General features: G+C 67.2%; 46 protein-coding genes. 25 read left to right on the forward strand and 21 right to left on the reverse strand.

Translation table 11 applies throughout. From position 1 onward, the window contains the following. A partial coding sequence (locus HUW53_RS19035) for a ComEC/Rec2 family competence protein (protein ID WP_237347340.1) occupies positions 1-1,585 on the forward strand: 1,585 nt, incomplete at its 5' end. Between the two features lie 67 nt (positions 1,586-1,652). On the opposite strand, the gene lexA is transcribed toward HUW53_RS19035, so the two are convergent. From lexA to HUW53_RS19055, 4 genes are all read right to left on the reverse strand, one after another. Continuing rightward, positions 1,653-2,366, reverse strand: a complete 714-nt coding sequence (lexA, locus tag HUW53_RS19040) for a transcriptional repressor LexA (protein ID WP_237347341.1) — start codon at positions 2,364-2,366, stop codon at positions 1,653-1,655. 169 nt (positions 2,367-2,535) lie between these two features. Then, positions 2,536-3,750: a molybdopterin molybdotransferase MoeA gene (locus HUW53_RS19045; RefSeq protein WP_237347342.1), complete on the reverse strand. Its 1,215-nt coding sequence runs from the start codon at positions 3,748-3,750 to the stop codon at positions 2,536-2,538. A 29-nt stretch (positions 3,751-3,779) separates the two neighbouring features. Further along, on the reverse strand, positions 3,780-4,259 hold the full coding sequence (gene moaC, locus HUW53_RS19050) for a cyclic pyranopterin monophosphate synthase MoaC (RefSeq protein ID WP_237347343.1): 480 nt from the start codon (positions 4,257-4,259) through the stop codon (positions 3,780-3,782). Positions 4,260-4,388: 129 nt separating this feature from the next. Next, entirely contained in the window at positions 4,389-5,249 is an 861-nt protein-coding gene (locus HUW53_RS19055; RefSeq protein ID WP_237347344.1) for a tRNA nucleotidyltransferase/poly(A) polymerase-related protein, read from the reverse strand. 360 nt (positions 5,250-5,609) lie between these two features. Between HUW53_RS19055 and HUW53_RS19060 the strand changes: the two genes are divergently transcribed. The 3 genes from HUW53_RS19060 (at position 5,610) to HUW53_RS19070 (ending at position 9,468) form a co-directional block, all read left to right on the forward strand. After that, on the forward strand, positions 5,610-6,770 hold the full coding sequence (locus HUW53_RS19060; protein ID WP_237347345.1) for a polysaccharide deacetylase family protein: 1,161 nt from the start codon (positions 5,610-5,612) through the stop codon (positions 6,768-6,770). A gap of 582 nt (positions 6,771-7,352) precedes the next feature. After that, complete coding sequence (locus HUW53_RS19065) at positions 7,353-8,084, forward strand: 16S rRNA (uracil(1498)-N(3))-methyltransferase (protein WP_237347346.1); 732 nt, start codon at positions 7,353-7,355, stop codon at positions 8,082-8,084. Between the two features lie 262 nt (positions 8,085-8,346). Continuing rightward, positions 8,347-9,468 (forward strand): carboxylate-amine ligase, encoded by a 1,122-nt coding sequence (locus HUW53_RS19070; protein ID WP_237347347.1) that lies wholly within the window; start codon positions 8,347-8,349, stop codon positions 9,466-9,468. 49 nt (positions 9,469-9,517) lie between these two features. Here HUW53_RS19070 and HUW53_RS19075 read toward each other — a convergent pair whose 3' ends face one another. Beyond that, positions 9,518-10,366, reverse strand: a complete 849-nt coding sequence (locus HUW53_RS19075; protein ID WP_237347348.1) for a fumarylacetoacetate hydrolase family protein — start codon at positions 10,364-10,366, stop codon at positions 9,518-9,520. 568 nt (positions 10,367-10,934) lie between these two features. Between HUW53_RS19075 and HUW53_RS19080 the strand changes: the two genes are divergently transcribed. The 4 genes from HUW53_RS19080 to HUW53_RS19095 all read left to right on the forward strand — a co-directional run bounded on the left by HUW53_RS19080 (position 10,935) and on the right by HUW53_RS19095 (position 15,222). Continuing rightward, complete coding sequence (locus tag HUW53_RS19080; RefSeq protein ID WP_237347349.1) at positions 10,935-11,747, forward strand: UDP-2,3-diacylglucosamine diphosphatase; 813 nt, start codon at positions 10,935-10,937, stop codon at positions 11,745-11,747. Beyond that, a complete protein-coding gene (locus tag HUW53_RS19085) occupies positions 11,747-12,814 on the forward strand; it encodes a glycosyltransferase family 4 protein (protein WP_272904321.1) in 1,068 nt (355 codons plus the stop codon). Before HUW53_RS19080 ends, HUW53_RS19085 begins: the two co-directional genes overlap by 1 nt. After that, on the forward strand, positions 12,811-13,794 hold the full coding sequence (locus tag HUW53_RS19090) for a threonine ammonia-lyase (protein WP_237347350.1): 984 nt from the start codon (positions 12,811-12,813) through the stop codon (positions 13,792-13,794). Before HUW53_RS19085 ends, HUW53_RS19090 begins: the two co-directional genes overlap by 4 nt. Before the next feature lie 222 nt (positions 13,795-14,016). Then, on the forward strand, positions 14,017-15,222 hold the full coding sequence (locus tag HUW53_RS19095; RefSeq protein WP_237347351.1) for an MFS transporter: 1,206 nt from the start codon (positions 14,017-14,019) through the stop codon (positions 15,220-15,222). Here the strand turns inward: HUW53_RS19095 and dgcA are convergent. Continuing rightward, positions 15,192-16,202 (reverse strand): N-acetyl-D-Glu racemase DgcA, encoded by a 1,011-nt coding sequence (dgcA, locus tag HUW53_RS19100; RefSeq protein ID WP_237347352.1) that lies wholly within the window; start codon positions 16,200-16,202, stop codon positions 15,192-15,194. The genes HUW53_RS19095 and dgcA overlap by 31 nt on opposite strands. Before the next feature lie 338 nt (positions 16,203-16,540). Between dgcA and HUW53_RS19105 the strand changes: the two genes are divergently transcribed. The 4 genes from HUW53_RS19105 to HUW53_RS19120 all read left to right on the forward strand — a co-directional run bounded on the left by HUW53_RS19105 (position 16,541) and on the right by HUW53_RS19120 (position 20,087). Then, positions 16,541-17,668: an ABC transporter permease gene (locus HUW53_RS19105; protein WP_237347353.1), complete on the forward strand. Its 1,128-nt coding sequence runs from the start codon at positions 16,541-16,543 to the stop codon at positions 17,666-17,668. Positions 17,669-17,675: 7 nt separating this feature from the next. Continuing rightward, a complete protein-coding gene (locus HUW53_RS19110; RefSeq protein ID WP_237347354.1) occupies positions 17,676-18,485 on the forward strand; it encodes an ABC transporter ATP-binding protein in 810 nt (269 codons plus the stop codon). A 37-nt stretch (positions 18,486-18,522) separates the two neighbouring features. Further along, positions 18,523-19,446, forward strand: a complete 924-nt coding sequence (locus tag HUW53_RS19115; RefSeq protein WP_237347355.1) for an MlaD family protein — start codon at positions 18,523-18,525, stop codon at positions 19,444-19,446. Positions 19,447-19,514: 68 nt separating this feature from the next. Continuing rightward, positions 19,515-20,087, forward strand: a complete 573-nt coding sequence (locus HUW53_RS19120; RefSeq protein WP_237347356.1) for an ABC-type transport auxiliary lipoprotein family protein — start codon at positions 19,515-19,517, stop codon at positions 20,085-20,087. A 362-nt stretch (positions 20,088-20,449) separates the two neighbouring features. Here the strand turns inward: HUW53_RS19120 and HUW53_RS19125 are convergent, their stop codons facing one another. Next, on the reverse strand, positions 20,450-21,223 hold the full coding sequence (locus HUW53_RS19125) for a hypothetical protein (RefSeq protein WP_237347357.1): 774 nt from the start codon (positions 21,221-21,223) through the stop codon (positions 20,450-20,452). Between the two features lie 140 nt (positions 21,224-21,363). Then, positions 21,364-26,835, reverse strand: coding sequence for an apolipoprotein A-IV repeat region-like domain-containing protein (locus HUW53_RS19130; RefSeq protein ID WP_237347358.1), 5,472 nt, complete (start codon positions 26,833-26,835; stop codon positions 21,364-21,366). Between the two features lie 299 nt (positions 26,836-27,134). On the opposite strand from HUW53_RS19130, the gene HUW53_RS19135 reads away from it, so the two are divergent. From HUW53_RS19135 to HUW53_RS19145, 3 genes are all read left to right on the forward strand, one after another. Continuing rightward, positions 27,135-27,455, forward strand: coding sequence for a 2Fe-2S iron-sulfur cluster-binding protein (locus HUW53_RS19135; protein ID WP_237347359.1), 321 nt, complete (start codon positions 27,135-27,137; stop codon positions 27,453-27,455). A 122-nt stretch (positions 27,456-27,577) separates the two neighbouring features. Continuing rightward, positions 27,578-28,423: a glutamate racemase gene (gene murI / locus HUW53_RS19140; protein WP_370877778.1), complete on the forward strand. Its 846-nt coding sequence runs from the start codon at positions 27,578-27,580 to the stop codon at positions 28,421-28,423. Between the two features lie 83 nt (positions 28,424-28,506). Then, the gene (locus tag HUW53_RS19145; RefSeq protein ID WP_237347361.1) at positions 28,507-29,745 is read left to right on the forward strand and encodes a lytic murein transglycosylase; all 1,239 of its coding nucleotides are present in this window, start codon (positions 28,507-28,509) and stop codon (positions 29,743-29,745) included. Between the two features lie 28 nt (positions 29,746-29,773). Here HUW53_RS19145 and HUW53_RS19150 read toward each other — a convergent pair whose 3' ends face one another. Beyond that, positions 29,774-30,487 (reverse strand): type 1 glutamine amidotransferase, encoded by a 714-nt coding sequence (locus HUW53_RS19150; RefSeq protein WP_237347362.1) that lies wholly within the window; start codon positions 30,485-30,487, stop codon positions 29,774-29,776. A 331-nt stretch (positions 30,488-30,818) separates the two neighbouring features. Here HUW53_RS19150 and rpsD point away from each other — a divergent pair, with 331 nt between their 5' ends. Next, the gene (gene rpsD / locus HUW53_RS19155; RefSeq protein WP_237347363.1) at positions 30,819-31,436 is read left to right on the forward strand and encodes a 30S ribosomal protein S4; all 618 of its coding nucleotides are present in this window, start codon (positions 30,819-30,821) and stop codon (positions 31,434-31,436) included. A gap of 108 nt (positions 31,437-31,544) precedes the next feature. Here rpsD and HUW53_RS19160 read toward each other — a convergent pair whose 3' ends face one another. Further along, on the reverse strand, positions 31,545-31,865 hold the full coding sequence (locus HUW53_RS19160) for a DUF1476 domain-containing protein (protein ID WP_237347364.1): 321 nt from the start codon (positions 31,863-31,865) through the stop codon (positions 31,545-31,547). A 434-nt stretch (positions 31,866-32,299) separates the two neighbouring features. Between HUW53_RS19160 and purC the strand changes: the two genes are divergently transcribed. From purC to HUW53_RS19185, 5 genes are all read left to right on the forward strand, one after another. After that, positions 32,300-33,094, forward strand: coding sequence for a phosphoribosylaminoimidazolesuccinocarboxamide synthase (gene purC, locus HUW53_RS19165; protein ID WP_237347365.1), 795 nt, complete (start codon positions 32,300-32,302; stop codon positions 33,092-33,094). A 162-nt stretch (positions 33,095-33,256) separates the two neighbouring features. Continuing rightward, a complete protein-coding gene (gene purS, locus HUW53_RS19170) occupies positions 33,257-33,496 on the forward strand; it encodes a phosphoribosylformylglycinamidine synthase subunit PurS (protein ID WP_237347366.1) in 240 nt (79 codons plus the stop codon). Between the two features lie 237 nt (positions 33,497-33,733). After that, entirely contained in the window at positions 33,734-34,432 is a 699-nt protein-coding gene (purQ, locus tag HUW53_RS19175; RefSeq protein WP_237347367.1) for a phosphoribosylformylglycinamidine synthase subunit PurQ, read from the forward strand. Positions 34,433-34,460: 28 nt separating this feature from the next. Further along, complete coding sequence (gene purL, locus HUW53_RS19180) at positions 34,461-36,671, forward strand: phosphoribosylformylglycinamidine synthase subunit PurL (RefSeq protein WP_237347368.1); 2,211 nt, start codon at positions 34,461-34,463, stop codon at positions 36,669-36,671. A gap of 28 nt (positions 36,672-36,699) precedes the next feature. Next, on the forward strand, positions 36,700-36,939 hold the full coding sequence (locus tag HUW53_RS19185; protein WP_237347369.1) for a BolA family protein: 240 nt from the start codon (positions 36,700-36,702) through the stop codon (positions 36,937-36,939). 303 nt (positions 36,940-37,242) lie between these two features. Here the strand turns inward: HUW53_RS19185 and HUW53_RS19190 are convergent, their stop codons facing one another. The 3 genes from HUW53_RS19190 to HUW53_RS22155 form a co-directional block, all read right to left on the reverse strand. After that, on the reverse strand, positions 37,243-38,283 hold the full coding sequence (locus tag HUW53_RS19190; RefSeq protein WP_237347370.1) for a hypothetical protein: 1,041 nt from the start codon (positions 38,281-38,283) through the stop codon (positions 37,243-37,245). A gap of 528 nt (positions 38,284-38,811) precedes the next feature. Continuing rightward, positions 38,812-40,137, reverse strand: a complete 1,326-nt coding sequence (locus tag HUW53_RS19195) for an HD-GYP domain-containing protein (RefSeq protein WP_237347371.1) — start codon at positions 40,135-40,137, stop codon at positions 38,812-38,814. Between the two features lie 82 nt (positions 40,138-40,219). Beyond that, the gene (locus HUW53_RS22155) at positions 40,220-40,483 is read right to left on the reverse strand and encodes an ATP-binding protein (protein WP_370877777.1); all 264 of its coding nucleotides are present in this window, start codon (positions 40,481-40,483) and stop codon (positions 40,220-40,222) included. 182 nt (positions 40,484-40,665) lie between these two features. Here HUW53_RS22155 and grxD point away from each other — a divergent pair, with 182 nt between their 5' ends. Beyond that, a complete protein-coding gene (gene grxD / locus HUW53_RS19205; protein ID WP_237347373.1) occupies positions 40,666-41,004 on the forward strand; it encodes a Grx4 family monothiol glutaredoxin in 339 nt (112 codons plus the stop codon). A gap of 6 nt (positions 41,005-41,010) precedes the next feature. Further along, positions 41,011-41,328, forward strand: coding sequence for a hypothetical protein (locus HUW53_RS19210; RefSeq protein ID WP_237347374.1), 318 nt, complete (start codon positions 41,011-41,013; stop codon positions 41,326-41,328). Between the two features lie 75 nt (positions 41,329-41,403). Here the strand turns inward: HUW53_RS19210 and purB are convergent, their stop codons facing one another. The 3 genes from purB to HUW53_RS19225 all read right to left on the reverse strand — a co-directional run bounded on the left by purB (position 41,404) and on the right by HUW53_RS19225 (position 44,491). Further along, positions 41,404-42,711, reverse strand: a complete 1,308-nt coding sequence (gene purB / locus HUW53_RS19215; RefSeq protein ID WP_237347375.1) for an adenylosuccinate lyase — start codon at positions 42,709-42,711, stop codon at positions 41,404-41,406. 94 nt (positions 42,712-42,805) lie between these two features. Continuing rightward, positions 42,806-44,098: a DNA polymerase IV gene (locus tag HUW53_RS19220; protein ID WP_237347376.1), complete on the reverse strand. Its 1,293-nt coding sequence runs from the start codon at positions 44,096-44,098 to the stop codon at positions 42,806-42,808. A gap of 66 nt (positions 44,099-44,164) precedes the next feature. Further along, positions 44,165-44,491 carry a DUF3572 domain-containing protein gene (locus HUW53_RS19225; RefSeq protein WP_237347377.1) on the reverse strand — a complete coding sequence of 109 codons (327 nt, stop codon included), beginning with the start codon at positions 44,489-44,491 and terminating at the stop codon, positions 44,165-44,167. An 88-nt stretch (positions 44,492-44,579) separates the two neighbouring features. Here HUW53_RS19225 and HUW53_RS19230 point away from each other — a divergent pair, with 88 nt between their 5' ends. Then, on the forward strand, positions 44,580-44,948 hold the full coding sequence (locus tag HUW53_RS19230; protein WP_237347378.1) for a response regulator: 369 nt from the start codon (positions 44,580-44,582) through the stop codon (positions 44,946-44,948). Positions 44,949-45,441: 493 nt separating this feature from the next. Here HUW53_RS19230 and rpmG read toward each other — a convergent pair whose 3' ends face one another. From rpmG to rnr, 5 genes are all read right to left on the reverse strand, one after another. Then, positions 45,442-45,609, reverse strand: a complete 168-nt coding sequence (gene rpmG / locus HUW53_RS19235; RefSeq protein WP_127089705.1) for a 50S ribosomal protein L33 — start codon at positions 45,607-45,609, stop codon at positions 45,442-45,444. Between the two features lie 132 nt (positions 45,610-45,741). Then, positions 45,742-46,899 (reverse strand): MFS transporter, encoded by a 1,158-nt coding sequence (locus HUW53_RS19240; RefSeq protein ID WP_237347379.1) that lies wholly within the window; start codon positions 46,897-46,899, stop codon positions 45,742-45,744. Between the two features lie 46 nt (positions 46,900-46,945). Then, positions 46,946-47,680, reverse strand: a complete 735-nt coding sequence (locus HUW53_RS19245) for an NUDIX hydrolase (protein ID WP_237347380.1) — start codon at positions 47,678-47,680, stop codon at positions 46,946-46,948. Beyond that, positions 47,677-48,186 (reverse strand): DUF983 domain-containing protein, encoded by a 510-nt coding sequence (locus HUW53_RS19250; protein WP_370877776.1) that lies wholly within the window; start codon positions 48,184-48,186, stop codon positions 47,677-47,679. Before HUW53_RS19250 ends, HUW53_RS19245 begins: the two co-directional genes overlap by 4 nt. A gap of 13 nt (positions 48,187-48,199) precedes the next feature. Then, complete coding sequence (gene rnr, locus HUW53_RS19255; RefSeq protein ID WP_370877790.1) at positions 48,200-50,485, reverse strand: ribonuclease R; 2,286 nt, start codon at positions 50,483-50,485, stop codon at positions 48,200-48,202. A gap of 467 nt (positions 50,486-50,952) precedes the next feature. On the opposite strand from rnr, the gene HUW53_RS22015 reads away from it, so the two are divergent. Continuing rightward, positions 50,953-52,479, forward strand: coding sequence for an EAL domain-containing protein (locus tag HUW53_RS22015; protein ID WP_237347381.1), 1,527 nt, complete (start codon positions 50,953-50,955; stop codon positions 52,477-52,479). Positions 52,480-52,708: the final 229 nt, after the last annotated feature.

The following is a 52,708-nucleotide window of genomic DNA, read 5'->3' on the forward strand; positions in this document are numbered from 1 at the left end:
CTTCGGCCTTGGCCGCCCGAAGCCCACGCCAGCGGCGGCCACCCCGCCACCGTCGGTAAGCGTTGCGCGCGCCGTGGACGAGATTCGGGCGGCGCTGGGCGCGCGCATCCGCGCCGTGCTGCGCGGGACGCCGGCGGAAATCGCGGTGGCGCTGGTGGCCGGCGACCGCTCTGCCATCCCGCCCCAGGTGGAAGAGAGCATGCGCGTGTCGGGCCTCACGCATATCCTCTCCATCTCCGGCCTGCATATGGCGCTGGTGGCGGGAACGCTGTTCGCCCTGGCCCGGGGCGCCCTGGCGCTGGTGCCGGCGCTCGCCCTGGGCTGGCCGATCAAGGCGGTCGCCGCCGTGCTGGCTCTCGCCGGCAGCGCCTTTTACCTCATGCTTTCCGGCAATGACGTGCCGGCGCAGCGCTCATTCGTGATGACGGCCCTGGTGCTTAGCGGTGTGCTGGTGGGGCGGCGGGCGTTGACGCTTCGGACCATCGCGGTCGCCGCCGTGGTGGTGCTGGCGTTCACGCCGGAAGCGGTTCTGGACCCCGGCCCGCAGATGTCGTTCGCCGCGACCCTGGCCCTGGTTGCCGCCTATGAGCGGCTGCAGCCGCTGCGCGCCCTGCCACGGCCCGATGGGCTTGCGGCGCGGATCGCCATGATGCCGGTGGCATTCGCGGCGGGCATCGTGGTCACCGCGCTGATCGCCGGGTTCGCCAGCGGCCCCTATGGGGCCTTCCACTTCCAGCGTTTCGCGCCATATGGCGTGCTCGCCAATCTCGCCGCCATGCCGGCGGTCTCGCTGCTGGTCATGCCGTTCGGCCTCATCGGCGTGCTGCTGATGCCGTTCGGCTGGGATTCCTTGGCCTGGCCGGTGATGGGCGCGGGCATCGACATCATGCTGGCGGTGTCCGACCATGTGGCGGCGCTGCCCGGTGCGAACGGCCGGATCGACACGGTGAACGCGACGGCCCTGTTCTGGTTCACCGTGGCGCTGCTCGCCCTGTGTCTGCTGCGGGGGCTGCCGAGCCTCATCGCCGCGCCGCCCTTGATCGCGGCCATCTTGCTCTGCGGCGCGCCGCCCCGTCCGGCGGTGCTGATCGCGCCCAATGCCATGACGGTCGCCGTCCGTGGCGCCGACGGGCGCCTGTCCGTCGTCGGAGGGCGGGCGCAGCGCGTGGTGGTGGAGCAATGGCTGACCCGCGAGGGAGACGTCCGCTCGGCACGGGCGCCGGAATTGGAGCGGGGCTTCACCTGCGACCCGCTCGGGTGCGTGGCGCCGTTGCCCGGCGGGGGCACGCTCGCCGTTTCGCGGCGCGCCGAGGGCCTCGCGGCGGATTGCCTCGATGCACGCATCGTTGTGACCTCGGACGCGCCACCGAAAGGTTGCCCCGCCCGCGTGGTGACCTCAACGGAACTGGAGCGCACCGGCACGCTGGCGTTCGTCCTGGACGAGGGCACTCTGCGCGAACAGCCGGCCCGCAATCCTGCTGTTCAGCGGCCTTGGATGCCGCGCCTGCCACCCCTGCCGCTGGAGGATGCCGACCGATCACCGGATCGCTCCGCCACGGAAAGCGACGATGCCGTTGCGGAGTGAAGCACCGCGCCGGCCTTACCCGCCTGCGGTGCCGGCCCTCGCCGCGCCGCTGGGGCCCGCCCCGCCGTCAATAGCGCCGCATGAGGCCGATCAGGCGGCCCTGGATGCGCACCCGGTCCGGACCGAAGATGCGGGTTTCGTAAGCCGGGTTGGCGGCCTCGAGGGCGATGGAGGCGCCCTTTCTGCGCAGGCGCTTCAAGGTGGCTTCCTCGTCGTCCACCAAGGCGACCACGATGTCGCCGGTTTCCGCGCTGTCGCATTTGCGGATGAGAACCGTGTCCCCGTCCAGAATGCCCGCCTCGATCATGCTGTCGCCGCGCACCTCAAGGGCGAAATGTTCCCCCTGCCCGAGCATTTCGGGCGGTATGTTCAAGGTGGCGCTGCGGGTCTGGATGGCGGAAATGGGCGTGCCGGCGGCGATCCGCCCCATGACCGGCACGGTCACGCTCTGGTTCAGGTCCGGTTCGTCCTCGCTCACGGGACGAACCCTGCCGAGGCTTCCCTCGATCACCGAGGGAGAAAAGCCGCGCGTGCCGCCGCGCGGGGTTGCGAGCCCCGGCGCCACGCTGTCCGGCAGCCGCACCACCTCCAGCGCCCGCGCCCGGTTTGGCAGGCGGCGGATGAAGCCGCGCTCCTCAAGGGCGGTGATGAGCCGGTGAATGCCGGATTTGGAGCGCAGGTCGAGCGCTTCCTTCATTTCGTCGAAGGAGGGGGGAACACCCGTCTCCTTCAACCGCTCATGGATGAAGCGAAGCAGATCGTATTGCTTGCGCGTCAGCATCTCACCCCCCGTTCCGGTGCTGCCGCCCCACCGCAAGCGGCGCCATTCCGCAGCCTTTGGCTGGGAAGGCGTGCTCGCGGAAGCGTCGCAAAAGTGCGAAACAAATCAAGAACAGTGTCTATCTGTTCCTTTTGTGTTCCGCAAGGGTGAAGATCGGGTAAACACCCCCTTAATCGTGGAAGGGGATGATCTCGCAGGGGTCTCCGGCTTCGCCCGCAGGCGCGAAGGGAGGCCGCACCAGCAGGCAATCGGCCGCCGAAAGCACGCTGAGCATGGCGCTGTCCTGGGAGGCCGCCGGGGTCACGCGAACCGAGCCGTCCGGATCGTGCTCCATGTGCGCGCGCATGAAGTCGCGCCGCTGGTCGTTGGCGGGCACGCCCACGGCGAGGCGAGCGGGCGCGGTGCGCACGATGGCCGCGGCGTCGCCCTGCATCGCGCGCACCAGCGGCTCCAGGAACAGCAGCGCGCAGACGTGGGACGACACCGGATTGCCGGGCAGCCCGAGGCAGCGCACGTCGCCGCGCGAGCCATACATCAAGGGCTTGCCGGGCCGCAGGGCGATCTTGTGTACATAAAGGTCGACCCCTTCCGCGCGCAGGGCGGGCGCCATCAGGTCGTGGTCGCCGACGGACGCCCCGCCGGAGGATACGACGAGATCGAAGCTGCCATCGAGCGCGCGGGCAACGGCGGCGCGGATCTCCGCGAGGTCGTCGCTGACCAGGCCGAGGTCGGTCACCTCGGCGCCGGCGCGGGTGGCGAGCGCGGCGAGGCCGAAGGCGTTGGAGACCACGATCTCGCCGGGTGCCCCGGTGCCGCGGCCGGGCAGCACCAGCTCGTCGCCGGTCTGGATGATGGCGATGCGCGGACGCCGCGCCACCGGCAGGCGGGCGTGGTCCATGGCGGCGGCGAGCATGATGTCGCGACTGGTGAGGCGCCGTCCGGCCTTGAGGCCGCTCGCGCCCTCCAGGAAATCGCAGCCGCGCTTGCGGACGTTCCGCAGCGCCGCCGTGGCGGCGGTCGTGGTGATGCGGTCGCCGTCGCGGGTGGTATTCTCTTGAATCACCACGGTGTCGGCGCCCTCCGGCACCACCGCCCCGGTGAAGATGCGCACCGCCGCGCCGGGGCCGACCCCGCCCTCGAACGGGCGGCCGGCGGCGGATTCGCCGATGACGAGCAGGGTTGCGGGCGTCTGCGCGATGTCGGATCCGCGCACCGCATAGCCGTCCATGGCCGACATGTCCGCCGGCGGTTGGGAACGACGGGCCTTGAGGTCCATAGCCAGCACGCGGCCGGCCGCCTGTTCCACCGGAACCTCTTCGATGCCGAGGGTCGTGACCGATTGGGTCACGCGGCTCAGCGCCTCCTCGACGCTCATCAGCGCCATGACCGTTTCCTTCCGTTTTTGCTGGCGGCTCAGTCCTGCGCCTGCCACAGGCCGCTGCGTCCGCCGGATTTCTCCAGCAGCCGCACGCCGTCGATGCGCATGGCGCGGTCCACCGCCTTGGCCATGTCATAGATGGTGAGACAGGCCACGGATACCGCCGTGAGCGCCTCCATCTCGACGCCGGTCTGTCCGGACGTCTTCACCCGCGCGCGTACCACAAGGCCGGGCAGCGCGGCGTCAGGCGTGATGTCCAGCTCGACCTTGGACAGCATGAGCGGGTGACAGAGCGGGATCAGCTCATGGGTGCGCTTGGCGGCCATGATGCCGGCGATGCGCGCGGCGCCCAGCACATCGCCCTTTTTGGCATTGCCGGACACGATCAAATCGAGCGTCTGCGCCGCCATGACCACGCGCCCTTCGGCGCGCGCCTCGCGGGCGGTGACCGCCTTTTCGGAGACGTCCACCATGCGCGCGGCGCCCTGGTCGTCGAGATGGGTCAGGCTCGCCATGGCGGGCGCGGGGCTCCGGAATCGCTGAAAGTCGGGGAAGGATGGCGTCAGCGGCGCCCCCTGTCCACCGCGCGGGCGTCGCACCGTCGGTGGGGGCATCCGCCTCCGTCCGTTGGCGCGGGGGCCGGCCTATGCCAGATCGTCCGACCACCGCTGGGAGCGGAAGGCCAGGGCGATGGCGGCGGCACGCGCGCTCATCAGCTCGTCGCCGGTGGCGGTGGCATCGACCGTGGCGCAGGCGGCAAGGGCCCGCTCCAGCAGCCGCGCCTTGGGGTAGACCGGCTCGGACCGCCCGCCATGGCCGAAATAGTCGCAGCGGGCGACGCTCATCAGCCGCGCGAAGCGACCGGGGTTGTCGAAGGCATCGAGGCGTAGCAGCATGGCCGCCACCGGCCCGGCCCGCACTTCCGACGTGCGGTGCACGCGCTCGCACTCGTACAGCGCGAGGCGCGCGAGGTCGCGACATCCCGCCGACACGCCGAACCGGTCGGAGATGGCCGCCACCCGCGGCGCGCCACGCTCCATGTGGCGATAATGGGCCGGCAGGTGTTCCTTTGGCGAATCCGACTTCCCCACATTCATGGTGAGGAGCGCATAGCGCACGTCGAGGGGGGCCGCGATGGATGCCGCCTCGTCCAGCGATCGCAGCAGCAGCTCGCCCAGGTCCACCTCGCCGGGGTCATCAGCGATCTGCGGCACGCCGAACAAGGCGTGGACCTCCGGCAGGATGATTTCGAGGACGCCGCACGCCCGTAGTGCGTGCAGCATGGTGGACGGCTTGCGCCCCATCAGCCCGCGTTCCAGCTCCAGCCAGACGTCGCGCGGCGGCAGCCGGTCCACCGCGCCGATCTCCATCTGCTCGAACATGGCGTCGAGGGTCTCTTCGTCCGCATCCGCGCCTTCGGACAGCAAAGCGGCGAAGCGCAGCAGGCCCAGACCGGGATGCATCTGCACAAGGTCGGTGGGGAAGGGGGGGCTATCGTGATCCATTGCTAAAGTGGACCACCAGGAAGGCCCATTCGGCAAGACAAGACTGCATCACGGCGGAATCACCAAGTCAGCACCGTCGGGTGGCCTCGGCGTCGGTATCAATATACGCCCGTTGCGGTTGTGCTGCATCACACCCATGCGCTTGGGGACCAAGTCCGCGCCTGCGCAGGGGGCGTAGGGACAGCCTGCAACGCCGCGCCGCGCCAGTTGCCGCGCGGTGTGATCGATCTGCATCGCCGCGCCGGAAGCTTCACGCCGCGTTACAGCAGTTCATAATTTGTCCATAGAAGCAGGATGAGAGTGCGCTATTGTCCAGTGCGATCAGCTTGGGAAGCCTGCATTGTGAGAGCATTCGTGGCCTTGTCTGCGTTTCTGGCATCTGGTGCGCTGGGCCTCGGCCTCGTGTTCAGCCAGATGGTAACGCCTGCTCCGGCGGGGGATGTCGGCACATCGCCGGCGTTGTCCGGCGCCGTCATGTCCAATGTCCCTCTCGCCCAGGCTCCGCTGAAGCTGACCCAGGCACAGGGCAGCGGCGTTTCCGCGAATGCCGCCACATCCAGCGATCCGGCGTCCCGGGCCGCGGCGGCGGTTGCCGCGCAGCCGGCCGGTGCTACGGGCATGGGGGCCGCGGCGGCGCCGGTGCCCGCCGCGCTCGCGCCGGCAACGGCTCCCACACCGACGACCGCGGGGATGCAGGCGCCCGCGGCCATGCCGGCCACCGGCCACCGTTTCCTTGCCTATACCTCCGCCAATGTGGACGGTCCCTACATCGCCATCACCTTCGATGACGGCCCTAATCCGGAGACCACGCCGAAGCTCTTGAAAATACTGGAAGCGCGGGGGATCAAGGCGACGTTCTTCGTGGTCGGCATGCGCGCGTCCGAAAATCCGGAGATGCTGCAGCGCATGGTCGCGGCGGGGCACGAGATCGGCAACCATTCCTGGAATCATCCGCAATTGCCGAAGGTGAGCCTCGCCGAGGTGGATCGCCAGCTAACGCAGACTTCAGCCGCCATCCACGCCGCGATCGGCAAGGATCCCATCTATCTGCGCCCGCCCTATGGGGCGATGACGCCGGCGCTGCGCAGGTACATCGAGGACAAATATGGGCTGACCATGGTCTATTGGTCGGCCGACTCCCTCGATTGGAAGAACCGCGATGCCCAGGCCATCTACGACAAGGTGATGGCGCAGACCCGACCGGGTGGTATCATCCTGATGCACGATATTCACGCCACCACGGTTGCCGCCGTGCCACGGGTGCTCGATGCGCTATTGGCCAAGGGCTACAAGTTCGTGACGGTGTCCGAACTCATTGCCATGAACAAGCCGGTGCCGCCGAAGACGGTGGCGGCGCTGGCGCCGGCGCCGGTCCGCAAGAAGCCGAAGCCGCAGGCGACCCCTGTCTCAGTGGCCCCTGTCTCAGTGGCGCCCGGCTCCGCCAAGCCGGCGAAGCCGGCAGGCGCGGCCGGAACGGTGACGCGCCCCGCTGCCGCCACGCCCGCGACCAGCCTGTTCTGACGCGTGGGCCGACCGTCCCGGCGCGAGAGCGGGGACGCACCATAGACCCATTCAGGGAATGGATTAGGCGGGCTTCCCGCCTACACCGGTGCGGACGCCTTGTCGGCGTGCACCGTGGACGCCGCGCCATGCGCGGTGTTCCGCGCTTGCGGACGCTTGTGCGCCCACGGTTGCCGGTCCGTTCAGTCTTTCGCCTGGATCGCGTCGGCCCACGTGGGCGCCGTTGCGGACCGTCGGCAAGTTCTTCCCCGCTCGTCCATCGGTTTTGGCGACGCATCCCCTGTTCGGGGGATGCCGCGGCATCCCAAATAGGGCATTGAGTGGCCTGCCGGTCAGGCGATGCAGGTGTTGGTGGGGGCTCCAACAGACTGCTGCGATGCACTGCGGGTTGTGCCCGATCGCGGAGGGCCCGCAGTGCATCGCCTTCTTCCTCTCCTCACCGCGCGCCGACCGGGTTGCAGGGGCCGGGCTGTTTTCAGCGCATCGCAAAGGCGTCTTCGAACCGCATGATCGCGGCGCGGGTGCTTGTCATCACTGCCGCCGCGTGCTGACCCTCGCGGGCGAGATCAAGGATGACAGCCGATGCCCGACCACGACTTCAATGCCCAGCGCCTGTGCGTCAACGACGACTTGTTTGAAGGGGCCGTTGTCGCCCTTGCCCCGGAGCAGGCCCATTATGTGGCGAACGTCATTCGCCTCGCTGTCGGCGCCGATCTGTTGCTGTTCAACGGGCGGGACGGGGAGTGGCGCGCGCGCCGGGTGGCGGCCGGGAAGCGCGATGTGAAACTGGAGGTGGGGGCGCAGATACGTGCCCAGCCCGCTCCGCTCGCGGTGGAATATGCCTTCGCGCCTCTCAAGCATGCGCGGCTCGACTACATGGTGCAGAAGGCGGTGGAGATGGGCGCCGGCATCCTGAGCCCGGTGGTGACCCGCTACACCCAGGTTTCCCGCATCAACCTGGAACGGATGACCGCGAACGCCGTTGAAGCCGCGGAGCAATGCGGAATCCTGACACTGCCGCGGATCAATGCGCCGCGTCCGCTTGCCGATTGGGTCGCGGACCTGCCGGCCGGGCGGGTGCTGGCCTTCTGCGACGAGGCCGCGGCGGCCAGTGATCCCATCACCGCCTTGCGGCAGGCCCCTGCCGGGCCGGTGAGTGTGCTGGTGGGTCCGGAGGGGGGATTTGCGCCGGAGGAGCGCACGATGCTGCTGCCACGGGCCGTGATCCTGTCCCTGGGACCTCGGATCCTGCGGGCCGATACCGCGGCTGTCGCAGCGCTCGCGCTGGTGGAAGCCGCGCGCGCCGCCATATAATTTCTATAATGTGAGGAATGAAAATATAATATGATTTAGCTGATATCTGATCTTTCAATCTTCTTGCGGTGCAAAATGACGCAATATCACCGTTTTGTCGAGACTATATATTGCATTGCACGCAGTTCTGACGGCTCTTTCCACGAAGACGGGGTGTTTTTACGCCCCATTTTCGACGGATTTTGCGCCAGTCTGTCGCCGCTGTTGGAGACGCTTCAGGCGTCTCGACCTATAGTTTCATAAGAACTTTTCGGAGGTGGCGATGTCGCAGCAGTACCGATTCGGTATCGAAGAGGAGTTCTTCGTCGTCGATGGGGCCACCAAGGCGGTGCAGCGGCGCATGCCATCGGGCTTCAGCGAGGCCTTGACGGCGGAACTCGGGGCTTCGGTCAGCGGTGAGCTGTTGCAAGCCCAGATTGAGATCGCGACCCAGCCGGCGACCACCGCGAACGGCGCGCGGGAGGAACTGCGGCAGCTTCGGCGCGCCGGCGGGGAGGTGGCGGCGCGGCACGGGCTTGCCTTCATCGCCGCCGGCACCCACCCGACGGCGACCTGGGATGGCGCCCGCGCCACCCGCACCCACCGCTACGACGGCCTCATGAATGACCTGAAGATGCTCGGCGAGCGCAACATGGTCTGCGGCCTCCATGTGCATGTGGAACTGCCCGATCCGGACGACAGGGTGGATGTGATGCGCCGGCTCGTGCCCTATGTGCCGCACTTCATCGCCCTGGCCACCTCTTCCCCCTTCTGGGGGTCCAAGCAGACTGGGCTCATGGGCTATCGCCTCGCGGCCTATGACGAGTTGCCCCGCACCGGGCTACCGGAAATGTTCGAGAACAACGCGGATTACGAGCGCTATGTGGATGCGTTGGTGTCGGCGCGGGCGATCTCGGATTCAAGCTACGTGTGGTGGGCCGTCCGCCCCTCGCGCAAGCTGCCGACGTTGGAATTACGGGCGCCCGACAGTTGCACCCGCATCGAGGACACGGTGGCCATCGCCGCCCTCTACCGGGCGCTGGTGCGGTTCCTGGTGCGCAATCCCCACCACAATCGGGATGTGGGGGCGGTCGATCGCGCCATCGCCGCGGAAAACAAGTGGCGGGCACAGCGCTATGGGGTTCACGGCTCGTTCGTGGACCTGGCGCAGCGCCGGGCGGTCTCGGTGCGCGATGCGGTGGACGGGCTCGTCAATCTGGTGGCGGAAGACGCCGAGGCCTTGGCGTGCCTCGACGCGCTCCTGCATGTGCGCACCATCGCCGAAGCCGGTACCAGCGCCGACGTGCAGCTCGCCGTCTATCAGGAAGCGCAGCACCGCACCGGCAACCGGTCCGAGGCCTTCACCGCGGTGAAGGCCTGGCTGGCCGAAGCGACGCTGCAATGATGCGCAGGCGGGCGAGGGCCGCGCACCGCGGTCGCGGTCTGCCTTTGGGTCAGGGCTGGAACGGCACCACCGTCTGGTGTTGCTCGCCGAGGCCGGCGACCGACAGGCGCACCGCGTCACCCGCCTTTAGAAAACGGGGCGGCTTGTAGCCGAGGCCGACGCCCGGTGGAGTGCCGGTAGTGACGATGTCGCCCGGGTCGAGCACCATGAACTGGCTGAGGTAGCTCAACAGGAACGGCACCCGGAAAATCATGGTGCGGGTGGAGCCGTTCTGCATCCGCTCGCCATTGACCTCCAGCCACATGGCGAGGTCTCCGGTGTCCCCCAACTCGTCGGGGGTGACCAGCCACGGGCCGACCGGCCCGAAGCTCTCGCAGCCCTTGCCCTTGGTCCACTGACCGGTGCGCTCCATCTGGAAATTGCGCTCGGACACGTCGTTGCACAGGCAATAGCCGGCGATATGGGCGAGGGCGTCCTTCTCGTCCACATACCGGGCGCGGGTGCCGATGACGAAGGCAAGCTCCACTTCCCAATCGAGCTTGGTGGAGCCCTTCGGGATGAGGATGTCGTCGTTCGGGCCGCTGATGCAGTTGGGCGCCTTGTTGAACACCACCGGCTCGGCGGGGATGGGGTTGCCGGTCTCGGCCGCGTGGTCGGCGAAATTCAGCCCGATGGCGATGAAATTACCCGGTTGCGGCACGCAGGGGCCGAGTCGCGCCCCCTCGGGTGCCAGCGGCAGGCTATCCGGATCGAGGGCGGCCAGCCGCGCCAGGACCGCCGGCGACAACGCCTCGCCGGTGAGGTCGGCGACATGGCCGGTGAGGTCGCGTACGCGACCGCCAGCGTCCACAAGGCCGGGCTTTTCTTCTCCCTTCGCGCCGAAACGAACCAGTTTCATGCCAGATGTTCCTTCCATGCGGGGCGCCAGCGGGGCGCGGGACCGTGCGGGCGGATGCACGCTGGCCTTAGACGCGGCCCGGGTCAATGCTGTGTGCGGTGCAAAATATGCCCTGTAAGGGCAAGGAGTTCCGGGACCGCGCACGAATCGCGTCTCGATCAAGGGCTGTATTTCCTGCGCCCCTGACGCGACATGATGGGCGGTGGGCGGGAGAAGTTTCGGCATCCGGCGGAAATCGAGACGAGGGCGGGCGCATAGGCCCTGCCTGCCCAGGTGCATTCGCCAGCACGTCTTACGATTGCCGGTGGCAGTATTCGCGGGAAGACTATTAGCCGTCTTCTCATTCTGAGCCATATACTGCTTACGCCTTAGGCGGGGCGGGCTTTCAGGCATTGGCACTTCCGTTTTTCGCGGGAGCGTCATAAAAGGGAAGCACGACTCCGGGTAACTGCAGCAAGCACCCGCTTGAGGCCCGCGCCGCGGGGACAGCGGGGCGTTCTCAAGTACCCCGGGACGGTGACTCTTGAGGGGTGGCCATGGTCGGGTTCCAAAGCGTGGAGGTCCTGGCGTGAGCGAGAGTCCGGATGCGCGACGTTATCGCGCCCTGTTTCTTTCTGACATTCACCTGGGCACCAAAGGCTGTCAGGCCGAATTGCTGCTCGACTTCATGAAGTATCATGATGCCGATGTGATCTATCTGGTCGGCGACATCGTCGACGGATGGCGGCTGCGCTCCTCCTGGTACTGGCCCCAGAGGCACAATGACGTGGTGCAGAAGCTGCTGCGCAAGGGGCGCAAGGGCACGCGCATCGTCTATCTGCCGGGCAATCATGACGAGTTCCTGCGCGATTATTATGGCAGCCACTTCGGCGGCATCGAGGTGATGGAGACCGCCATCCACGAGGCGGCGGACGGCAAGCGCTATCTGGTCATCCACGGCGACGTGTTCGACGTGGTGGTGCGCCACGCCAAATGGCTCGCCTTCATGGGCGATTGGGCCTATTCCGCGGCGCTGATGGCAAACACCTATGTGAACCGGGTGCGCCGCAAGATGGGTCTCACCTATTGGTCGCTCAGCCAGTGGGCGAAGCTGAAGGTGAAGAACGCCGTCAACTACATCGGTAAGTTCGAGGAAGCGGTGGCCGACGAGGCCAAGCGCAACTCGGTCGATGGCGTCATTTGCGGACATATCCACCATGCGGTTATTCACGATCAGTTCGGCGTGCGCTATGTGAATTGCGGCGACTGGGTGGAAAGCTGCACCGCCATCGCCGAGCACGACGACGGCCGCATGGAGATCATCTGCTGGACACGCAATCTGAAAGCGGCTCCGGACAGCGAGTCGGATTTGGTGGAAGGACAGGCCCAGGCGGCCGCCTGATGCGCGTCCTTGTCGCGACGGATGCATGGCATCCGCAGATCAATGGCGTGGTGCGCTCCCTGGAGTACACGGCGCGCGAGGCGGAGCACCTGGGGGCGGAACTGATGTTCCTGACCCCGCAGGAGTTCCGCACCGTCCCCATGCCCACCTACAACGAGATCCGCCTCGCGCTCGCCACGCCGCGCATGATCATGCGCCGGATCGAGGCGATGCAGCCGGATTTCGTGCACATCGCCACCGAGGGGCCTATCGGCATCCTGGTACGCCGGGCGTGCATCGCCTCCCGACGCACCTTCACCACCTCCTACCACACCAAGTTTCCGGAATACCTTTCCGCCCGCGCGCCGGTGCCGGAGCGCTGGACTTATGCCTGGCTGCGCTCGTTCCATAATGCGGCCGGTGGCGTCATGGTCTCCACCGGAACCCTGGAGCGGGATCTGGCGGCACGGGGCTTCAAACGGCTGATGCGCTGGTCGCGCGGGGTGGATGCGGACCTGTTCCGCCCGCGTCCGGAGGCGACGCTGAACATTCCGCGCCCGGCGTTCCTGTTCGTGGGCCGGGTGGCGGTGGAAAAGAATATCGAGGCGTTCCTGGGGCTCGATCTGCCGGGCTCCAAGGTGGTGGTGGGCGGCGGCCCGGCGCTGGAAAGCCTCAAGGCGCGCTATCCCGAGGTGCATTTCCTGGGGCCGAAGGAGGGGGAGGATCTGGCGCAGGTCTATGCGGCCTGTGATGTCTTCTGCTTCCCGAGCCGCACCGATACCTTCGGCATCGTGCTCCTGGAAGCCATGGCCAGCGGCCTGCCGGTGGCGGCCTATCCGGTCACCGGCCCCATGGATGTGCTGGAGGGGGCGACCGAACAGGTCGGCATTCTGGATGAAGACCTGCGCGCCGCCTGCCTGAAGGCGTTGGAGCTGTCGCCCGCCGCCGCACGGCGGTTCGGCGAGCGCTATACATGGCGGGAAAGCGCCCGCCAGTTCCTGGACAACGTCTTGATCGCCCACGACATCGGCCCGATCGCACGGCGCTATCGCCTTCGGCTGCGGCGTCGGGTAGCTTCGGGAGCATGACCGCCTCCATTGCCCTGCCCACCGCCGCCGATGTGGATGCCGCCGCCCAGCGCCTGAAGGGCGTTGCGGTGCGCACGCCGCTCGTGTTCTCGCCCGTCCTCAGCGATCGGGTGGGAACCCGCGTGTTCCTGAAGCCCGAGACGTTGCAACGCACCGGCTCCTTCAAATTTCGCGGCGCCTACAATCGCATCGTGCAGATTCCCGAGGGCGCGCGGCGCGCCGGCGTGGTGGCCTGTTCCTCGGGCAATCATGCCCAGGGCGTGGCCGCCGCCGCCCGGCTCCTGAACATGCCGGCGGTGATCGTGATGCCCCATGATGCGCCCGCCCTGAAGCGCGAGCGCACCCTTGCCCTTGGTGCCGAAGTGGTCGGCTATGATCGCGCCACCGAGGACCGCGACGCCATTGCCCGCGCCATCGCCACGGAGCGCGGCGCGGTGATGGTGCCGCCCTATGACGACAAGGACGTGATCGCCGGCCAGGGCACGGTCGGCCTCGAAATCATCGAGGATCTGGCAGTCCTGGGCCTTGCGCCGGACCTGGTGGCAGCCAACGCCTCCGGCGGCGGCCTGATCGCCGGCATTGCGCTGGCGGTGAAGGCGCGGGTGCCCGGCGCCCATGTGGTGGCGTGCGAGCCGGCGGGGTTCGAGGACCATGCCCGCTCGTTTCGCTCCGGCGTGCGCGAGCGCAATGCCGCGCCCACCGGTTCGTTCTGCGACGCACTGCTGGCGCCGACGCCGGGCGAGATCACCTTCGCCATTTCCCGTGATCTGGTGGGAGAGGCGGCATCCGCCACCGATGACGAGGTGGCGCGTGCGGTCGCCTATGCCTTTACCGAGCTGAAACTGGTGGTGGAGCCGGGCGGGGCGGTGGCCCTGGCGGCCTTGCTGGAAGGCCGGTTGCAGGCGGAGGGAACAGTGGTGATCGTGCTGTCCGGCGGCAATGTGGACGCGGAAACCTTCACCCGCTGCCTGAGGGGGTGAAGGCGCCTCGCCCGCTTAACCCGTGCGAACCTGGGGCCGGCTGCGAGCGGCGCGGTTCGCGCGGCGGTCGGCGGGTGCTACCCCTTCCGCGCCCTGCGCTCCTGGTGATTCCGCCCGGCGGCCGGCGTGGGGCAGAACGAGTCTTCTGATTTCATGTCCACGGGTTCTGCTTCCTCCGGTTCCTCATCCATCGGATCGCCATCACCGGGGGCCGAGCCCGGCATGAACCGTGCTCCGGAACCCGGCCCTGGCGCGCGCCGTCACCCGCGTGGCAACCTGAAGGTCGCCCTCGGGGCAGCGTTCGCCACCTTCTACCTGCCGCTGGGCATCCAGATGCCCTATCTGCCCTTGTGGTTGCAGAGCCGGGGGCTCGATCCGCAGGAAATTGGCATCGCCATCGCCGTGCCCCTGGTGACGCGGCTGTTCGCCACTCCGGTGCTGGGCTTCGTCTCGGACCATGTGGGGCGGCCGCGGGCGACGCTGACCGCGCTTGCCGCCATGACCGTGCTCACCATGGGCCTGCTCGCCCTCGCCCATGATCCCCTGGTTGTTTTCCTGGTGCTGGGGCTGATCGCGCTGAGCTGGCATCCGAGCTTCGCCCTGCTCGATTCTTATGCCGCGCGGCAGGCGCGGGCGGGGCGCGCGGACTATGGCCGCTCGCGGCAATGGGGGTCGGGCGCCTTCCTGGTGGCCAATGTGGCGGGGGGCCTCGTCATCACCGCCACCGGGGCGGGATCGGTGGTGTTGTGGATGGTGCTCGGCCAATTGTCCTATCTCGCCGTTTCGCTGACCTTGCCGGAGCTGGATGCGCCCCCGGCGCCGGCGCCCCACGAGCGGGAGCGCGGGCCGGTGCCCAGGGCACTGGTGCTCGGCGTGGTGGCGGTGGCCCTGGTGCAGGCGAGCCATGCCCTGCTCTATGCCTTCGCCTCGGTGCATTGGCGGGCGGAAGGCTGGTCGCTCACCACCATTGGCCTGCTGTGGGCCACGGGGGTCGCGGCGGAGATCGTGCTGTTCCGCTTCGGCACCCGGCTCATGGGCCGCATCGGCCCCTATCGGCTGATCGTCCTTGGGGGTGTCGCCGCTTTGGCGCGGTTCGGCGTCATGATGTTCGATCCGCCCCTGGCGCTGTTGTTTCCGCTGCAATTGCTCCATGGCTTCACCTTCGGCGCCACCTATCTCGGCATGGTGGAGATGGTGGCCCGCGGCGTCGCCGCCCATCGTTCCGGCGCCGGCCAGTCCCTGGCGGCTTGGACGGTGAACATCTTCATGTCGGCGGCAACGGTGGCCTCCGGCCCGCTCTGGGTCGCGGTCGGGGCGAAGGCGTTCGCGGTGTCGGCGGTGCTGGGTGTCCTCGGGGCGCTGGTCGCCCTGCTGGCGCGGCGGCGCGCGGGCGGAGATCAGCCCCAGAGGGCCGGCACCGGCGGATAGACCGTCGCGCCCTCATAGCGCAGGCCCGGCGTGCGGTCGCGGGCGAGCAGCAGGGGGCCGTCGAGGTCCACCACCTGCGCCCGCTGCGCCACCAGCAGCGCCGGCGCCATGGCAAGCGAGCTCGCCAGCATGCAGCCGACCATCAGCGAGAACCCCAGCCGCTCCGCCTCCGCCGCCAAAGCCAGCGCCTCGGTGAGGCCGCCGGCCTTGTCGAGCTTGATGTTGATGGCATCGTAGCGACCGCGCAGCGCGGCGAGGCCCGAACGGTCATGGACGCTTTCGTCGGCGCAGATCGGCACAAGGTGGGGCATGTGGGCGAGTGCGCCGTCGTCGGCGGCGGGCAGGGGCTGCTCCACCAGTTCCACGCCGGCGGCCGCGCACGCGGCGAGGAGGCCCGGCAGCTCGGCCGTGGTCCAACCCTCGTTGGCATCGACGATGAGCCGGGCGCCGGGCACAGCGGCGCGCACGGCGGCCAGCCGCTCGGGATCGCCGGGGGCGCCCAGCTTCAGCTTCAACAGCGGGCGGCCCGCGCCGGCGGCAGCGTGCGCCATCGCGGCGGGCGTGTCGAGGCTCAAGGTGAAGGCGGTTTCCAAAGGCTTCAGTGTGGTGATGCCGGCGCGGGTCGCGGCCGGAATCCGGCTCTGCTTCGCCTCCAGGTCCCAGAACGCGCAATCGAGGGCATTGCGCGCCGCCCCCGCCGGCAGACGCCGCTGAAGACCTACCCGGTCCAGGCCCGCCGCGATCTCCGGCGCCAAGGCGGCGATGGTGGCGGCCACCCCATCAACGGTTTCTCCATACCGCTGGTAGGGCACGCATTCCCCGCGACCCTGGTGCGCGCCGGCGTCCAGCCGCGCCACCACCACCACGGCCTCGGTCTTGGAGCCGCGCGCGATGGTGAAGGTGCCGTTGATGGGAAAGCGCTCGATACTCACGCTCAAGGCGGGTGCGGGTGCGGGTGCGGGGGCTGTGGTCGTGGTCAAGGTGTGCCTCAAATGCCGATGTCGCCGAAAAACCGCCCGGCAAAGAACCGTAGGGCGTCGGCAGCGCGGCCCAATATGATAAGGAAATCCGTCAGCGACGCGTGCCGTCTCGAATCGTAAGCCGATTCGACGGAACATGTGGCTGGGGCATGGCTCGGATGTCATTCATCCCGTCCAGCCCGTTGCGGATGGTCAGTTGCAGATGGTCGGGTATAAGCGCGGGTGACTGCGTCCACGGGGGTGATCGCATTCCGCCTGCCGCGCCGAAGCGGAAAGGCCGGGGCATGTCCGGCCAGGATCCGCCGGCCGACAGACAACCGGGTCCTGGAGAGGTCGCGTTGCCCCATACCTCACTGATTTCCGTGCATACTCAGGATGATCGCCTGACCGTCGCGGGACGGGGTGAGTGGACGTCCGAACATGCGGACGAGCTGGAGCATGCCGTGGGTGAGGCGGTGGCAGCATACCCTTCGCCCAAGGGGGTCGATTTCGACCTCGCCGGCGTGGAGCGCATGGACACCTTCGGGGCGCTGCTGTTCGAGCGCCTGCGCCGGGCCTGGGATGGGCAGGGCATCGCCACGGCGATCCAGGGCCTCTCGCCGCGCTACAAGATCCTGCTGGACGAAATGGCCCGCGCCGGTCGCGACCCGCGCCCGGCGGCCCGGCGGCAGGAGGCCATCGTGGAGCGGCTGGGCCACTCGGTGGTCGACACCGGCATCGATGCCCTGGCCTTGCTCAATTTCATCGGCGCCACCATCGCCGCCATGATGCGGGTGGTGATGAGGCCGCGCACCTTCCGCTTCACGGCGATGGTGAACCAGCTCGATCGGGTGGGCTTCCGCGCGGTGCCCATCATCATCCTCATCACGTTCCTGATCGGCTGCATCCTGGCGCAGCAGGGCATCTTCAATTTCCGCCGCTTCGGGGCGGAAATCTATGTGGTGGACATGGTGGGCGTGCTGGTGCTGCGCGAGCTCGGCGTGCTCATCGTCGCCATCATGATCGCCGGCCGCTCGGGCAGCGCCTATACGGCGGAACTGGGCTCCATGCGCATGCGCGAGGAGATGGACGCCCTGCGCGTGATGGGCTTCGATCCGATCGAGGTGCTGGTGGTGCCGCGCATCATGGCGCTGGTCATCGCCTTGCCGATGCTCACCTTCATCGGCTCCATGGCCGCCATCTTCGGGGCCGGGCTGGTATCGTGGGGGTATGGCGGCATCACGCCCGAAATCTTCATGCAGCGCCTCAAGAGCGCCATCGACCTCGACCAGTTCAACGTCGGCATGATCAAGGCCCCGTTCATGGCGGCGACCATCGGCATCGTGGCGTGCCTGGAGGGCATGCGGGTGGGCGGCAGCGCGGAATCCCTGGGTGCCCACACCACGGAATCGGTGGTGAAGGCGATCTTCCTGGTGATCGTCATGGACGGCGTGTTTGCCATGTTCTTCGCCGCGATCAACATGTGAGGCGGGGATGGACGCACGCACCTCACCCGCCGACGCTCCCGCCGCCAACGGCAAGGAAGCCATCATCAAGGTCCGCGACATCGTCGTGGGGTTTGGCGACCGCATCGTGCTGAACCACCTGGACCTCGACGTGTACCGGGGCGAGATCCTCGGCTTCGTGGGCACCTCCGGCGGCGGCAAGTCGGTGCTCACGCGCACGATCCTGGGTCTGGTGCCCAAGCGTTCCGGGCTGGTGGAGGTGTTCGGGGAAAATCTCGACGACCTCAACGAGACGCAGCGCTCGGCGGTGGAACGGCGCTGGGGCGTGCTGTTCCAACAGGGCGCGTTGTTCTCATCGCTGACGGTCAAGCAGAACATCCAGTTCCCGTTGCGGGAAAATCTCAAGCTTTCGCAAGGGCTGATGGACGACATCGCGTTCGCCAAGATCGAGATGGTGGGCCTGAAGCCGGACGTGGCGGAAAAGCTGCCCTCGGAATTGTCGGGCGGCATGATCAAGCGCGCGGCGCTTGCCCGCTCGCTGGCGCTCGACCCGGAAATCCTGTTTCTGGACGAGCCCACCTCGGGGCTCGACCCCATCGGCGCGGGTGAGTTCGACGAGCTCATCCGCACGTTGCAGCAGACTTTGGGGCTCACCGTTTTCATGGTAACTCACGACCTGGATAGTCTGCACACGGTCTGCGATCGCATCGCGGCCTTGGCAGAGGGGAAAGTGATCGCACAGGGCACCATCGAAACCATGATGCAGGCGACGCATCCGTGGCTGCGCGCCTATTTCCACGGCGCACGGGCACGGGCGGTGATGCAGGGGCGCGGCTGAAGGCGGCCGTCGCGGTCAGGGCAATCGAGAGCAAGGCATGGAAACACGGGCCAATTACACCATCATCGGAGCCTTCACGCTGGCCATCATCGTGGCCGCGTTCGGCTTCGTGTACTGGTTCGCCGGGCCGCAGGACTCCAGTGCCCGCAAGGCCTATGAGATCGTTTTCGACGGCTCGGTGGCCGGTCTGCGCCAGGGCAATTCGGTGCTGTTCAACGGCATTCCCGTGGGCCAGGTGCAGAGCCTCAACCTGGTGCCCAACCAGCCCGGGCAAGTGCTGGTGCGGGTGAGCATCGACAGGTCGGTGCCGGTTCTGTCGGATGCGCGCGCGGGCCTTGAATCCCAGGGCATCACCGGCATCGTCGCGGTGGGCATCCGCGGCGGCAAGCCGGACGCGCCGCCTTTGCCCATCGGGCCGGACGGCGTTCCGCGGATTCCCTCCGACGGCGGCACCGGCATGGCCGGTCTGCTGAGCGCGGCGCAAGGCGTGGCGCGGAAGATCGAGGTGGTGCTGCAGGCCATCAATCCCGAGGAGATCGCCGCCATCATCAAGAATGTGGAAGTGTTCTCGAAGGCGGTGGCGGACCGCTCCAATGACATCGGCACCCTTATCGAGCAATCCAAGAATCTGGTGACGCAGCTGAACGACGTCGCCGGCAAGGTGGATACGGTGGTGGACAATCTGAAGGCGGCGACCGAGGACAAGAACGGGCTTCTCGCCCAGGCGACCGATGCGGCGACCTCCGTGCGTCAGCTCGCGGACAATTTGGACCAGCGCACCGCGCTCCTCACCAACGAGATTGCCCGCTTCACCGGGCCGGGCCTGCGCCAGTATGAAGCCTTGGCGACGGACGGGCGGCGGACCCTGAGCGAGATCGACCGCGTCCTGCGCAGCATTGAGCGCAATCCGCAGCAATTCATTATGGGCGGCGGTCAATCCGTGCCGACCTACAGGCGATGAGCAGCAGCATGACCCACGCGCGCAGGAGCCGTTCCCCTGTCCTGAGCGGCCTCAAGGGCTGGGGTTGGATGGCCCGAGCCGGAGTGCTCTGCCTTCCCCTGGTGCTGGCGGCCTGCGGTTCGGCGCCCACGCCCACCTTCAATCTCTCCGCTCCGCAGGGCTTTACCGCCGGCGGGCGGGGCGACGGGCAACTCGTCGTGGCGCCGCCGTATGCCTTGGCTGCGTTGAACACCGACAAGATCTATGTCGAACCCGCGGCGGGACAGATCGCCTATCTCGGCGATGCCCAATGGGGCGACAGCCTGCCGTCGCTGCTTCAGGCGCGCATCATCCAGTCATTTGAAAACGGCAGCCGGCTGAAGCGGGTGGCCCGCCCCGGCGAGGGCATCATCGCCGATTACCAATTGGTTACGGACATCCGCATGTTCGGCCTGCGCATCACGCCCGAGGGGCCGGTGGCGGTGGTGGAGCTGTCGGCCAAGCTGATCGGCAACCAGAGCGGCCGCATTCTGGCGGCGCAGGTGTTCAAGGCACAGGTTCCGGCCACGGGAAGCTCCGGGCCGGAGGCGACCGCCGCGCTCGACACGGCGTCCGATCAGGTGCTGGTCGCCATGGTGCGCTGGGCCTCGGGCAAGTTCTGAACCCGCGCCGCCTGGAGTGGTTCCCGGCAAGCCCACCTCGGGCGGACGTCGAGCGCCTTGTGTGGCGTCCATCGGGGCAGGTTTAAGGGCTCTCCTGGTCCCGCGCGCTCCGCCGCCGATCGCTTCTTTTCATCGCCGAAATCCGCTCGGCCGGCCGCGCCAGGGCACGCGTTGACGCGTCGCGATAAATCCCTGTGCGTGAAGCGGTGCGTCACGACACGCATCGCGCGGTCGGGCCATGTCGTGGCCGGCGCGCGCGGCGGGGTGATGCTCTCTGGAACGAGAAAGACCCCCGCCGGTGCCATCACCGGCGGGGGTCTTTCTGGTGCCGGATATGACCGTGTGTCGGCGGGGGCGAGGCCTCAGATGCCGACCTTGTTCAATTCGCCATAGACTTCGTCCGCCCAGGTGCGCAGATCCATGAGGCCGGCATAAGCGGACCAGATCTCGATGCCGAACTTTTCGGCAAGATCGTTCTCGGTCGCGGAAAGGGCCTCTTCCACGGGCGTATAGGTCCGCTCCAGATGCGACCACAGTTCCGAGGTGCAACGTGGCAGATCGATCAGGTGGAGATTGCGGCCGGCGGCCGCCTTCTCGACACGGGCGAAGGCCTGGGGATCAAAGGTGCCGCCGACCGCATTGCGCACGACGATGATGTTCGCCACCGGCAGCGCACCGCCCACCACCACATCCTCCACCAAGGTCGCGACGTTCTCGATGGAGTGGGACTCGGGCTTGGTGATGACCAGGAGGTCGATGTCAGGCGAGTTACGCTGCTGCATGATGTGGGCGACGCGCCGGTGATGCGCCCATTGCACCAGTTGCGGCACCACATTCGCGCCGAGATCCAGCACCGCGCCGCCGGTGAGCAGCAGGCCGCCGAAACGATCCCAGTAGCGCAGCGGGGCGTTGGCGTCGTTCTCGGTCTTGGTGGAGGCAAGGGCGGAGCCGATGCCCAGTTCCAGAACCTTGGTGGGGAAGAACTTTCCAATCTTCGAATGGCCGGTGCCGTCGGTGAAGTCCGCGGCCACGAGCTTGTAGGCCAGCTCGCGCTTTTTCAGGGCGGAATACACCATCTGGGCAAGGGTGGTCTTGCCCTGGCCCCCGGCATACGCGGCGCAGATATAGGTCTTCATGGATGGAAGGCTCCCTGACTGGGCCATGCGACGCCCGCAGGCGTTAGGCTGCGGGCAGTTGAAGCGAAATTATATTACACGAATAAGTCCATACCGCCGGCGCGACACCACGTCGCCAGCGGTCGCGGCACGCGGCCGCCTCAATCGAGGCGGCCGGCGATGTGCGCGAGCATGGTGTAGACCTTGCCGGGGTCGGAAGAGAGATAGGTGCGGGTCAGCACGTTACCGTTCTCTCCGGCGCTCACCTGCTCCAGAAGGTCGTCGTATTCGGCAATGTAGTGGTCTACCTGGTCGTGGAAGGCCGGTTCGTCCTGGTACCGCCGACGCAGGGTCTCGAAGGCTTGCAGGCCCTGCAGGGTGTAGATGCGCCGGGTGAAGGCGGCATGCTGGCCGTTCAACTGGCGATCCCAGCAATCGGCGGCCACGGTCGCGTCCACCAGCCGGCCGATCTCGGCGGTGAGGGCCTCCACCGTCTCCGGCACCGGGCGGGCGGCGGCGCGGCGCGGCGGGACAAGGCTTTCCGGGCGGCGGCGCGGGGCAGGGCCGGTCTCCCGCGGGTGGAGATCGTCCGTGGCAAGGGCCAGCAGCTCGCTCAGAAGCTCCTCCCGGTCCGGGATCGCCGCGATCTGCGCGGGGGCCTCCGCAGTGCCCGTCGCGTCTACCGCCACCGTTGCGTCCTCGGCAACCGCCGGAGCGACCGCGGCGACGTCAGCCTCGACCGGCAGGTCCGGTGCCTGTTCGAGGGGGAGCGGCGCCGGGGTCTCAACGACCGGCTCGGATGGCTGGTGAGCCGATGCCTGCGGCACGAGGGCCGCCAGCTCGCGGGCCACCGAGTCGAGGGCCAGATCCTGCGCCGTGGCACGGGCGCCGGCCTCGACCACATCGAACGCCTGACCCTGGCGGGCGACGATCTCGTTCAGCTCCGCGAGCGCCTTGATCTGCTCGGCCACGGCGTGGCGCATGCTGGCGGCGGTCGCCTCGGTTTCCGCCGGCAGCTCCATGAGGCCCCGCTTCATTTCTGTGCGGGCCAGCTCGATCGCCTGCTGCACCTCTTCGGTGGTGCGCTTCAGCTCGTGCGCGGCCTCCGTGAACTGGCTTCCGGTGTCGCCGAACATGCGGCGCACGTCCTGGATGGCCGCCTCATACGTCTGCCGGAGCGCGGCCGCGACCCGCTCGCGCTCCTGCTCGGCGGCGGTGCGCAGATGTTCCACCTGGCTTTCGAGGGCCTGGGTGGAGCCCGAGGCGGCCTCGGCCACCACGCCGGCAATCTCGCGGGCGCGGCTCTGCGCGGCCTTGAAGCTGTCGTCGAGCATGGCGTGGAAGTGCTGCATGCGGCCGTCCATGTCGGCCACGCGGGCGGTCATGGCGCCGGCGAGTTCCGCCATGGCGGCGCGGCGGGCGTTGAGCGTAGCCTCGACCCGCTCCTGGGTGACGCCCAGGGCCTGGGACGCTTCGCCCAGGGAGCGGCTCTGCTGCTCCAGGCGCTCGGTGAGGGTGCTGATCTCCGACAACGTGCTGCCGGACACACTCTTGAGCGAGCTGATCTGAGCATCGAAGCGCGCGGCGGTGGCGTCGGCGGTCTCGCCGATGGCGCCGACGGTGGCGCTGAAGTCCTCGACCTGACGGGCAAAGGTGCCTGAAAAGTCGCCGAGGTTGCTCACGGCATTGGCCATGGCGCTCTGGAAGGTGGAATTGGCGTCGCCCAGGCGCTCGATGATGGCCTGCACATCGCCCTTGAGACCGGTGTTGGTGGCGGTGATCTCGGCGACGGCGCGCTGGCTGGTGCGCTCCAGGGCCACCAGGAAGGCCCCGTTCTTGTCGTCGATCAGGTGGGCGATCTCGTTGAGTCGGGTGCCCAGCGCGTCGGCCACCTTTTCCGCGTGTCCGGTCAGGGCCTGGCCCACATTGAGCGACAGGGCCGTGAGCGAGCGCTCGACCTCCGCCGCGTTGCTCTTGAGGGTGCCGGAGACGGCTTCCATGCGGCGTGCCAGACCGTCCGCGACCGCGCCGCCGCGCGCCTCCAGATCGGCCGCGACGCCGTCGAGGCGGCCGATGACCAGCTCCTCGATGTGGTGCACACGGCCATCCAGCAGGCTGGCGATGTCCTGGGCACGGGCGCCAAGGGCGCGCTGGACCACTTCCGCGCGGTCCATCAGCGTCTCGCCCAGCACCTTGTTGCGGCTGGCGAAGAAGCCGTCGAGGGTCTCCATCGACTTGTCCAGGGCGGACGTGGTGCTGGTGGCGCCCTCGACGAAGGTGCGCGCCAGATCCACGGTGCGGCTGGCGAGGGTCTCGGTGAGGCTCTGGGCGCGCTGGTCGAGGGTCTGCTCGATGCGGGCGATGCGCTGGTCCAGGGTCCCCGCCACATTGGAGGTGGTGGAGGCGAGGCGCTCGTCGAGATTGTCCACGGCGAGCCGCAGATTTTCGTTCACCTCGTTCACCCGATGATTGATCTGGTCGATCAGCTCGGGCGCCTGCACCTTCACCGTGTTGTCGAAGGCCTTGACCCCGTCGTTCACCGCGCGGGCGAAGGCGCTGCCGTCGTGGTGCAGCCGCTCGGCCAGCTCGGCACCCTGGACCGTGAAGGCCTCGTCGATCGCCCGGAGCTGGGTGCCAAGCATCTCCTTGATGGCGTCGCCCTTGCTGCCCATGGCATTGACCAGGGTGTCGGCGGTCTCGCGGAAGGCGTCGGTGACCTTGCTGCCGCGTGCGCCGATGGCCTTGGTGACTTGGTTGCTCACCACCGACAGGCGGTCGGTGATGTCGGAGCCGGCGGCGGCGAGGGAGGTCGCGATCTCGGCGCCCTTCTCGGTGAGGTTGGCGCCGGCCTGGGCCACCGAACGGTCGAGCGCGGCGGCAATGCGATCCCCGCTCTCGACGAGGCGCTGGGGCAAAGCGTCGCCGCTCACGGTGATGGCGTCGATGATGCGGGCGCTGGTGTCCTCGATGCGGTCGGCGATCTCGGCGCCACGGATGGCCACGGTCTCGCCGATGACCTCGCCGCTGCGCTCCAGCTGCAGCACCAGATCGGTGCCTCGGGTGTCGAAATCAGCGAGGGCGGCCTCGGTGGCGGCATGGAAGGCGTCGCTGGCGGCCATCACGCGATCGGCAACCTCGGCGCCGCGTGCGCCCAGGGTGTCGGCGATGGTTTCCCCGGCCTTTTCGATCTGGTCGGCGAGGGCGCTGCCGCGGCTGCCGAAATCGGCGACGCTGGCCTCGGCGGTCGCACGGAAGGCGTCGCTGGCGGCCATCACACGATCGGCCACCTCGGCGCCGCGTGCCGCCAGGGTGTCGGCGATGGTTTCTCCGGCCTTTTCGATCTGGCCGGCGAGGTCGCTGCCGCGGCTGCCGAAATCGGCGACGCTGGCCTGCGTGGCCGCGCGGAAGGCGTCGCTGGCGGCGCCGATGGTCTGGCCGACGGCGTCGGCGGTCTTGTCGAGCTGAAGCGCCAGCGCGCTGCCGTGATCGCCGAAATCGGCGACCGTGGCTTCGGTGGCGGCGCGCAGGGCGTCGCCAGCGGCACCGATGGTCTGGCTAACGGCATCGGCGGTCTTGTCGAGACGCAGCGCCAGCGCGCTGCCGTGATCGCCAAGGGTCGCGATCGCGGCTTCGGTGGCGGTGCGCAGGGTGTCGCTGGCGGCGCCGATGGTCTGGCTGACGGCGTCGGCGGTCTTGTCGAGACGCAGCGCCAGTTCACTGCCGTGATCGCCGAGGGTGGCAACGGCGGCTTCGGCGGTGGCGCGGAAGGCGTCGCTGGCGGCTTCGAGGCTGCCGCTCACGGTGGCGGCGCTCTTTTCGAGCTGGGCGGAGACGTCGCTGCCACGGGCGCCGAAGTCGGCCAACGCGGCGTCGGCGGTGGTGCGCAGGGTGGCGCCCGCCTCGCTGAGGATCTCGCCCACTGCGAGCCCGCTCTTTTCCAGCTGGGCGGCCAATTCCGTTCCGCGTGCGCCGAAATCGCCCATCGCGGCTTCGGTGGTGTTCCGGAAGGCTTCGCTGGCGGCTCCCACGGTCTGGCTGACGGCGCTCCCGCTCTTGTCGAGATGGGCGGCCAGCGCGCTGCCGTGATTGCCGAAGTCGGTCGCGGCGGCCTCGGCGGCGGTGCGGAAGGCGTCGCCGGCGGCGGTGATGCGCGCCGCCACTTCGGCGCCACGGGCGCCGATGGCTTCGCTGACCGCCTCGCCGCTCTTGTCGAGCTGAAGCACCAGGTCATTTCCACGGCTGCCGAAATCGGCGACGATGGATTCCGCGGCGGCGCGGATGGCGCCGCTGGCGGCGTCGATGCGGGCGGCGATCTCGGCGGTGAGGTTGCCGCCGTTCTCGGCCAGGGTGTCGCTGATGTTGGTCTTCAGCCGCTCGATATTGACGTTGACGTCGTCGCCCCAACGGTCGATCAGCACCGCCACTTCGGAGGTGGACGACAGGAGGTTGGTGGCCAGATCGTCGGTCCGCGACTTCAGGGTCTTCACCAGCACGTCGGCGGAGTTGGAGAGATCCTGGCGGATCTCGGTGCCGGTCACCTGCAGCCGGTCGATCAGCTCGGTGCCCTTGGCGGTGAGACCGTCGATCATGGAATCGCCGACCCGGGCGAGGGCGGAAGTGATGTGCTCGCCCTTTTCGCCGAGGATCTCGGTGACGCGCTCGCTGGCGGTCAGCATGCTCTCCTGGATGCGCGCGGAGGCGTCCCGCACCTCGTTGGAGAGCACGGTCTCGGCCCCGGCGATGCCTTCGCGCAGGCGCTCGGTCTCGAGCTGGATGTTCTGGCGCTCGGCCTGGAGGTCGTCGATCAGGGTGCGGATGCGGACCTCGTTGTCCCCATAGGCCCGCTCGAGCAGCGAGACTTCCGTGCGCACCATGGCTTCCAGCTCGCCGGCGCGGGTCACGGCGCGGTCGAGGCCGTCGCCCATGGCCGCCACCTCGCGGCGCACCGCCTGGCCCACATTCACCACCGTGTCGGTGGCGAGGGCCTCGGGCTCGGCGAGCCGCATGGCGACCTCGGTCATGGCGCGGGCGATGCCCTGAAGCTCCTGCGAGCGGCGGACCAGCGCCGCCAGGCCGAAAAAGGCGAGGGGCGGCACCAGGATGGACGCGAACACACCGAGCAGCGCCGGGGAATTCAGCAGGGACTGGAGCCCTTCCGAATTGGCCATCAGGCCCCGCTGATAGGTGTAGGCGAGGGCGATGCCCACCGCGATCCACACCAGGGCGGCCGCGGTCGCCCACCAATAGGGGGCGGTCGAGGCGGGACGGCGCAGGCGGCTGAGCATCAAGCCGATATTCTGGCGGTCGTCATTGGCGGCCCGCCGCTCGGGCGTCTCGCGGGGGCGGCGCGGTCCTTCGCGCCGGCTGTCCTCGGCCGCGGGCGTGGTGCGTGGGGCCCGGCGCCCGATGGGCTGCGCGGGCACCGGCCGTTCGTCCGCGGGCGCCGGCGCCTCGGTGCTCGCCTCCGGTTCGGTGGCTGGCGGCTCCGTGGCCACCTCGACCGGAGGGGCCTGCTCTTTCGCCTCCTTGGCGGCCTGGGCCTGCTGGGCATTGTCCAGCTCCAGCGTCAGCGCCTCCTGAATCGCCGAAAGAGCGACCTCGGTCGGATCCTGGACCTTCATCGGAGTCTTCATGTCGCCGTCGCCTTTGCCTTCAGGGCGGCCGGCTGGTGATGTCACCGGCTGTCCGCCACCGATCCCACATGCGCGGGGCCAGCCAAGGCCCCTTGGCCCCGTGCGGCCGCGGAATTGGTTTACTGTTCCTTATCCTATCCAGGGTGGCGAAGGCTTTGAACCGGGCGCGTCGCGAGAATGAAGATATCGTTAATACGCCCCTCGCTTCGTGCTGGCTTCGCCGGGATGTTGGGGCTATAGGGCGCCCAGGACCTTCCCTGGAAGGGCTTCAATCCATTCGGCGCGGTTACGGCAAATCCATGGTCGCACTCACTTTTATCGAATTCAACGGCACCTCTCACCAGGTCGACGCACCCGAAGGCTCGACCGCCATGGAGGCCGCCGTGCGCAATGGCGTGCCCGGCATCGTCGGGGAATGCGGGGGCGCCTGCGCCTGCGCCACCTGCCACGTCTATGTGGACGAGGCGTGGGTGGGGAAGGTGGGCGAGCCTTCCGAGATGGAGGAAGGGATGCTCGATTTTGCCAGCGAGGTGAGCCCCAGTTCGCGCCTGTCCTGCCAGATCCGGCTGACGGCGGAACTGGACGGCCTGGTGCTGCGCATGCCGGAGAGCCAGGGCTGAGCAGCGGGCCGCTGTCCGGCGGGCACTTATGTTTCCTTTACGGTGCGGGGCCACACTATCGCCCGTGCCGTTGGGGATAAGCTATGACGACCGTCACTGCTTCTGCCGAGAGACTTCAAGCCGTGTTGCCCGCATCCCACCCGGCGCCGACGATCCTCGTGTTCGATTCCGGCGCCGGCGGCCTCTCCGTGTTCCGCGAGGTGGCCCGCGTCCGTCCCGATGCGCGCTTCGTCTATGCCGCCGACGATGCCGGCTTTCCCTATGGCGACCTGAGCGACCAGGCGCTCGTTGCCCGCGTGAACGAGGTGGTCGGCCGCCTCATCGCCGCGGTGCGACCGGCGCTCGTGGTGATCGCCTGCAACACCGCCTCCACCGTGGTGCTGCCGAGCCTGCGCGCGCGCCATGCCCTGCCGTTCGTCGGCACGGTGCCGGCGGTGAAGCCGGCCTGCGCGGCGTCCCTCAGCGGCCGGGTCAGCATTCTGGCCACCCCCGGCACGGTGCGCCGGGACTACACCGCCGACCTCATCCGACAATTCTCCGCCCAGTGCGAGGTGACCCTTGTGCCGGCTCCCCGGCTCGCCGCCTTGGCCGAGGCGGCGCTCGCCGGCCGAAGCGTGGCCGATGACGCCATCCGGACCGAGATCGCCCCCTGCTTCGTCGCGGCGGGTGGTCGGCGGACCGATACGGTGGTCTTGGCGTGCACCCACTATCCGCTTCTGCGCGACCGCCTGGAGCGCCTTGCGCCGTGGCCGGTCTCCTGGGTGGACCCGGCGCCCGCCATCGCGCGGCGGGTGACGCAGCTTCTGGGGCCGGCGCCGGCGGACCTTGCGCCGGATGCTCCGGTGCGGCTGATATCCACCGCGCGGCCGCTCGACAGCGCACGCGTCGCGACAATCATCGGCCGAAAGGTGGCGCCACCGGAAATTCTGGGGTCGCCCGGTGTGCGGCCTTGGGCGGCCGCCAGCTAGATCATTGAGTTTTCGCATGTCTTCACGCGAACCGGTCGCCCCTTCGCTTGAAAATGCGCTCGGCAATTTAAGGAGAGGGTTCCATGGCCGTTCGGGTCGACCGCCGCGCCGTCTCGTTCGGCCTCCTGGGCACGGTGCTGCTCGCGGGCGCGCCCGCCTTTGCGCAGAAGGCGGCCAAGCCGTTTCCCGCCTGGGTGGAGCAATTCCGCGCCAGGGCGCGGGCGCGGGGCATCTCCGATGCCACTTACAATCGTGTGTTCCAGGGTCTGAAGCCGGACACCAGCGTCTATGCCCAGGACCGGGCGCAGCCTGAGTTCACCGAGCAGACGTGGCAGTATCTCAACCGCCGCGTCTCCGACTGGCGCATCGCCACCGGCAAGGAGCGGGCGCGCCAATATGCGGGGCTGTTCAGCCGGATCGAGCAGGCGTTCGGCGTCGATCGGCGGGTGATGCTCGGCTATTGGGGCATGGAAAGCGCCTTTGGCGACGTGCTCGACAATCCCAAGCACATGAAGCCGGTGTTCCCCTCCCTCGCCGCGCTCGCCTGGGGCGATCCGCGGCGGCGCAGTTACTGGGAGGCGGAATTGCTGAACGCGCTGGTCATCGTCGAGCGCGGCTGGGGTACCCCAGGGGAAATGACCGGCTCCTGGGCCGGCGCCATGGGGCACACCCAATGGATGCCCGAAGTCTGGCTCAACATGGGGGTGGATTTCGACGGCGATGGCCGCATCTCCCCCTATGGCAAGCCGGATGATGCGCTGGCCGGCACCGCCAATTACCTCGTCCGCCGCGGCAAGTACCGTCGCGGCGAGCCCTGGGGCGTGGAGGCGAAGCTGCCGCAGGGCTTCAACACGGCCTTCGCTGACAACAAGAGCAACCGGCCGCTGAGCCAATGGGGCGACCTCGGGGTGACGACGGTGGAGGGGGGCGCGCTCTCCGGGTATGACGAGCCGGCGCGCCTGTGGCTGCCGGGCGGAACCGGAGGGCCGGCGCTGCTGCTGTTCCATAATTTTTATGCGGTACGCTCCTACAATCCCTCCTCCAACTATGCCCTTGCCGTGGTGCACCTGGGCGACCGCATCATGGGGGAGGGGCCGTTCGTGACGCCGTGGCCCGGCGGCGAGCGGGCCTTGACCCTGGCCGAGGTGCAGGAGGTGCAGCAGCGCCTCACCGCCGCCGGCTTCGACACCGGCGGTACCGATGGACGCGTGGGCACCGACACCATGCGCGCGGTGCGGGCCTTCCAACAGAAGGCCGGCATCAGCCCCGACGATGGCTATGCCTCCATCACGGTGCTCCATGCGCTGCGGCAGGGGCGATAGCCAAGGACTGCCCCCCGGCGGGTGTCTCTCAGTTCGCGATCACCGACTTGAAGTTGGCATAGAGCTGCCTGGCGGCGGCCTGGAACACCGGCATCTTCTCGCGGGTCGCGGTTTCCAGCGCGGCCTGTCCGCCGGGGCCGGTGATGGCCTCCAGCGCGCAGCGATATTCGGTGATGGCGCCCCATTCGGGCACCGTCGCGTCGGTCAGTTCCACATGATACTGAATGCCGAAGGCGCGCCGGCCCACCTGGATGGACTGGATCGGACAGTGCGCGTTTTCCGCCAACACCGTGGCGCCGGGTGGCAGCTCCAGCACCGCGGCCCCGTGCCACTGCAAGGTGGGAAAGGTGGGCGCGAGCCCGGTGAAGAGGGGGGCGGCCCGGCCGGCGGGGGTGAGCGAAACCTCGGTGACGCCGACCTCGGGCTTGTCCATGAGGCCGACCTTGCCGCCCAGGGCGTCGGCAAGAAGCTGATGGCCGAGGCACACGCCGAGATAGGGCCGATCCTTCGCCGCCCATGCGCGGATGGCGGCCTTTTCCGCCACCAGCCAGGGATGCTCCTGCTCCTGCCACACGTCCATCGGGCCGCCGAACACCATGAGGGCGTCGTAATCGTCGAGGGGCGGGATCGGCTCGCCTTCGTCCAACTCCACCGGGTGCCATTGGGTGCCGTCCGCCCGCATGAGGTCGCGGAAGCTGCCGGGGTGCTCGGCGGCGACATGCTGGAACACGAGGATCTTCATGGGGGGTGGCTCCGATGAGGGGACCGGGGCAAGCTAAAAGGTGACGGCCGGTCCGCAAGGCCAAATGAAGGGCAAGGCGCCCCCCGCGCTGATCGCGAAGGCGGCAAACATTGACTTTCAGGCCGGGAGCCCTTAAGAGGCGGACACCTTCGGGCCGGGTTCGGCCCGTTCGGCGTTTCACGCACCCGTGGCGTTTTGCGGCAGCGCGTCGCAAGGGCCTGTCGGCGGAAGCCGTGCAACCCGTGGACTTTCCGGTTCGCGGGTCGGCAGCTTCCGCAGAGGAGGGGCGCGATCCCTCTTTAACACTAGAACATTCAAGGATCCGCGTTACATGACCAAGCGCATTGCGGCCAAGCACAAGATCGACCGCCGTCTGGGCGAGAACATCTGGGGCCGCTCCAAGAGCCCGGTGAACCGTCGCGAATATGGTCCCGGCCAGCACGGCCAGCGCCGCAAGGGCAAGCTGTCCGACTTCGGCGTGCAGCTGCGCGCCAAGCAGAAGCTGAAGGGCTATTATGGCTCCATCGGCGAGAAGCAGTTCCACAAGACCTATGTGGAAGCCGGCCGCCTGAAGGGCGACACCGGGGCGAACCTGATCGGCCTCCTGGAGCGCCGCCTGGACGCCGTGGTGTATCGCGCCAAGTTCGTGCCCACCATCTTCGCCGCCCGCCAGTTCGTGTCCCACGGTCACATCAAGGTGAACGGCCAGCGGGTGAACGTCCCCTCCTACCTCGTGAAGGTCGGTGACGTGGTGGAAGTGAAGGAAGCCTCCCGTCAGCTCGCTCTCGTGATCGAGGCCCAGCAGCTCGGCGAGCGCGACGTGCCCGATTACCTCGAGGCTGACGCCGGCAAGCTCGCGGTGCGATTCGCCCGCATCCCGGAGCTGAACGAGGTGCCCTATCCGGTGCAGATGGAACCGAACCTGGTGGTCGAGTTCTACTCGCGCTGATCGCTTCGGCGAGGGCAAAGAAAAAGGCCGCCTTGGGCGGCCTTTTTTATGGGTTTGCACCGGCCGGTGGCCCGAGCGTCACCGCTCCCGCCCGCCGGACGACGGGAATCAGCCCGCCTTCATCTCGGTAGCGGCGGCGGCCAGGAATTCGTCCATGTTGCGGCGAATCTGGTGATCGGACACGACGACACCCTTGGCGTCGAAATCCGTGCGCAGTTTGCGGAAGACATCCTCATCGCCCGCCTCTTCAAGGTCGGCGACCACAACTTCCTTGGCGTAAGCCTCCGCTGCCTCACCGGAGAGGCCGAGCTTTTCCGCGGCCCACAGGCCGAGCTTCTTGTTGCGTCGGGCGAGTGCCTTGAAGCGGGTCTCCTCGTCGAGCGCGAAGCGCTTTTCAAACCCTTCTTCGCGCTTGTCGAACGTGGTCATCTTAGCCCTCTTCGTGACGATTTCGTAACCGGCAGTAGACCGGGGATCGGTTAGCACGGTGCGCGGAAGTCTCGTCCCGCCCGCGCGCGTGCCCTGAATATAGGTCGCTTCTGCTCAGATCAACGGCGGTGAGGCGCTGCCCCATGTCGCGGCCGGGTTGCGGGCGGGTCGCGGCGGGCGGCTGGTTGGCCCTATCGTAACCGAATGTGGAATCAGGAAGAAGCCCTCATGCGCGAACGCTGCGCCGCCGCGCGCCGCGCCGGGCACCCTGGTACCGTTTTCCGTCAAAAGCCTATGACGTTTGCATCATTGACGCAGTTGCGTTGTATCCGGGCTCGGGATCGGCTAGTGTCCGAGCGGGTTAGACGTGGACTGCCTGACAGCCACCCGAACCCGGCCGAGGAACGTCACCAGAACGGAGCCTTGGCACACCCATGGATTTCCTCAATCGACGGTATATACCCATGTCGCGCCGCCGCCGCATTTACGAAGGCAAGGCGAAGGTCCTCTATGAAGGTCCGGAGCCCGGCACTCTCATCCAGCACTTCAAGGATGACGCGACCGCCTTCAACGCTAAAAAGCACGATGTCATCGATGGCAAGGGCGTGCTCAACAACCGGATCTCGGAGTATATCTTCTCCCGGTTGAACGATATCGGCGTGCCGACTCACTTCATCCGCCGCCTGAACATGCGCGAGCAGCTGATCCGCGAGGTGGAGATCATCCCGCTGGAGATCGTGGTGCGCAATGTGGCGGCCGGGTCTCTGTCGACGCGACTCGGAATCGAGGAGGGCACTCCGCTGCCGCGCTCGATCATCGAGTTCTATTACAAGAACGACGCGCTCAACGACCCGCTGGTGTCGGAAGAGCACATCACGGCGTTCGGCTGGGCCGCGACCCAGGAAATCGATGACATCATCGCGCTTGCGATCCGCGTCAACGACTTCCTGACCGGCCTGTTCCTCGGCGTCGGCATCCGTCTTGTGGATTTCAAGATGGAATGTGGCCGCCTGTGGGAAAACGACATGATGCGGATCGTGGTGGCGGACGAGATCAGCCCCGATTCGTGCCGGCTGTGGGACATCAAGTCCAACGACAAGCTGGACAAGGACCGTTTCCGTCGCGACATGGGTGGGCTGGTGGAGGCCTACACCGAAGTGGCGCGCCGGCTCGGCATCCTCATGGAAAACGACAACACCCAGGGCAAGGGCCCGGTGTTGGTCAAGTGAGGCTCGACGGGGCATTGAGCCCGGTCGGCAAATAATGCTAGGCGGGGGCCACGAGGCCCCCGTTTGCGTTCAGCCGGGTCCCGGCCGCGGCGGGTGACGCCGGGTGGGTGCGGCGCGGGCAGGAACGATGCGCCTGGCGCGCGAAACGAGAGAAAAGGTGTCATGAAGGCACGCGTGATCGTCACATTGAAGTCGGCGGTGCTGGACCCGCAAGGCAAGGCCATCGAGGGCGCTCTGCGTTCGCTCGGCGTCAACGGCGTGCAGAGCGTGCGTCAAGGCAAGGTCTTCGACGTGGAACTCGCGGGCAACGATCGCGATGTCGCCGAGGTGGCCCTGAAGGAAGCGTGCGACAAGCTGCTCGCCAATACGGTGATCGAGACCTATCGGATCGAGTTCGCCTGAGGGTGTGGTAAGCTGAAAGCCGATGCCGCCGAGGGGACACCACCGAGGGGACGCCATGGTCGAGATCGCGAGCACGCTGATCCACGGGGTGCCGTCCTGCGGAGCGGGTCCGGCCCACCGTGTGGTCAGGAGCTTCCGGAGCCTCGGGATGTCCCGCGCGAACGCATCGCCAGCCGGTCCGACCTTGTGGCGCGCCGCGCCCTTGCAGAAGTCTTGTCCGACGCCCATTGAGAGATCATGAAACCTGCCGTCATCCTCTTTCCCGGCTCCAATCGCGAGCGGGATGCCGCGCGTGCCCTGAGGCTCGTCGCCGGCGCCAAGCCGAATATCGTCTGGCACGCGGAGCATGAGCTGCCGGCGGGCACCGATCTCGTGGTGCTGCCGGGCGGCTTCTCCTATGGCGACTATCTGCGCTGCGGCGCCATCGCCGCCCGCGCCAACATCATGGACGCGGTGCGCGCGCACGCCGCCAAGGGCGGGCTGGTGCTGGGCATCTGCAACGGCTTCCAGATCCTGTGCGAGGCTGGCCTTCTGCCCGGCGTGCTGGTGCGCAACGCGCGCCTGCGCTTCGTCTGCCGCGAGGTGGTGCTGCGCGTGGAACGGGCCGATACCGCCTTCACCAAGGCCTACCGCAAGGCGGACCTGATCCGCATCCCCGTCGCCCATGGCGAGGGCAACTACACGGCGGACGAGGCCACCATCACCGAGCTGGAGAAGGAAGGCCGCGTGGCGTTCCGCTATGCGCGGCCCGATGGCCAGATCGACGAGACCGATGGGCCGAACGGCTCCATCAACGGCATTGCCGGCATCTATTCCGAGAAGTTCAACGTGCTCGGCATGATGCCGCATCCGGAAAACTACATCGAGCCGGAGATCGGCCCGACCGACGGGCGCGGCTTGTTCGAGAGCCTCGCCGGCGCCCTGAAAGCGGCGTGACGCCCGCCCCAATTCGGATCGACTCGCTGTGACCCTTCCCAACACGCCCCGCATCACCCCGGAACTGGTGGCCGAACACGGCCTGAAGCCGGAGGAATACGCGCATTTCGTGAAGCTCATCGGCCGCGAGCCGACCCTTACGGAGCTTGGCATCGTTTCCGCCATGTGGAACGAACACTGCTCCTACAAGTCCTCCAAGGTTTGGCTGCGCACGCTGCCCACCAAGGGGCCGCGGGTGATCCAGGGTCCCGGCGAGAATGCCGGCGTGGTGGACATCGGCGGCGGGCAGGCCGTGGTGTTCAAGATGGAGAGCCACAACCACCCCTCGTTCATCGAGCCCTATCAGGGTGCTGGAACGGGCGTGGGCGGCATCCTGCGCGATGTGTTCACCATGGGCGCGCGGCCGATCGCGGCGCTCAACCTGCTGCGCTTCGGCGATTGCCACAATGCCAAGACGCGCCGCCTTTTGGCCGGCGTGGTGGCGGGTATCGGCGGCTACGGCAATTCCTTCGGCGTGCCCACGGTGGGCGGCTCGGTGGGCTTCCACAAGCGCTACAATGGCAACATCCTCGTCAATGCGATGGCGGTCGGCCTCGCCAAGACCGACGAGATCTTTTACGCGGCGGCGGCGGGCGTGGGCCGGGCGATCGTCTATCTCGGTTCCAAGACCGGCCGCGACGGCATCCATGGCGCCACCATGGCCTCGGCAGAATTCGGCGCCGACGCGGAAGAGAAGCGCCCGACCGTGCAGGTGGGCGACCCCTTCGCCGAGAAGCTGCTGCTGGAAGCGTGCCTGGAGATCATGCAGGCGGGCTGCGTGGTGGCGATCCAGGACATGGGCGCCGCCGGCCTCACCAGTTCCGCGGTCGAAATGGGCGCCAAGGGCGACCTGGGCGTGGAGCTGAACCTCGACGCGGTGCCCTGCCGCGAAGAGGGCATGAGCGCCTATGAGATGATGCTGTCGGAGAGCCAGGAGCGCATGCTCATGGTGATCGCCGACGGCAAGGAAGCCGAGGCCGAGGCCATCTTCACGAAGTGGGGCCTCGACTTCGCCGTGGTGGGCCGCACCACCGAAGCCCTGCGTTTCGTGGTGAAGCACAAGGGCGTGGTGGAAGCCGACCTGCCGATCAAGGAACTGGGCGACGAGGCGCCGGAATATCACCGGCCCTATGAGGAGCCGGCGGACCGGCCCGTCATCCCCCCGAGCGACGTGCGCACCTCCCTTTCGGTGGCGGATGCGCTGGAGCGGCTCATCGCCTCCCCCGACCTGTGCTCGAAGCGCTGGGTGTGGGAGCAGTATGACCACCTCATCCTCGGCAATACGGTGCAGAAGCCGGGCGGCGACGCGGCCGTGGTGCGGGTGGATGATGGCCCCAAGGCCCTGGCCTTCACCACCGACGTCACGCCGCGCTATTGCGAGGCCGGTCCGTTCGAGGGCGGCAAGCAGGCGGTGGCCGAGGCTTGGCGCAACCTCACCGCCGTGGGTGCGACCCCGATCGCGGTGACCGACAACCTGAATTTCGGCAATCCCGAGAAGCCGGAGATCATGGGCCAGTTCGTGGCCTGCGTGAAAGGCATCGGGGCGGCGTGCGAGGCGCTCGACTTCCCGATCGTGTCGGGCAACGTGAGCCTTTACAACGAGACCAATGGTCAGGCGATCCTGCCGACGCCTTCGATCGGCGGTGTCGGCCTGATCGATGATCTCGCGCACACCATGACGCTGGACTTCAAGGCCTCCGGTGAATTGGTGCTGCTGATCGGCAAGAGCATCGGCTGGCTCGGCGCCTCCGCCTTCCTCGCCACCGTGTGCGAGCGGGAGGAGGGGGCTCCGCCCCCGGTGGACCTGGTGGCCGAGAAGCGCAACGGCGATTTCGTGCGCGCCCTCATCCGCGACGGCATCGCGACGGCGGTGCATGACGTGTCCGACGGCGGGCTCTTGGTGGCCCTGGCCGAAATGGCCATGGCGGGCCATCTGGGTGCCATCCTGGAAGCCCCGCCCGAGGGCATGGACGCCTATGCGTGGTGGTTCGGCGAGGATCAGGCGCGTTATGTGGTGACGGCTCCGAGCAGCCACGGGGTGGAACTGATCCGCCATGCGCAGGCAGCCGGCGTGCCGGTGCAGAAGCTCGGCAAGACCGGCGGCGACCGCTTGATCCTGCCGGGCGACCGTTCGATCATCGTTGAATCGCTCAGGGATCGCCATGAAACATGGCTGCCCATCTATATGGGCGCATCCTGAAGCGTTTTCTCCGGAGGATCCACACGCCATGCCGATGCAGGCCCGTGACATCGAAACGCTGATCAAGTCCGCCCTCCCCGACGCCTTGGTGACGATCGAGGACCTCGCTGGGGACGGGGACCACTACGCGGCGCGCATTGTGTCGGAGGCATTCCGCGGCAAGAGCCGGGTCCAGCAGCATCAGATGGTCTATGCCGCGCTCAAGGGCACCATGGGCGGCGAGCTGCACGCCCTGGCGCTCCACACCGCGGCGCCGGACAAGGCCTGAGATCGCGCACCCGAAACCTTGAATCACCAAGCCCGGGCAGGTTATAATTAAAATCAACATTTGTTGGCCGTGGAGATTTAAACCTACCCGGCAACTACTTTCAGCATGAATCGCTCGTCGTGGCGATTTAAGACCATACAGGCCGCCCCATGAGGGCGGCCTGTGCTATTTGGGCTCACGTTTCCGGAGCGGAGCGGCGACCGTGCACCCCACGACCTTACGAGTTCGAATCTCACTCTTTCCGCCATCTCCGACCGACTGCGAGCGCTGCCGCTGTGTAAATTTCTGGTCGCATCGGAGGCCTTACCCAGCTCGAAACCAGATCGCGGAGAAGAGGAGCGGGAAGCTGTCCATTAGCCAGTCGCTCCAATTATCAGGTTCTGGATTAATTCGCCGGGTAGCCGGCTCCGCGTCCGCTGCATGGTTGAGGACGCGGAGAGCCATGTCGGACGCTCTTTCCATGAACTCGTCATCCACATACTCACCTGTGTCCCACCAACGCCAGCCGCCTGCGTGCGCGGCGAACTCGTTCCGAAGGAAGTACACATGTTCTGCTAGCTGTGCGTCATTTTGGCGCAGGCCCAGCGTCGCGATCAGATCGGAGCGGCTACGCCGTGGATCGCCGACTACGCTGCTCCACCCAATCGTCTGCAATGATTGCAACACGCAGTCAAAGGCGACCAGGGCTTCGAGTTCGAAGCCGGAGGACAAGAGCGACTGGCCGCGAAGGAAATGGAACACGGCCTGATGAACCGCCGGATCGAATGTATTTCGGCGTGTCCAGCGAGATCGGCTCCGAGGTGCCGGTTCAACTCGTCCCCATCGGTTAACACTGTCTTCAACTGCGGTCGAAAGCGCATTCTTTGGCAAGACCGGAGGAGTGACTGCCCCGTTGCGTCGACTATGCGCTTCCGAACCGAATGGGTGAAGAACTGCGCGGTCTCTCTCCCAGGCGATCATCAACACCTTAGCTACATGCGAACGATGGATGTACTGACGCGCGTAATGCCCCAACCACGAGAGCATGTCGTAGACGTATTCATCGCGGAAGGCCGTACGCCAGCCGAAACCCCACCCCGGAACGACTGTGCTCACCGCCAGCCCCTTCTGGCAGGGGGCTACGCGCCAACCTTGGCCTGAAGCGTGGAAGTGGGGGGCCAAGTGATCGCCGAGCAGGATCGTCATGCATTCCGACCAAGAGTCGCGATTGGCTATCTCATCAACGAAGCGGTCCACGCCCGACGCGAGTTTGCCGCGCATTTCGGGTGGTTGGCTGTTCTCGTCGAACCACTTGAGGATTAGTGATTTTGCGCGAGCCTTCTGATTTGGCGAACGGAAATTCATGGAGACCTTTGACTTGAGCGCTTTTTAACGGCGCCCTGGAATTTGGGGCCTGAGTCACTACAAAATCCCAGATCATAGGGCTATGGCGTAAACGTAGTGATCATCGCTATCGGTCGCGTCCCGCCATTCCAGTCCCAAACTCGGTACGTCAAGCGCCGCCGATTTCCCTCTTGAAACGGCACAGCCAACGTTCGAAGCAGATCTGCCTTGGATTCGATGATGCCGGCTTCATCCGTTCTGACGTCGATTCGCTGAGCCAAGGCACGTCGGTGGTCACGTCGATACCTACGCGTTCCATTCTCAAGCGCTTGCGGGCACCCATGAATGACGCAAACCCGCCCAAGGGAATCTCGTGGGTGCTCCAAAAATAAAAAATGTGCCAAAGTAGTGCTAGTGCGCCATGTGCTAAATCTGAAATGGCATGGTATTTTGGCCTTTGTTTATCTGGCGGAATTCACGCTTCAAGCGTTCCGCCTTTACGCGATCGGCTCTAAAACGCCGATCATGCTGGTTGCAAAGGGCGGAGCGTTATTTGGTCGAATGCCGGCTCTTCACCGCGCCCGGCGTCGAGGACGTGAAATAGCGCCCAACCAGATGACGCAGTTCGGTCTCCACCCCCTGATCCCCCAAGGCGGTCAGATGGGCGTGCAGGTCTGGGGCGATCGCGGCGAAGCAGGCCAAGACGCGCGGGTCGAAATGCGTGCCCGATCCGGCGTGCAGGATGTCCATCGCGGCGGCGAAGGGCATCGGTTCCTTGTAAGGGCGGCGCGACGTCAAGGCGTCGAATACATCGGCGATGGCGAAGACACGGGCGGTGATGGGAATGGCGTCGCCCGCCAGGCCGACCGGATAGCCTGACCCGTCAAACTTCTCATGATGGCCACCCACCACGTCGGCGGCGTCCTCCAACCAGATCGAGGAACGCAAGATGTCCAGCCCATGGACGACGTGGGTCTTCATCACGGCGAATTCCTCGGCGTCCAGCTTCCCGGGCTTCAACAGAATGCTGTCGGAGATGGCGATCTTGCCGACATCGTGCAGGAAGGCGCCTTTCACCAGCTGCCGGATGGTGGCGGCGTCCAGCCCCATCGCCTCGGCCAGATGGATTGCCAGGATCGTCACGCGGTAATTGTGGGCGTGGGTGTCGCTGTCGCGCTTGGCGATGGCGCTGCCCAACACCGTCAGAATGTCGATGTTGGCGTTTAGTAATTGGCGCGACAAGTCCATGACGCCTCGGTTGAAGGCGACGAAGATCGGTAGCAACACCAACGCCGTCCCCAGAACCGACAGGGACGACACGGCGACGACCGTCACGGTGTCCTTGACGATTTCACCGGATCGCTCGGGCGACAGTTGGAAGACACTCTCGAAATAGCCGAGAAGCTGACCGTTCTGATCGAACAGGGGCTCCATCGTTTGGATGAATATAAGTCCATCAAATGTAAAGCGTTCGTAATGTAAAACTCCGGTCAAGGGGAACTGATGCCGGCTGTTTTTCAGACGCATCTCCGCCCATTCGGCGCCAGGAACCACATATTCTGCCATTTTTATTTGATTTTTGTCGTAAAGTTCCGCGACGATAAACAGCCCATCCGCCTCGACTCGTCCAGCGGCGCTTCGGCGGCTCATGAAGCGATTCAGCAGGTCGCTCGCCCGCGTATTGTCGGCCCCGGTGGACAGCGCGCCACGCGCGTCGGTTAGGAAGGCGGCGGATTCGCGCTTGGCCAGGTCCGACACCCGACCATCGGCGATCTCCATCTCCACGAGAAAGGCGACGATTCCCACGGCCACGGCCAAGGACAGCGCGGCGAGCGCGACGCGCAGCAGAATTGAGCGGTAGGTGGGCAACCTCATCGGACAAGCTCTTCGATGGCAGGTTTTGGGTCGGCGAGATTCTGGACGAAGGATAAGCGAAACAGGCCCCCCACCGGGACGATCATCTACGGTGACGGTCGCGCGGTGAATGGCGGCGGTTTCCGCCACGATGGCCAACCCCGGCCCCGCCCCGCCGATTGGCCCCTCGGCTGAACGGATCGAACACATGGGGACGCAAGGACAGCGGGACGCCGCGGCCATGATCGGCCACCTCCAACGCGGCGGGCAAGGCGTGAATCGTCACATCGACGATTTCACCCGGCGGGCTGCGACTCAAAGCGTTGTCGATCAAATTGCGCAGGGCGTCTGCCTGTCGTCGGAACATTTTGGCGCAACTCGCAGCGTAAATTAGCGGAGTGTCGGCCTTGTCTTGGGCCTGACCCGGGCATTTTCATATGGCGGGCCGGGAAAGCTGAGCCGAACGCGGATCTTGCACTTTGTCCAGGGAGGGTCGATCTTTAGGGCAGTGGGTCGGACGTTTCGGCCCGGCAGCTTGGATTCGATCTCATGGGCATTCGCGAAGACATCGATGGCATCGTCAAGTCGGCTGACGTGGTCCTCTTCATGAAGGGCAACCCGCAGTTCCCGCAGTGCGGCTTCTCGGGTCAGGTGGTGCAGATTCTCGACCATGTGGGCGTGCCGTTCAAAGGCGTGAACGTGCTCGAGAACGACGCCGTCCGCCAGGGCATCAAGGAATACGCCAACTGGCCGACCATTCCCCAGCTCTACATCAAGGGCGAGTTCATCGGCGGCTGTGACATCGTGCGCGAGATGTTCCAGTCCGGCGAACTCATCCCCCTGCTGGAGGAAAAGGGCATCGCCATCCGCGACAAGGCCATTGGCTGATCGCGCGTGACGGAGAACACCGTTTCGGCGCCGACTCAGCCGGCCTCGTGGGCATTGAAGGCGGCCGTCATCCTCGGGCTCATCGCCGATGCGGGGCTCGTGGTGCTGTTGCTTGTCGTGTCTGGCTTCGTGTTCAACGGGCCTGCGGGTGCCGATGGCGCGGGCGCGGCAATCGCCGGCTGGGGCATGACGCTCGCGGTCTGCATTCTGTCGCCGCTGCTGGCTTGGCCCATGTGGCGGCGCGGCCGGAGGGATCTGGCGCTGGCGATGATCTGGCTGCCGGTGCTGGCCCTGCTTATCGGCATCCTGATCGGCTCGCTCTGACGAGGCACAGGCGACCGCAAGAAAAAGGCCCGCTCATTGGCGGGCCTTTTTCGTTTCCGCGTGTCCCGGGTGGGATCAGGCGTGGCCGAACACCCGCTTGAAGATGGTGTCCACATTCTTCAAGTGATAGCCGAGATCAAACTTCTCGTTGATTTCGTCTTCCGAGAGGTACTTGCGCACGTCCGGATCTTCGAGGAGGAAGGTGCGGAAGTCGCCTTCGCCACGCCAGACCTTCATGGCATTGCGCTGCACGAGGCGGTAGCTGTCCTCGCGGCTGGCGCCCTTCTGGGTCAGCGCCAGAAGAACGCGCTGGGAGTGGATGAGCCCGCCCAGCTTGTCCATGTTCTTCTGCATGTTGTCGGTGTGGACCACGAGCTTGTCCATCACGCCGGTGAGGCGGGAGAGGGCGAAGTCGAGGGTCACGGTGGCGTCGGGCCCGATCATGCGCTCCACCGAGGAGTGGGAGATGTCGCGCTCGTGCCAGAGGGCGACATTCTCCAGGGCCGGGGTCACATAGGCGCGCACCATCCGGGCAAGGCCCGTGAGGTTTTCGGTGAGCACCGGGTTGCGCTTGTGGGGCATGGCCGAGGAGCCCTTCTGCGCCGCGGAGAAATATTCCTCCGCTTCCAGCACCTCGGTGCGTTGGAGATGGCGCACCTCGGTGGCAAGGCGCTCCACGGAGGAGGCGACCACGCCCAGCGTGGCAAAGAACATGGCGTGGCGATCACGCGGAATCACCTGGGTGGAAACCGGCTCCACGGTCAACCCGAGCTTGGCCGCAACGTGCTCCTCCACCCGCGGGTCGATGTGGGCGAAGGTGCCGACCGCGCCTGAGATGGCGCAGGTGGAAATCTCGGCGCGGGCGGCGACGAGACGGGCGCGGGCGCGCTGGAACTCGGCGGAGGCGATGGCGAGCTTGACGCCGAAGGTGGTGGGTTCTGCGTGGATGCCGTGGGAGCGGCCCACCGTCGGGGTGAGCTTGAACTCGAACGCGCGGCGCTCCAGTACCTTCAAGAGCGCATCCACGTCGGCGATGAGCAGATCGGCGGCGCGGGTGAGCTGCACCGAAAGGCAGGTGTCCAGCACGTCGGACGAGGTCATGCCCTGGTGCACGAAGCGCGCCTCGGGGCCGATGAACTCGCCAAGATGGGTCAGGAAGGCGATGACGTCGTGCTTCACCTCCCGCTCGATTTCGTCGATGCGGTCGATGTTGAACTCGGCCTTGCCGCCCAGGTCCCAGATCTTGGCGGCGGCCTCCTTGGGCACGATGCCGAGCTCGGCGAGAGCGTCGGCGGCATGGGCCTCGATCTCGAACCAGATGCGGAAGCGGGCCTCGGGCGACCAGATATCGGCCATCTGCGGGCGGCTATAACGGGGGATCATCGCAGCACTCGTGAAATCTCAAGCAAGGGCTGGCTCTAGCAGATCGCGGCCGGAAAGAGTAGCGCCCGTGACGGATGGAGTATCGGCGCCCGCCTCAACGGCCCTTGCGGCGCTGGTGGATATCGGAATTGAGCATCAGCCCGCGGGAGACCGCGCCGCGGCCGAACTTGGCGGCGAGCGCGTCCATGGCGGTTTCCGCCGCCTTCAGGCGTTCGGTGGTGGGGTCCACGAGGTCGGCCGGATCGGCGGCGCTGCCGGGCTCCAGCTCCGACACGCCGACGCCGATGAGGCGGAAGGCGGTGCCGTCGGTTTCCTTCAGGAGCAGCTCGTGGGCGCTGGCATAGATGCGGCCGGTGAGACGGGTCGCGCTCTCCAGGGTGCGGGAGCGGGTGCGCAGGCGGAAGTCGGCGGTCTTCAGCTTGAGGGTCACGGTGCGGCCGGAGAGGTCGGCGCGCTTCAGGCGGGCGCTGACCTCCTCCGCGAGGCCGTAGAGCGTCTGCTCCAGCGGACGCAGGGCGCCGATATCGGTGTCGAAGGTGGTCTCGGCGGAAACGCTCTTGGCCTCCCTGTGGGGCTCTACCGGGCGGTTGTCGATGCCATGGGCGATGCGCGCGAGGCGCAGGCCCTCGGCGCCATAGCGGCGGGCGAGGTCTCCGGCGTCCGCCCGCTGGAGGTCGGCGATGGTGTGGAAGCCGTCGCGGGCGAGTCGCGCCCCGAACGCCGCGCCCACGCCCCAGATGAACGTGACCGGCCGTGGCGCCAGGAAGCCGGGGGCCTCGGTCGCGCCCAGCACCGAGAAGCCGCGCGGCTTGTCGAGGTCGGAGGCGGTCTTGGCCAGGAACTTGTTGGGCGCAAGGCCCACGGAAACGGTGATTCCCACCTGCCGTTCCACCTCCAGCGCGAAGCGGGCCAGGGTCCGCGCCGGGCTGAGGCCATGCAGGGCCTGGGTGCCGGAAAGGTCGAGAAAGGCCTCGTCGATGGACAGCGGCTCCACCAGCGGGGTGAGGGCCTGCATCATCGCGCGCACCGCGTGCCCGGCGATGCGATATTTGTCCATGTTGGGCGGCAGCACCACGGCTTGCGGGCATAGGGCCTTCGCCTTGAACATGGGCATGGCCGAGCGCACCCCGGCGATGCGGGCGATGTAGCAAGCGGTGGAAACCACCCCGCGCTTGCCGCCGCCGATGATGAGCGGGACGTCGGCGAGCGCCGGATTGTCCCGCTTTTCCACCGCCGCGAAGAAGGCGTCGCAATCCACATGGGCGACGGCGAGGGTGTCGATCTCCCGATGGCGCACCAGGCGCGGGCTGCCGCAGGCCACGCAACGCACGCCCGCGCCGGCATCGGCGAGGCAGTCGCGGCAGAAGCCTGGGAGCAGCGTGGGCATGCCCGGATACTGCCGCGCGCCGCGATCACGCGCAATCGGCGCCCTGTGGACCCCCACATGTACGCCTTAATTGGGGCGCCGCACGGTGGCCTCGGGGTCGTCGGGCGGCGAGAGAATGGCATAGGCGCTCACCACGTGCCGGGGGTCGAGCTGTTGCGCCGCCGCGAAGGCGATCAGCAACGGCTCGTCCGACATGATGTAGGCGAGCACGCCGGCGCCGAAGTCGGCCTTGCCGGCGGCCTCGCGCAAGGTGGCGGGGGAAAGGCCGGTCTCGGCCAGGAATCGCACCAGGCGCTCGCCATCGGCCGCGAGGAACGAGAGGGCGGCGACGGCGACTTCCTGCGCCGCGGCGCGCTGGGCTTGAAGGCCCTTGGGTCTGTCTTGAATTGGCATTTGCGCTTCCGCAACGAATGGGCTCTAGCTGTTCCCCATTCCAGCACGTTCGCGGCGGGCTGCGAAGCGTGAAGCGGGGATGGGGTCCATGTCGAAGACCGTCATGATCGTGGAAGACAATGAGCTCAACATGAAGCTCTTCCACGACCTGTTGGAGGCACATGGCTACCGAACGGTAGAAACCCGTACCGGGGTGGAGGCGGTGGATCTTGCCCGCGCCCACCGGCCGGACCTCATCATCATGGATATCCAGCTGCCGGAGATTTCGGGCCTGGACGTGACCCGCAAGCTGAAGGCCGACCCGGAGCTGCGCACGATTCCCGTGGTCGCGGTCACCGCCTTCGCCATGAAGGGCGACGAGGAGCGAATCCGCGCGGGCGGCTGTGAAGCTTATCTGTCCAAGCCTATTTCGGTGGCCAAATTTCTCGAGACCGTGCGTCAGTTCACGGGAGGTTGAGACGGCCCCCGCGCGGGTCAACCGATTCGGGTGCTTTTCCTTTTTCCAGTCTTGCGTTAGAATTTTTGACGTTTAAGAGTGTGAAGCTACCACTTGAAGCGGTGAAAGTGGCAAAGCTGAACCGGGCTGATGACCGGCAGTAGTCCGACGCTGCGTATGCGGCCGACGTCGTCGAAGTTTGGAACAACCCTGCGGAGTGCTCAGGTCCGCCGCATCTCCTGGGTCCGTGGGGTTTGGCCGGTGGGTGAACGCTGACGGGAGGCCTCCCCGCGCGTTCCCCACGGGCCACCTCTCCCCCCTACACCGCATTCGTGTCTTCCGCGCCGCTCCCTCCGTCGCAGGGTTCTCCCCCCATCGATCGGTGCGTCGATCCTCAATTCGGGCGGTGGGACGGGCGAGCGCCGGTGCGTTGGGCGATCCAAAAGAAAAGGGCGCCCGCAGGGCGCCCTTTTCTTTTGGAAGCGTCAGGCGAGGGCGGGGCCCTCGCCGCGCGTCACTTGATCTTGGTCTCGCGGAACTCGACGTGCTTGCGCACCACGGGATCGTACTTCTTCAGCACGATCTTGTCGGTCTTGGTGCGGGAGTTCTTCTTGGTGACGTAGAACGAGCCCGTGTCCGCGCTGGACAGGAGCTTGATCTTGATGGTTGCAGCCTTGGCCATATCTTGATCCCTGGGTGCCGCTGGTGGCGCGCAATTCCGGCGCGCAAGCCGAATGCCGGCGAAAAGAAACACGCACGCGCTGCCGGACCGGCGGCTCGTATGCGCCGAAATGCCCTTAACAGCCCTTCATTGTCAAGGCCCGCGCGCTTTCAGGGCTTCGCTGCCGAACACCAGCCGCACCGCCACGAGCACGGCATAGCCCCCGAGCATGCCGGCGATGACATAAGCGAAGCCATAGGGGTTGTAGAGGTCCATGCCTTTGCCGGCCAGCGGCGGGCCGGCGATGAGCCCGATGGAATAGAACATCACGAAGGCGGCATTGGCGGAGGCGAGATTCGCCCCGTGGAAGCGCGCCCCGAGATGGGAGAGGCCCACCGTGTAGAGGGAGCCCGTCACCCCGGTGGCGAGGAACACTGCGGCGAGGAAGGGGAGGCTGTCGACCTGAAGCTGGGGCAGAATCGCGGCGCCGATGGTGCCGACCGCGGCGCAGGCCAACAGCAGCACCCGCCGGTCGATGCGATCGGAGACCAGCCCAAGCGGAATCTGGAACGCCACATTGCCCAGCACGGCCACCGTCAGCAGCAAGGTGGCATCGCTTGCCCCCAGCCCGAGTCGCATGCCGTAGAGCGGCAGGAAGCTCATGACCGAGGTCTCCATGGCGCCGAACACCAGCGCCGCCATGAGGGCTGTGGGCGACCTGAGCAGGAACGACAGGACGCCGTGATGCTCGCCGTCATGGATGGTCGGGGTCATGCCACGCGCCATCAGGATGGGGAGCGCGCCGAGGCACAGCACCGCCGCACCCGCCAGATAGGGGGGCCATCCCGAGGTTCCGGTGGCGCTCAGGATCACCGGCCCCAGCGCCGCGCCCACGGAAAGGGCGGTGGCGTAGATGCCCATCACGAGGCCACGTCGATGGTGCGGCGCCACCGCGTTGATCCAGAACTCGCTCACCGCGAACAGCACGCACAGGGCGGCGCCGAGGGCGAATCGCAGCGGAAACCAGAGCAGAAAGGAGGAGGTCGCCTTGAAGGCCAGAAGGCTGGCCGCGCAGAGCAGGATGGCGAGGACGAGCAGGGCCCGCACGCCCAGCCGACGCACCAGCAGCGGCACGAAGGGGGCCACGGCGACGGTGGCGATGCCCGCCACCGCCGTGTTGACCCCGATCAAGGCGCCGGAGACGCCCCGCGATTCCAGCTCGAGCGCCAGCAGCGGGATGGAGAGGCTGATGCCTACCCCCACCACGGCGATGGCGGAGATGGCAGCGGTAATCGAGGCCGCCCAGCTCATTTGAGCGGGCGGCGGGCTTGGGGCGTGCATGCGGAAAAGCGTCCGGTCAGTCGAGAAGCGTGCGCACGAACTGGCCGTGTCGCATGGCGTAGGAGGGAACGGGAAGCCTGGGGTGGAAGCCGGCCTCGATCCGTTGGGCCAGTTCATCCAGCACCACGCGGGTGACGGTGGGCAGCTCCTGGGCCTTCGTCTCGTCGAAGGTGAGCCACTTCAGGTCGACCAGCTCGGAATTCTCGCCAACCTTGCCGGGCTCCTCGTCGCACACCGCGGACGCGTCGGCAACGAAGAAGCGCGTGTCGAAGCGTCTCGGGCGGCGGGGCGGGGTGATGGCACGGGCGACGAAGGTGAGCGCTTCCAGGTTCGGGAATACCCCGCGCGTCTCGAACGGGCGCCAGTCGTCACAGGGCGCCTGCGGGGCGCCGAGGTCCTTGGTGCCCACCATAAGGCCGGTTTCCTCGAACATCTCGCGGATGCAGGCGGCGGCAAGCCCGCGCACCCGGCCGAGGCTGGGCCGCTGCACGCCCTGCATCAGGCGCCGCTCGCTGTCGGCGTCCACGATGCCGTACACGGGCATCGCCTTGTCGAACGCCTCCAGCCGGCCGCCGGGGAAGACGTACATGTTCGGCATGAACTTGAGGTTGGGATGTCGGCGGCCCATGAGCACGCGCGGCGCCTTGCCCTTGTGGTCCACGAGAATGAGGGTGGCGGCGTCCTTGGGGCGCACGTTGGCCGAGGTCTGCGCGCGCTCGGCGTTGGTCAGTCGGGTGGCAAAGTCGGTCATGATGCGAACGGAGCTGCTGCAGGAGTGAGGGGCGGGCGCGTGGCGCCCTCGGGTGGAGGTTCGCGCTCGGCGCTGGAGGGGTCGAAGCCGTGCATGCGCAAGGCCCATTGCAGGGCGATGAGCAGGCCTTTCGCCGGTGGCAACAGCACAAGGCTCAGGGCGAGGGTCAGCGGCAGCCATAGGGCCAGATGGCCCCACAGGGGCGGCTGGAACAGCTCTTCCACCAGCACCAGCAGCGGCACCACGATGTGGCCCACCACCAGGATCACCGCATAGGGCGGCGCGTCGTCCGCCCGGTGGTGGTACAGCTCCTCCCCGCACCGGGGGCAGAATGGCGCGACCTTGAGATAGCGCGGAAAAAGCCGGCCCTCGCCGCAGGCGGGACACCGGCCGCGCGCGCCCCGCATGAGGGCGGGGATGCGGGCGCGGGTCATCGATTCGCCGGGCGGGCCGCCGGCCCCGCTGGGCACGGGCGGCACCGCCCGCGTGGTGAGCGTCAATGGCATGGACGGGGTCGTCCTATTTTTTCCGGCTGGTGCCGGGCTTCCTCCCACCCGTTCCACCCCGTGGCCCCGCTGGGGGGCCGTCCGCGCGGGTTGGCGCGCGGACGGGGCCTTTCTTCATTCCACCGGAACGTCGCAGCGGCCCGGGCCGGCCGCGCGCCCCCTTTACATACGTGCCTTCCGACAACAGCTCAAACCGGAGCGCGCCGGCCACCGGCGCGGCCTCCACAAGGCGCACCTCCACCCGGTCGCCGATGCGGTGCATTTCGCCGGTCCGCTCGCCGACCAGGGCCTGGCGCGCCTCGTCGAAGCGGTAATAGTCGGCGCCGATGGTGGCCGCGGGCACGAACCCGTCGGCCCCGGTCTCATCGAGGGCGATGAACAGCCCCGCCTTGGTGGCGCCGGAGATCCGGCCCTTGAACACCGCGCCGATCTGGTTGGCGAGGTGATGGGCGATGAGACGATCCACCGTCTCCCGCTCGGCCGCCATGGCCCGCCGCTCGGTGACCGAGATGGCCGCCGCCACCTCGCCGAGAATCTCCACCGTGGTCTCCTCGGGCAGGCCATCCGCGCCGAAGCCCATGGCGCGGATGAGGCCGCGATGCACCACGAGATCCGCATAGCGGCGGATGGGCGAGGTGAAATGGGCGTAGCGGCGCAGGTTGAGGCCGAAGTGGCCGTAATTCTCCGGCGAATATTCCGCCTGGCACTGGCTGCGCAGGATCACCTGGTTCACCAGCGGCGCCACATCCGTCTCCTTCACCAAAGCGAGGATGCGGTTGAGGTGGGAAGGGCGCACCGCGTCGATCTTCGGCAAGGCGATGTCGAGGGTCTTCAGGAACTCGCGCAGGGACGAGAGCTTTTCCAGCGAGGGCGTGTCGTGCACCCGGTAGATGAGCGGCGTGCGCCTGTCTTCCAGGGTTTCGGCGGCCGCCACGTTGGCGAGGATCATGAATTCCTCGATCAGTCGGTGGGCGTCGAGCCGCTCGGGCACCACCACCTTGTCGACCGTGCCGTCGCTCTTGAGCACGATCTTGCGCTCGGGCAAATCGAGGTCGAGGGGCTGGCGGTTGTCGCGCGCGCTTTTCACGCAGGCATAGGCGGCATAAAGCGGCTTCAGCACGCCCTCCACCAGCGGATCGGTCACCTCGTCCGCGCGGCCCTCGATGGCGGCCTGGGCCTGGGCATAGGCGAGCTTGCCCGCCGAGCGCATCATGATGCGATGGAAGGTGTGGCTCTTCTTGCGCCCGTCCTTGCCGATGACCATGCGCACCGCCAGCGCCGGGCGGTCCTCCTTCGGGCGCAGGGAGCACAGGTCGTTGGAGATGCGTTCCGGTAGCATGGGCACCACCCGGTCCGGGAAATAGACCGAGTTGCCACGTATGAGCGCCTCGCGGTCCAGCGCCGAGGCTGGTCGGACATAGGTCGAGACGTCGGCGATGGCGACCGTGACGATGAAGCCGCCCGCATTCTCGGGGGCGTCGTCGGCCACGGCGTGGACGGCGTCGTCGTGGTCCTTGGCGTCGGGTGGGTCGATTGTGACGAGGGGCAGCTTGCGCCAGTCCTCCCGGCCACGGGCGTTGACCTTCTTGGCGGCCTCCGCCTCCTTGGTCACCGCATCGGGGAATTGGTGGGGAATGCCGTGGGCGTGCAGGGCGATAAGACTCACCGCCTTCTCGCTCTTCAGCGAGCCAAGCCGGTCCTTCACCCGCGCGGTCGGCAGGCCGAACACGCGCTGGCGCATCAGCTCCACTGCCACGAGGTCGCCGTCCTCGGCCTCGTGCTCGGCGCCGGGGGGCACCTGGAGTTCGCGGCCGTGGCTTTTCTTGTCGATGGGGACGATGCGCCCGCCGCCCTGCGGCAGGGCGTGGAAGATGCCCAGGGTCTGCTTGCGGGCCTTCTCCAGCACCTTGATGACGCGGCCGACATAGGCCTCGCCCGAGCCTTCGAGGATGCGCAGCAGCACCCGATCGGACAGGCCCGGCGCCGGCCCCCGGCTGCGGGCGGTGCGGCGCTCCGGCTGGAGGATGATGCGCGGCGCCTCGCCATGCTCCTCGCTGTCCCATTCCACCGGCATGGCGACCAGCTCGCCATCGGCGTCGCGGCTGACGATGTCGGCCAGCACCACGCCCGGCAGGGCACCGGGCACGTGCAGCTTGCGGCCGCGCCGGTCGACGGTGCCTTCCTCGGACAGATCGCGCAGCAGCGCCTTCAGCTCCACCCTCTGGTCGGCGGAGAGGCCGAACGCGCGGGCGATCTCGCGCTTGCCCACCGTGCCGCCCTGGCTGGCGATGAAGGCCATGACCTCGGCCTTGCTCGGCATCCGCCCGGTGGCGCGGGGCGCGACGACGAGGGTTTCGGCGCGCCCGTGGCCTTCGGCGGCGCGCTTGCGGGCGGCACGCGTTTTGGTGGGGCGCGAGGCAGAGGGAGTGGGACGTTTGGACAAGGGCTGAGCTTCCGTGCGGATGGGCCGACGCTATCTTGAACGGGAGCGCGGGGCTAGTTCGCGATTGCCATCAATGCCGTGAATTGGGGCGGCGCGCGCGCCGCCGAGCCCTGCACGAAATGCGTGCAGGAAGCCGGTTTCGACGGAGGTTGCCGGGTGCCGGCGCAATCGCTAAAGCGCGGACGGCAAAGGCTCGGTTTCAGCTTGTCCGTCTTTTCGGTGGATGCAAGATTACAACTTCTGTTGCGTGCGAGGCGGGAATGATGTCGGCGGACAACTCTCTATGGCGCCGCCAGTTTTTGTCGAGAACGCTGGAATTGGCGGTGCCGGGAGTGTTTCTGGCGACGCTGGTTCTCGTGTCCTTGGTGTATCTGGCGCTCGACTTCCACCGTGCCTACCGGGCCTTTCAAGACCGGTATGAGGGGCAGGCGCAAGGTCTTGCGGCATGGGTTAATCGGTATTTTGATCATACCAACCAGATCATCCGCGGCACCTTGCCGCTGCAACAGGACCTGTGCGCACCCGAATCGCGATCGAGCCTCGACCGGGGATTGGCGGGCCTGCCGGTGTCGCAGGTGCAAATCTGGTCGCCGCAAGGGCTCAGTTGCACCTGGCAGCCGCAGCGGACGCTCTATTATCTGAAATCCTGCGCAAGCGAGCTGCAGGATGCCGCCGTTGAGGTGCCGATCACCCTCGACGATCGGCGGCGCCTGCTGGTGCGGCTTGATGCGGCGTGCCTGTTCAGCGCGCTCGTGCCCCAGGACGGGAACCGGCCGGCGGCCTATCTCGTGCCATGGGTCCGCGAGAACAACAGGATCGCCCTGGATGCCCCTTTGCCGCGCGAAACGGGGCGGGCCGCGGGGGCGTGGGCGCTGCCTTTCGTCCCGGAAAACGTGGTGGTTTCCGCTCCGGCGGCGGATTGGCCGGTCGCGGTCATGCTGCATGTGCCGAATGCGCAGCTCACGCAGGAGTGGATGAGCACGATGCCGCTCCAGGCGAGCCTCATCGGCGTGCTTGGCTTGGCCCTGTGGTTCGGACCCATGGCCCTGCTGCGGCGGCACCTTTCGATTGAAGGCCAGGTCAAGGCCGCGTTGCGCCGGGGCGATTTCTTCCTCGCCTATCTGCCGACGGTCGAACTCTCGTCCCTCGATTGGATCGGCGCCGAGGCCTTGCTGCGCTGGCGCCATGCGCGCCACGGGGTGCTGATGCCGACCGCCTTCATTCCCTGGATCGAGCAGAGCCCGCTCATCCACGACACCACCCGCTGGGTGATGATCCAGGTGGCGCAGGACATGAGGCGCATCACCATCCGCCGGCAGGCGTTCTCCGTGGCGCTGAACGTGCCCCCCCATCAATTGGCCGACCGGCGGCTGCTCGATGTGGCGGACGAGGCCTTCGGCACGGCGCCGCGCGCCTTGGATCGGGTCATTCTGGAGCTGACCGAACGCCAGGAGGGCGATTTCTCTTCGCCGCGCGTGCAGGAGGTGATGCAGGGGCTGCGCGAGCGTGGCGCGCAGTTTGCCATCGACGATTTCGGCGTCGGCTTCTCAAACCTGTCGCTGTTGCAACAGGTCTACGTGGATTTCGTGAAAATCGACCGTTCCTTCCTGCGTTCCGATGAGCAGGAGTGGGAGCGGGGTGAAATGAACATGCTGGAGGCGGTGGTGCACCTCGTACGCAAGCTCGGCACGGTCATCATCGTGGAGGGGGTCGAGACCGAGGCCCAATTGGCGCGGGTGCAACGCTGCGGCGTCGGCTTTGCCCAGGGCTTCCTTTTCTCCCGCCCGATCGAGCTGGAAGAACTCCTGGCGAAGCTCGGCAGAGCCGCGGCCCGCGCTCAATCCGCATAAGCGACTGCGGCGTTGTTTCCGGGGAACCTCAATGGGGCGATGAAAAAGGCCGGGCATTTGCCCGGCCTTTTCTTTTGTCTCCACGCCTGGACCCGGTGGCCTGCATCTCGTTCGAGATGCAGGCTGCGTTACAGGCCGTGGCTGAACTTCAGAAGTCCATGCCGCCGCCCGAGCACACCGGTGTTCCGGTGTGCGTTTCGCGAAGGTTCGCCGGGCGGCGTCACAGGCC

The organism is Xanthobacter agilis (assembly GCF_021730435.1).
GTDB lineage: Bacteria > Pseudomonadota > Alphaproteobacteria > Rhizobiales > Xanthobacteraceae > Xanthobacter > Xanthobacter agilis.

Coding starts and splice junctions, on each gene's coding strand:
- lexA (WP_237347341.1), bottom strand. CDS start 2,366: ATGCTGACGCGCAAGCAATACGATCTGCTTCGCTTCATCCATGAGCGG.
- HUW53_RS19045 (WP_237347342.1), bottom strand. CDS start 3,750: ATGGCGCTGATGAGCGTCGAGGAGGCGCTGAGCCGCGTGACCCAATCG.
- moaC (WP_237347343.1), bottom strand. CDS start 4,259: ATGGCGAGCCTGACCCATCTCGACGACCAGGGCGCCGCGCGCATGGTG.
- HUW53_RS19055 (WP_237347344.1), bottom strand. CDS start 5,249: ATGGATCACGATAGCCCCCCCTTCCCCACCGACCTTGTGCAGATGCAT.
- HUW53_RS19065 (WP_237347346.1), top strand. CDS start 7,353: ATGCCCGACCACGACTTCAATGCCCAGCGCCTGTGCGTCAACGACGAC.
- HUW53_RS19070 (WP_237347347.1), top strand. CDS start 8,347: ATGTCGCAGCAGTACCGATTCGGTATCGAAGAGGAGTTCTTCGTCGTC.
- HUW53_RS19075 (WP_237347348.1), bottom strand. CDS start 10,366: ATGAAACTGGTTCGTTTCGGCGCGAAGGGAGAAGAAAAGCCCGGCCTT.
- HUW53_RS19085 (WP_272904321.1), top strand. CDS start 11,747: ATGCGCGTCCTTGTCGCGACGGATGCATGGCATCCGCAGATCAATGGC.
- HUW53_RS19090 (WP_237347350.1), top strand. CDS start 12,811: ATGACCGCCTCCATTGCCCTGCCCACCGCCGCCGATGTGGATGCCGCC.
- HUW53_RS19095 (WP_237347351.1), top strand. CDS start 14,017: ATGAACCGTGCTCCGGAACCCGGCCCTGGCGCGCGCCGTCACCCGCGT.
- HUW53_RS19110 (WP_237347354.1), top strand. CDS start 17,676: ATGGACGCACGCACCTCACCCGCCGACGCTCCCGCCGCCAACGGCAAG.
- HUW53_RS19115 (WP_237347355.1), top strand. CDS start 18,523: ATGGAAACACGGGCCAATTACACCATCATCGGAGCCTTCACGCTGGCC.
- HUW53_RS19120 (WP_237347356.1), top strand. CDS start 19,515: ATGGCCCGAGCCGGAGTGCTCTGCCTTCCCCTGGTGCTGGCGGCCTGC.
- HUW53_RS19125 (WP_237347357.1), bottom strand. CDS start 21,223: ATGAAGACCTATATCTGCGCCGCGTATGCCGGGGGCCAGGGCAAGACC.
- HUW53_RS19130 (WP_237347358.1), bottom strand. CDS start 26,835: ATGAAGACTCCGATGAAGGTCCAGGATCCGACCGAGGTCGCTCTTTCG.
- HUW53_RS19135 (WP_237347359.1), top strand. CDS start 27,135: ATGGTCGCACTCACTTTTATCGAATTCAACGGCACCTCTCACCAGGTC.
- HUW53_RS19145 (WP_237347361.1), top strand. CDS start 28,507: ATGGCCGTTCGGGTCGACCGCCGCGCCGTCTCGTTCGGCCTCCTGGGC.
- HUW53_RS19150 (WP_237347362.1), bottom strand. CDS start 30,487: ATGAAGATCCTCGTGTTCCAGCATGTCGCCGCCGAGCACCCCGGCAGC.
- rpsD (WP_237347363.1), top strand. CDS start 30,819: ATGACCAAGCGCATTGCGGCCAAGCACAAGATCGACCGCCGTCTGGGC.
- HUW53_RS19160 (WP_237347364.1), bottom strand. CDS start 31,865: ATGACCACGTTCGACAAGCGCGAAGAAGGGTTTGAAAAGCGCTTCGCG.
- purC (WP_237347365.1), top strand. CDS start 32,300: ATGGATTTCCTCAATCGACGGTATATACCCATGTCGCGCCGCCGCCGC.
- purS (WP_237347366.1), top strand. CDS start 33,257: ATGAAGGCACGCGTGATCGTCACATTGAAGTCGGCGGTGCTGGACCCG.
- purQ (WP_237347367.1), top strand. CDS start 33,734: ATGAAACCTGCCGTCATCCTCTTTCCCGGCTCCAATCGCGAGCGGGAT.
- HUW53_RS19185 (WP_237347369.1), top strand. CDS start 36,700: ATGCCGATGCAGGCCCGTGACATCGAAACGCTGATCAAGTCCGCCCTC.
- HUW53_RS19190 (WP_237347370.1), bottom strand. CDS start 38,283: ATGAATTTCCGTTCGCCAAATCAGAAGGCTCGCGCAAAATCACTAATC.
- HUW53_RS19195 (WP_237347371.1), bottom strand. CDS start 40,137: ATGAGGTTGCCCACCTACCGCTCAATTCTGCTGCGCGTCGCGCTCGCC.
- HUW53_RS22155 (WP_370877777.1), bottom strand. CDS start 40,483: ATGTTCCGACGACAGGCAGACGCCCTGCGCAATTTGATCGACAACGCT.
- grxD (WP_237347373.1), top strand. CDS start 40,666: ATGGGCATTCGCGAAGACATCGATGGCATCGTCAAGTCGGCTGACGTG.
- purB (WP_237347375.1), bottom strand. CDS start 42,711: ATGATCCCCCGTTATAGCCGCCCGCAGATGGCCGATATCTGGTCGCCC.
- HUW53_RS19220 (WP_237347376.1), bottom strand. CDS start 44,098: ATGCCCACGCTGCTCCCAGGCTTCTGCCGCGACTGCCTCGCCGATGCC.
- HUW53_RS19225 (WP_237347377.1), bottom strand. CDS start 44,491: ATGCCAATTCAAGACAGACCCAAGGGCCTTCAAGCCCAGCGCGCCGCG.
- HUW53_RS19230 (WP_237347378.1), top strand. CDS start 44,580: ATGTCGAAGACCGTCATGATCGTGGAAGACAATGAGCTCAACATGAAG.
- rpmG (WP_127089705.1), bottom strand. CDS start 45,609: ATGGCCAAGGCTGCAACCATCAAGATCAAGCTCCTGTCCAGCGCGGAC.
- HUW53_RS19240 (WP_237347379.1), bottom strand. CDS start 46,899: ATGAGCTGGGCGGCCTCGATTACCGCTGCCATCTCCGCCATCGCCGTG.
- HUW53_RS19245 (WP_237347380.1), bottom strand. CDS start 47,680: ATGACCGACTTTGCCACCCGACTGACCAACGCCGAGCGCGCGCAGACC.
- HUW53_RS19250 (WP_370877776.1), bottom strand. CDS start 48,186: ATGCCATTGACGCTCACCACGCGGGCGGTGCCGCCCGTGCCCAGCGGG.
- rnr (WP_370877790.1), bottom strand. CDS start 50,485: ATGGCCTTCATCGCCAGCCAGGGCGGCACGGTGGGCAAGCGCGAGATC.